At 58.6% G+C, this 48,255-nt stretch carries 44 protein-coding genes, 3 tRNA genes and 2 pseudogenes; 28 read left to right on the forward strand and 21 right to left on the reverse strand.

Annotation, left to right across the window (positions count from 1 at the left end; translation table 11 throughout):
• Positions 1-185 precede the first annotated feature (185 nt).
• The 7 genes from ABRP86_RS08760 (at position 186) to ABRP86_RS08790 (ending at position 7,767) form a co-directional block, all read left to right on the forward strand.
• On the forward strand, positions 186-455 hold the full coding sequence (locus tag ABRP86_RS08760) for a hypothetical protein (RefSeq protein WP_349863777.1): 270 nt from the start codon (positions 186-188) through the stop codon (positions 453-455).
• Between the two features lie 33 nt (positions 456-488).
• Positions 489-3,008, forward strand: coding sequence for an aminopeptidase N (pepN, locus tag ABRP86_RS08765; RefSeq protein WP_349863780.1), 2,520 nt, complete (start codon positions 489-491; stop codon positions 3,006-3,008).
• Positions 3,009-3,102: 94 nt separating this feature from the next.
• Positions 3,103-3,651 carry an RNA polymerase sigma factor gene (locus tag ABRP86_RS08770; protein ID WP_005275963.1) on the forward strand — a complete coding sequence of 183 codons (549 nt, stop codon included), beginning with the start codon at positions 3,103-3,105 and terminating at the stop codon, positions 3,649-3,651.
• A 129-nt stretch (positions 3,652-3,780) separates the two neighbouring features.
• Positions 3,781-4,707 carry a thioredoxin-disulfide reductase gene (gene trxB, locus ABRP86_RS08775; RefSeq protein ID WP_005275966.1) on the forward strand — a complete coding sequence of 309 codons (927 nt, stop codon included), beginning with the start codon at positions 3,781-3,783 and terminating at the stop codon, positions 4,705-4,707.
• A gap of 7 nt (positions 4,708-4,714) precedes the next feature.
• Positions 4,715-5,038, forward strand: coding sequence for a thioredoxin (gene trxA / locus ABRP86_RS08780; protein ID WP_023029766.1), 324 nt, complete (start codon positions 4,715-4,717; stop codon positions 5,036-5,038).
• A gap of 83 nt (positions 5,039-5,121) precedes the next feature.
• The gene (locus tag ABRP86_RS08785; RefSeq protein WP_034653713.1) at positions 5,122-6,303 is read left to right on the forward strand and encodes an N-acetylmuramoyl-L-alanine amidase; all 1,182 of its coding nucleotides are present in this window, start codon (positions 5,122-5,124) and stop codon (positions 6,301-6,303) included.
• Positions 6,304-6,405: 102 nt separating this feature from the next.
• Positions 6,406-7,767 carry an MFS transporter gene (locus tag ABRP86_RS08790; protein ID WP_005275975.1) on the forward strand — a complete coding sequence of 454 codons (1,362 nt, stop codon included), beginning with the start codon at positions 6,406-6,408 and terminating at the stop codon, positions 7,765-7,767.
• Positions 7,768-7,842: 75 nt separating this feature from the next.
• Here ABRP86_RS08790 and ABRP86_RS08795 read toward each other — a convergent pair whose 3' ends face one another.
• Genes ABRP86_RS08795 through rpmH form a run of 7 tightly spaced genes read right to left on the reverse strand, consistent with a single transcriptional unit; the run spans position 7,843 to position 12,175 of the window.
• The gene (locus ABRP86_RS08795) at positions 7,843-8,883 is read right to left on the reverse strand and encodes a ParB/RepB/Spo0J family partition protein (RefSeq protein WP_005275978.1); all 1,041 of its coding nucleotides are present in this window, start codon (positions 8,881-8,883) and stop codon (positions 7,843-7,845) included.
• 6 nt (positions 8,884-8,889) lie between these two features.
• Positions 8,890-9,738 carry a ParA family protein gene (locus ABRP86_RS08800; protein WP_005275982.1) on the reverse strand — a complete coding sequence of 283 codons (849 nt, stop codon included), beginning with the start codon at positions 9,736-9,738 and terminating at the stop codon, positions 8,890-8,892.
• 10 nt (positions 9,739-9,748) lie between these two features.
• A complete protein-coding gene (gene rsmG, locus ABRP86_RS08805; RefSeq protein ID WP_034659477.1) occupies positions 9,749-10,348 on the reverse strand; it encodes a 16S rRNA (guanine(527)-N(7))-methyltransferase RsmG in 600 nt (199 codons plus the stop codon).
• A 33-nt stretch (positions 10,349-10,381) separates the two neighbouring features.
• Complete coding sequence (gene yidC / locus ABRP86_RS08810) at positions 10,382-11,365, reverse strand: membrane protein insertase YidC (RefSeq protein ID WP_023028030.1); 984 nt, start codon at positions 11,363-11,365, stop codon at positions 10,382-10,384.
• Positions 11,366-11,378: 13 nt separating this feature from the next.
• Positions 11,379-11,660 (reverse strand): membrane protein insertion efficiency factor YidD, encoded by a 282-nt coding sequence (gene yidD / locus ABRP86_RS08815; protein WP_172596733.1) that lies wholly within the window; start codon positions 11,658-11,660, stop codon positions 11,379-11,381.
• Entirely contained in the window at positions 11,648-12,028 is a 381-nt protein-coding gene (gene rnpA, locus ABRP86_RS08820; protein WP_349863784.1) for a ribonuclease P protein component, read from the reverse strand. Before rnpA ends, yidD begins: the two co-directional genes overlap by 13 nt.
• 3 nt (positions 12,029-12,031) lie before the next feature.
• Positions 12,032-12,175 carry a 50S ribosomal protein L34 gene (rpmH, locus tag ABRP86_RS08825; protein ID WP_005275994.1) on the reverse strand — a complete coding sequence of 48 codons (144 nt, stop codon included), beginning with the start codon at positions 12,173-12,175 and terminating at the stop codon, positions 12,032-12,034.
• A 672-nt stretch (positions 12,176-12,847) separates the two neighbouring features.
• Between rpmH and dnaA the strand changes: the two genes are divergently transcribed.
• From dnaA to gyrB, 5 genes are all read left to right on the forward strand, one after another.
• Positions 12,848-14,545, forward strand: coding sequence for a chromosomal replication initiator protein DnaA (gene dnaA, locus ABRP86_RS08830; protein WP_349863786.1), 1,698 nt, complete (start codon positions 12,848-12,850; stop codon positions 14,543-14,545).
• Positions 14,546-15,163: 618 nt separating this feature from the next.
• A complete protein-coding gene (dnaN, locus tag ABRP86_RS08835; protein ID WP_023016404.1) occupies positions 15,164-16,345 on the forward strand; it encodes a DNA polymerase III subunit beta in 1,182 nt (393 codons plus the stop codon).
• Positions 16,345-17,535, forward strand: coding sequence for a DNA replication/repair protein RecF (gene recF, locus ABRP86_RS08840; RefSeq protein WP_349863788.1), 1,191 nt, complete (start codon positions 16,345-16,347; stop codon positions 17,533-17,535). The genes dnaN and recF overlap by 1 nt, the downstream gene beginning before the upstream one ends.
• Positions 17,532-18,101 carry a DciA family protein gene (locus ABRP86_RS08845; RefSeq protein ID WP_349863790.1) on the forward strand — a complete coding sequence of 190 codons (570 nt, stop codon included), beginning with the start codon at positions 17,532-17,534 and terminating at the stop codon, positions 18,099-18,101. Before recF ends, ABRP86_RS08845 begins: the two co-directional genes overlap by 4 nt.
• A 168-nt stretch (positions 18,102-18,269) precedes the next feature.
• A complete protein-coding gene (gene gyrB / locus ABRP86_RS08850; protein ID WP_284610502.1) occupies positions 18,270-20,339 on the forward strand; it encodes a DNA topoisomerase (ATP-hydrolyzing) subunit B in 2,070 nt (689 codons plus the stop codon).
• A 92-nt stretch (positions 20,340-20,431) separates the two neighbouring features.
• On the opposite strand, the gene ABRP86_RS08855 is transcribed toward gyrB, so the two are convergent.
• The 4 genes from ABRP86_RS08855 to ABRP86_RS08870 are packed head-to-tail and all read right to left on the reverse strand — an operon-like array spanning position 20,432 to position 22,916.
• The gene (locus ABRP86_RS08855; RefSeq protein WP_349863794.1) at positions 20,432-21,931 is read right to left on the reverse strand and encodes an MFS transporter; all 1,500 of its coding nucleotides are present in this window, start codon (positions 21,929-21,931) and stop codon (positions 20,432-20,434) included.
• 60 nt (positions 21,932-21,991) lie between these two features.
• Positions 21,992-22,429 (reverse strand): DUF6918 family protein, encoded by a 438-nt coding sequence (locus ABRP86_RS08860; RefSeq protein WP_349863797.1) that lies wholly within the window; start codon positions 22,427-22,429, stop codon positions 21,992-21,994.
• An 11-nt stretch (positions 22,430-22,440) separates the two neighbouring features.
• Positions 22,441-22,698: a cell filamentation protein Fic gene (locus tag ABRP86_RS08865; protein ID WP_349863800.1), complete on the reverse strand. Its 258-nt coding sequence runs from the start codon at positions 22,696-22,698 to the stop codon at positions 22,441-22,443.
• Positions 22,695-22,916, reverse strand: coding sequence for a CopG family transcriptional regulator (locus tag ABRP86_RS08870; protein WP_349863801.1), 222 nt, complete (start codon positions 22,914-22,916; stop codon positions 22,695-22,697). Before ABRP86_RS08870 ends, ABRP86_RS08865 begins: the two co-directional genes overlap by 4 nt.
• A gap of 78 nt (positions 22,917-22,994) precedes the next feature.
• Between ABRP86_RS08870 and gyrA the strand changes: the two genes are divergently transcribed.
• The 4 genes from gyrA to ABRP86_RS08890 all read left to right on the forward strand — a co-directional run bounded on the left by gyrA (position 22,995) and on the right by ABRP86_RS08890 (position 26,224).
• On the forward strand, positions 22,995-25,550 hold the full coding sequence (gene gyrA, locus ABRP86_RS08875; protein ID WP_005280481.1) for a DNA gyrase subunit A: 2,556 nt from the start codon (positions 22,995-22,997) through the stop codon (positions 25,548-25,550).
• A gap of 3 nt (positions 25,551-25,553) precedes the next feature.
• Entirely contained in the window at positions 25,554-25,892 is a 339-nt protein-coding gene (locus ABRP86_RS08880) for a DUF3566 domain-containing protein (RefSeq protein WP_349863804.1), read from the forward strand.
• Between the two features lie 173 nt (positions 25,893-26,065).
• Positions 26,066-26,142 (forward strand) — tRNA-Ile (locus tag ABRP86_RS08885).
• Between the two features lie 9 nt (positions 26,143-26,151).
• Positions 26,152-26,224: transfer RNA gene (locus ABRP86_RS08890), tRNA-Ala, on the forward strand.
• Between the two features lie 138 nt (positions 26,225-26,362).
• Here the strand turns inward: ABRP86_RS08890 and ABRP86_RS11695 are convergent.
• From ABRP86_RS11695 to ABRP86_RS08895, 3 genes and pseudogenes are all read right to left on the reverse strand, one after another.
• A pseudogene (locus tag ABRP86_RS11695) lies at positions 26,363-26,498 on the reverse strand (IS1249 family transposase); the annotation flags it as partial.
• Between the two features lie 37 nt (positions 26,499-26,535).
• Positions 26,536-26,657: pseudogene (locus ABRP86_RS11700) on the reverse strand (transposase-like zinc-binding domain-containing protein); the annotation flags it as partial.
• A gap of 1,077 nt (positions 26,658-27,734) precedes the next feature.
• On the reverse strand, positions 27,735-27,950 hold the full coding sequence (locus ABRP86_RS08895; protein ID WP_349863806.1) for a hypothetical protein: 216 nt from the start codon (positions 27,948-27,950) through the stop codon (positions 27,735-27,737).
• Between the two features lie 6 nt (positions 27,951-27,956).
• Between ABRP86_RS08895 and ABRP86_RS08900 the strand changes: the two genes are divergently transcribed.
• Positions 27,957-29,936, forward strand: coding sequence for a heavy metal translocating P-type ATPase (locus ABRP86_RS08900; RefSeq protein WP_349863808.1), 1,980 nt, complete (start codon positions 27,957-27,959; stop codon positions 29,934-29,936).
• 90 nt (positions 29,937-30,026) lie between these two features.
• Positions 30,027-30,512, forward strand: coding sequence for a MarR family winged helix-turn-helix transcriptional regulator (locus ABRP86_RS08905; protein ID WP_005276035.1), 486 nt, complete (start codon positions 30,027-30,029; stop codon positions 30,510-30,512).
• Here ABRP86_RS08905 and ABRP86_RS08910 read toward each other — a convergent pair whose 3' ends face one another.
• Positions 30,513-31,061 carry a DNA-3-methyladenine glycosylase gene (locus ABRP86_RS08910; protein WP_023029853.1) on the reverse strand — a complete coding sequence of 183 codons (549 nt, stop codon included), beginning with the start codon at positions 31,059-31,061 and terminating at the stop codon, positions 30,513-30,515.
• Positions 31,061-31,963, reverse strand: a complete 903-nt coding sequence (locus ABRP86_RS08915; protein ID WP_284629349.1) for a polysaccharide deacetylase family protein — start codon at positions 31,961-31,963, stop codon at positions 31,061-31,063. The genes ABRP86_RS08910 and ABRP86_RS08915 overlap by 1 nt, the downstream gene beginning before the upstream one ends.
• Before the next feature lie 168 nt (positions 31,964-32,131).
• Between ABRP86_RS08915 and ABRP86_RS08920 the strand changes: the two genes are divergently transcribed.
• Positions 32,132-32,204: transfer RNA gene (locus ABRP86_RS08920), tRNA-Ala, on the forward strand.
• A gap of 53 nt (positions 32,205-32,257) precedes the next feature.
• On the opposite strand, the gene ABRP86_RS08925 is transcribed toward ABRP86_RS08920, so the two are convergent.
• The 3 genes from ABRP86_RS08925 to ABRP86_RS08935 form a co-directional block, all read right to left on the reverse strand.
• On the reverse strand, positions 32,258-32,731 hold the full coding sequence (locus ABRP86_RS08925) for a GNAT family N-acetyltransferase (protein ID WP_284629348.1): 474 nt from the start codon (positions 32,729-32,731) through the stop codon (positions 32,258-32,260).
• Between the two features lie 35 nt (positions 32,732-32,766).
• Positions 32,767-32,970, reverse strand: a complete 204-nt coding sequence (locus ABRP86_RS08930) for a hypothetical protein (RefSeq protein ID WP_023016418.1) — start codon at positions 32,968-32,970, stop codon at positions 32,767-32,769.
• 120 nt (positions 32,971-33,090) lie between these two features.
• Positions 33,091-33,831, reverse strand: a complete 741-nt coding sequence (locus ABRP86_RS08935; RefSeq protein WP_023016419.1) for a hypothetical protein — start codon at positions 33,829-33,831, stop codon at positions 33,091-33,093.
• Between the two features lie 286 nt (positions 33,832-34,117).
• Between ABRP86_RS08935 and ABRP86_RS08940 the strand changes: the two genes are divergently transcribed.
• The 6 genes from ABRP86_RS08940 to ABRP86_RS08965 all read left to right on the forward strand — a co-directional run bounded on the left by ABRP86_RS08940 (position 34,118) and on the right by ABRP86_RS08965 (position 42,133).
• Complete coding sequence (locus ABRP86_RS08940; RefSeq protein WP_023028040.1) at positions 34,118-35,050, forward strand: methylenetetrahydrofolate reductase; 933 nt, start codon at positions 34,118-34,120, stop codon at positions 35,048-35,050.
• Positions 35,037-37,307: a 5-methyltetrahydropteroyltriglutamate--homocysteine S-methyltransferase gene (gene metE / locus ABRP86_RS08945; RefSeq protein WP_237801237.1), complete on the forward strand. Its 2,271-nt coding sequence runs from the start codon at positions 35,037-35,039 to the stop codon at positions 37,305-37,307. Before ABRP86_RS08940 ends, metE begins: the two co-directional genes overlap by 14 nt.
• Before the next feature lie 120 nt (positions 37,308-37,427).
• Positions 37,428-39,065, forward strand: coding sequence for a dihydroxyacetone kinase family protein (locus ABRP86_RS08950; RefSeq protein ID WP_349863813.1), 1,638 nt, complete (start codon positions 37,428-37,430; stop codon positions 39,063-39,065).
• A 70-nt stretch (positions 39,066-39,135) separates the two neighbouring features.
• Complete coding sequence (locus ABRP86_RS08955) at positions 39,136-39,666, forward strand: peptidylprolyl isomerase (protein WP_005280498.1); 531 nt, start codon at positions 39,136-39,138, stop codon at positions 39,664-39,666.
• Between the two features lie 97 nt (positions 39,667-39,763).
• Entirely contained in the window at positions 39,764-40,411 is a 648-nt protein-coding gene (locus ABRP86_RS08960; protein ID WP_023016423.1) for a rhomboid family intramembrane serine protease, read from the forward strand.
• Between the two features lie 306 nt (positions 40,412-40,717).
• On the forward strand, positions 40,718-42,133 hold the full coding sequence (locus ABRP86_RS08965; protein ID WP_349863816.1) for a phytoene desaturase family protein: 1,416 nt from the start codon (positions 40,718-40,720) through the stop codon (positions 42,131-42,133).
• Here ABRP86_RS08965 and ABRP86_RS08970 read toward each other — a convergent pair.
• Positions 42,123-42,674, reverse strand: a complete 552-nt coding sequence (locus ABRP86_RS08970; protein WP_349863819.1) for a hypothetical protein — start codon at positions 42,672-42,674, stop codon at positions 42,123-42,125. The genes ABRP86_RS08965 and ABRP86_RS08970 overlap by 11 nt on opposite strands.
• Positions 42,675-43,077: 403 nt before the next feature.
• A complete protein-coding gene (locus tag ABRP86_RS08975) occupies positions 43,078-43,386 on the reverse strand; it encodes a hypothetical protein (protein WP_239270128.1) in 309 nt (102 codons plus the stop codon).
• A gap of 312 nt (positions 43,387-43,698) precedes the next feature.
• Between ABRP86_RS08975 and ABRP86_RS08980 the strand changes: the two genes are divergently transcribed.
• Genes ABRP86_RS08980 through nagE form a run of 3 tightly spaced genes read left to right on the forward strand, consistent with a single transcriptional unit; the run spans position 43,699 to position 47,795 of the window.
• On the forward strand, positions 43,699-44,874 hold the full coding sequence (locus ABRP86_RS08980; RefSeq protein ID WP_284869945.1) for an N-acetylglucosamine-6-phosphate deacetylase: 1,176 nt from the start codon (positions 43,699-43,701) through the stop codon (positions 44,872-44,874).
• Between the two features lie 11 nt (positions 44,875-44,885).
• Positions 44,886-45,650, forward strand: a complete 765-nt coding sequence (gene nagB, locus ABRP86_RS08985) for a glucosamine-6-phosphate deaminase (protein WP_349863822.1) — start codon at positions 44,886-44,888, stop codon at positions 45,648-45,650.
• A gap of 57 nt (positions 45,651-45,707) precedes the next feature.
• Positions 45,708-47,795 carry an N-acetylglucosamine-specific PTS transporter subunit IIBC gene (gene nagE, locus ABRP86_RS08990; protein WP_034659479.1) on the forward strand — a complete coding sequence of 696 codons (2,088 nt, stop codon included), beginning with the start codon at positions 45,708-45,710 and terminating at the stop codon, positions 47,793-47,795.
• The last annotated feature ends 460 nt before the right edge of the window (positions 47,796-48,255 follow it).

The raw sequence follows: 48,255 nt of genomic DNA on the forward strand, positions 1-48,255 counted from the left end.
AAGCCGAGACTTCAGCTATACTAGCTAAAGTCGCATAGTTAACCCCCGATGTGTCCACTTTCCGGGGGTCGGGCCCCACCGAGCAAGAAGCCCAAGGTATTCTCCAGTGGTATTCGTCTATTGGATACCTGGAAAGGCTTCGGAACGCCGGGGAATGGATCCTGTCTGGTGACGCGAGGAAACTTATGGGATTGAATAAACAAGGAGCAATTTCATCGGCCTCAGTGCAAGATTGGATTTTGGCACAGCTTGAAGCAGGCGAAGTACTCTCCGCGCGGGAGACGGCCGAGGAATTAGGTGTCGACAGAAAGGTTATAACTGATATCCTGCGCCATTTGAAAAAATGGGACAAGCCACGATCGATCCATCGGGCCCACAAAGAGGCAGTAATACTCGGTGGATTGTCGCCGGTTGAAATGCTCGTCGCAGATTCAGGGGGGGGCACATCTTCCTGAGCCCAGCTTCTGCGGTAACTATAGTTTCTAACTATGACGACACAACGCGATAAAACCCAGCACGAGCAGCTCCAAGAGCGCGCTGCAGCAGTAGACCTGCGGGCATACCACCTACACCTCGACTTATCTCAAGTTAAGGAAAGCCCCACGTTTGGCGCGACGAGCCGCATCGATCTCACCACCATCGAGCCCGAGCTTTTCCTGGACTACCTGGGAGAATCGGTAGAGCAGGTAACGGTTAACGGTCAGGCGCAGGACATCGACTTTGATGGCAGCCTTATCCGCCTCCACGGGCTACCGGTAGGGGAGGAGCTGACGATTGAGGTCAGTGGCACCTCGCGCTACTCGCGCACGGGCCAGGGTTTGCACCGCATGCACGACCAGGCCGATGACGCGACCTATCTGTACTCACACCTCGAGCCTTCCGATGCCCGCCGCATCTTCCCTTGCTTTGAGCAGCCCGACCTCAAGGCGCCGTTCCACGTCGCCATGACCGCGCCGAAGGACTGGCAAATCCTCTCCAACCAGCCGGAGACCGAGCGCGAGGAGCACGGTGACAATGCCGCGGTTCGCTTTGCGCCCACCCCGCCGCTTTCGACGTACCTCACCTCTTTTGCCGCGGGGCCTTATAAGTACCAAGAGCGCACCTGGACTTCGCCGGATGGCGAGCACTCCGCGCAGCTGCGCGCCTTTGCCCGCGCCTCCATGTTTGAATACTTGGACGAGGAGATCTTGGAGCTTACCGCGCAGGGCATGGACTATTTCCACGAGAACTTCGGCTTTGCTTACCCCTGGGGTAAGTACGATTCCATCTTCGTGCCGGAATATAACCTCGGTGCGATGGAGAACCCTGGCCTGGTGACCTTTACGGAAAGCTATATCTTCCGCTCTAAGGCCACGCGCAGCCAGAAGGCCTCTCGCGCAAATACCATCCTGCACGAGATGTCCCACATGTGGTTCGGCGATCTTGTCACTCCGCAGTGGTGGGACGATCTCTGGCTCAAGGAGTCCTTTGCCGAGTTCATGGGCGCCGATCCCTCCGTGCACGCCACCGACTACGAAGAGGCGTGGGTCAACTTCGCTGGCGAGCGTAAAAACTGGGCCTACCTGCAGGATCAGCTTCCCACCACGCACCCCATCAAAGCCGAGATCCCAGACGTCGATGCCGCACGCCAGAACTTCGATGGCATTACCTATGCCAAGGGCGCGGCAGTGCTCAAGCAGCTCGTGCACTACGTGGGCCGCGATAATTTTTACGCGGGCGCGCGGGATTACTTCCAGGAGCATGCGTTTGCCGCGGCCACCTTCGATGACCTGCTCACTGCCCTGAAAAAGCACACTGACCGTGACCTTGATTCCTGGTCAAAGGCGTGGCTACGCACCTGGGGTCCGGACACCCTCACCCCGGAGCTGCACACGGAGAATGACAAGATCACCGAGCTCGCGGTGAGCGCCGAGGCCGAGGATACGACCCGCCCGCACCGCCTGAGCGTGGCGCTTTTTGATGCCTCCTTGCACAAGTACCGCGAGCTCGACATCGACCTTCCCGCCGGCGGCCACCGCACCATCGTGGATGAGGCGGCGGGGGAGAAGGCCCCGGCATTGCTGCTGCTTAACGATGCCGACCACACCTACACCAAGGTCCGCTTCGACGACGTTTCGCTTGCCACCATCAGCGACCACCTCTCCGAGGTCCAGGATGGGCTCAGCCGCGCGGTCATCTGGACCTCGCTGTGGAACCTCACCAGGGACGGGGAGTGGAATGCGGAGGAGTACGTGGGGGTCGTCGCCAAGCACGCGCCCGCAGAGACCAATGCCACGCTGCTGACCACCGCCTACAGCAATGCGCACTTTGCCATCCAGCACTATGTGGCCGAAGATCGCCGCGAGGAGGTGCGCGCCGATTTTGCCGATGCGCTGTGGGAACAGCTCGACGCCGCGGATCCGGGCTCCGATGCGCAGCTCATTCTGGCCCGCACCGCCATTGCCGCACTGGCCGCCACGCCTAAGGACTCCGGCACCGATCGCCTGCGTGACCTGCTTGCTGGCACGGTGGAAGGCCTGCGCCTCGATCCGCAGATTCGCTGGTCCATCCTGCGCGCCCTGGCCGCCCGCGACGCCGTCGCACTGGCTGAACTGGAAGCAGAAAAGCAGCGGGATAATACGCTGACCGGCGCCGCCGAGTTCTTAGGCGCTAGCCACGCCTTCCCCACGCCGGAGACCAAGCGGGCAGCCTTCGATAGCGCGCTAACGCCAGGGGAGTATTCCAATGCGGAGGTCGATGCCCTGCTGGCCGGCTTTAATGCCCCGCGCTCGGCGGAGTTGCAAGAAGAATTCGCCGAGGAGTTCTTCCGCCGCGTTGAAGATATTTGGGATAACCACCCGATTGAGATAGCCAACCGGCTGATCCGCGGCCTCTACCCGGAATCTTCCATGGCGGAGTCCGCCACCACGGATCTCCTGCACAAGGAGCTGCCGGGTGCGCTGCGCCGCGTGCTCCTAGAGTGCCGCGATCACCTGCGCCGCACCCTGCGCGTGCGCGCTCAGCAGTAGGCGGGTCAATAGACTGTACCGCCGCCGGCTCGCGCCGGAGTTCCCCTCGGGTCACAATTGCTTTAACACTTGTTGATCCGGGGGGAATCTACAGATGCCATTAAGTCCTGACCACAGCGACGAAGAATTAGTTGATGCTTTTATCGAGGGGGATAATAAAGCCTTTTCCGCCATCGTGGAACGCCACCGCAAGCGGCTGACCACCGTGGCGCGGCGTTATACAAGGAATGAATATGACGCGCAGGATGTCGTACAAGAAGCCTTTTTGCGCGCTAGCTGCAATCTCCATAATTACCGGCGGGAATCGGCCTTAAGCACGTGGCTGCACCGCCTAGTGAAAAACACCGGCTACGACTATTTAAATCACCGGGCTAATAGGGAAAACGCCTCGCTCGATAGCGATGATTTTGCCGATGATCGCAATCCACTGCTGGCGCATAACCCATCCGAAAACCTTGCCGAGCAGCTCGTCGTCCGCGAGGCCATGGAGCTTTTAAGGCAAGACCAGCGCGAGGCACTCATGCTTACCGATGTCGCCGGGTTCCGCGTCAACGAAGTTGCCACCGCCCAAGGCGTAAAGCCCGGCACCGTTAAATCTCGCCGCGCACGCGCGCGGGAGGTCTTGCGCGAAGCCATCGGTTAACATCTCGATATCGCATCATTCTTGCATCAATTTCGCTGCGGCGAGCCTTTGCAATATGAACGATTCGCAATCTGGCGGGTAGACTCTTGACGTTACGCAAAATGACACTGTGATTTTAGGGAGTTAGCAATGACCGTCCACGATGTTGCCATCGTAGGTTCCGGACCTGCCGGTTATACCGCCGCGCTTTATGCCGCTCGTGCTGAACTCAGCCCCATTGTATTTGAGGGATTTGAATACGGTGGCGAATTAATGAACACCACCGAAGTAGAGAACTACCCGGGCTTCCAAAAGGGCATCATGGGCCCAGAGCTCATGGAAGAAATGCGCGCACAGTCAATCCGCTTTGGCGCGGATCTGCGCATGGAAGTCGTCGACTCCGTTGAGTTGGAGGGCGATATTAAAAAGCTCCACGTGGGCGATGAGGTATTTGAAGCCCGCACGGTAATCCTCGCCACCGGCGCCGCACCGCGCCACCTTGGTATCCCCGGCGAGGAAGAGCTCTCCGGCCGCGGTGTTTCCACCTGCGCTACGTGCGATGGCTTCTTCTTCAAGGGACACAATATCGCCGTCATCGGCGGCGGCGATTCCGCCATGGAGGAAGCTACCTTCCTGACCAAGTTCGCGGAGTCTGTCACCATTGTGAACCGCTCCGAAAACTTCCGCGCCTCCAAGATCATGTTGGACCGCGCCCAGGAGAACGAGCAGATTAAGTGGGAAACCAATAAGGTTGTCGAGCGCGTGCTTGAAGATGACGGCAAGGTCGGCGGCCTAGAGCTCAAGGACGTTGAGACTGGGGAAACCTCCACCTTGGATGTGACCGCCATGTTCGTTGCCATTGGCCACGATCCGCGTTCGTCCTTCCTCAACGGCCAGGTAAAGCTGAACGATAACGGCTACGTTGAGGTTGATCAGCCTTCCACTAAGACCTCCCTGCCTGGCGTTTTCGCTTGCGGTGACTTGGTAGATGATCATTATCAGCAGGCCATCACCGCCGCGGGATCTGGCTGCCGCGCTGCCATGGATGCGGAACAATTCTTGGCTGCAAACCGTTAGATCCAGTATGAGTAACGTCAAAAAGGTAACCACTGAAACATTCCGTTCTGATGTCATCGAGTCGGATAAACCCGTCGTCGTAGACTTCTGGGCGGAATGGTGCGGGCCATGCAAGAAGCTGTCTCCGATCTTGGAAGAGGTCGCAGATGAGCTCGACGGTGAGGTCACCATCGCCCAGGTCAACGTCGATGAAGAACGAAACCTCGGTGCCATGTTCCAAATCATGTCCATCCCAAATGTATTGATTTTCAACAATGGCGAGAAGGTCGATGAGTTCGTTGGCCTGCGTTCTAAAGATGACATCGTGGCGCAAGTGAAAAAGCAGTTATAGCTGTTAATCTTGTTACTAAAGTTAACGAGTAGGAAATCTGCCATGCGGTCCAAAGTCCTAGGGCCGTGGAAGGGGTGAAAGGCGTGAATCGCGTTCTTCGGGTTGGTGATTCAAGTGTGCGCGTAGCTGAAGCTCGCGCCACCTTGGCTCGCCTTGGCCTCTTATCAGATTTCACGGGGGAACTGTCTGCCTGGAAAAAGCAGAAGTACTCCGAGACTGATAAGACCTTTGATGCCGATCTCGCTGAAGTGCTCAAGGCATTTCAGCAGTCGCGCGGCATCCTCCCAACGGGAGAGATCGACGATCTCACCCTGCGCGAGTTACGCCAAGCCTCATATACCCTGGGTAGCCGTGTATTGAGCTACGAGCCCACCAATGCCTTGGTGGGCGATGACATTTCGCAATTGCAGCAGCAACTGCAAGAGCTTGGGTTTTATCAAGACCGCGTCGATGGTCATTTTGGCCGCACTACCCACGCCGCGCTCACCGAATACCAGCACAACTGCGGGCTGCAGGAAGACGGCGTGTGTGGGCCCGCTACCATTCGCGCGCTCAGCTTGCTCGGCCGCCGCATCACCGGCGGTTCGGCGCACAATATTGTAGAACGCGAACGCGTGCGCAATGCCGGGCCGAAGCTGGCGGGAAAGCGCGTGGTGATTGACCCTGCGCTGAGCGGCCGGGACTCCGGCTTCACCGTCAAGGGCCGTTTTGGTGATATCTCTGAGCAAGAAATCCTCTGGGATCTCACCCAACGCATCGAAGGCCGAATGATCGCCGCCGGCATGGAAACCATTATTTCGCGCCCCCGCACCGATGATGCGGACGTACAATCACGTGCCGAGCTGGCCAATGCCTTTGATGCCGATATGGTCATCTCTTTGGCGTGCGATTCTTATCCCAATGAGAAGGCCCATGGCGTCGCCACGTTCTACTTTGGTTCCGAATCCGGAAACTCCTCACTCATTGGTGAGACCCTATCCGGCTTCATCCAGCGTGAAATCGTGGCCCGCACCGATCTGCAGGACTGCTCTAACCATGGCCGTACCTGGGATCTCTTGCGTCTGACGCAGATGCCGGTGGTACAGATCTTTTTAGGTTATCTCACCAACCCTGAGGACGTCAAAATCCTGACCAACCCAAAACGCCGTGATGATATTGCAGAAGCAATCGTCATCGCCGTCAAGCGCATGTACCTCATGGAGCAAGACACCGCCATTACCGGCACCTACAAATTCTCCGAGCTGCTTCAGGCGGAGCAGGCTTAGCCCCTCCTCACTAGGTTTGGGGCGCAAGCATTCTTTTGTGGCGTAGCCACCGTGTAATATCAGTCCAGTTATTGACTACTACACAGTGAATGGATTCCCATTATGGGCAGCTCAACCTCCGCCCCAATTTCCACAAAAGAAACCCGCCGCGTGGTAGCTGCCACCACAATCGGAACCGCGATTGAATGGTACGACTACTTTCTCTATGCCGCGGTTGCCGGCCTGGTATTCAACCAAGTGATGTTCGGCCCCTTAGAAGGCGGGGTAGCCAGCATCGTCTCCTTCGCCTCCGTGGGTCTATCCTTCCTTTTTCGGCCCCTTGGCGCGTTCCTAGCGGGACATTTCGGTGACCGTCTTGGCCGCCGCCTCGTTCTCATGGTCACCCTTTTTGCCATGGGTGGCGCGACCACGCTGATTGGCCTCCTGCCCACCTACGATACGGCGGGTGTCTGGGCCCCCATCCTGTTGATTTTCCTCCGCATCATTCAAGGCATTTCTGCCGGGGGAGAGTGGGGTTCCGCGGTACTGCTTGCAGTTGAGCACGCTCCCAACGATAAGCGCGGCCTCTTCGGCGCTGGACCACAGATCGGAGTCCCCATCGGCCTGCTGATGTCCTCTGGCGTGCTGTCCATCATGAACATCATCGCGCCAGGGGATGCCTTCCTTGAGTGGGGTTGGCGCGTGCCGTTCTTGCTTTCCTTTGTCCTCGTGATCATCGGTTACGCCGTCCGCGTCGGCGTAGATGAATCACCGGTTTTTCAGGAGATCTCAGATAATAAGAAACGCGAGGCGGCAAACCCCATTGGGATCCTTTTCAAACGGTATTTCCCGCTTGTCCTCGTCGCGGCCCTAGTCTTTGCCGGCAATGGCACCGTGGGCTATATGACCACCGGTGGCTATATCCAAAATTACGCCACCAACCCCGAGGGCCCGGTCTCGCTCGCGCGTGGCGATGTCCTCAATGCCGTCACCCTATCCGCCTTCACGTGGCTTATCTTTACCCTTTTCGCCGGCTGGTTATCGGATTATATCGGGCGCCGCGCGACGTATCTCATCGGATTTGTCATTCAAGCAATCGGCGCAGCGGCCCTTTTCCCGCTGGTAAATACAGCGTCCCTAGGATTGCTGTATGCCGCCCTCATTTTCCTGACGGTAGGCCTCGGCTTAACCTACGGTGCGCAATCTGCCATGTATACCGAGCTTTTCCCTGCATCCATCCGTGCCTCGGGCGTATCGATTACTTATGCCATCGGTTCCGTCCTCGGCGGTGCCTTCGCCCCGATGATCGCCGCAGCATTGGTAGAAGCAACGGGCACGACCTTTGCGGTTTCCGTCTATCTTGTCTCCGCAAGCATCGTCGGATTTATTGCGGCCCTACTCCTGCGTGAGCGCAAGGGCATTCCGCTTGGCGCCGAATACGAGGAAGAACAAGCCAAGGGCCACTTCATCTTTTCTAAGAAATAGTGCCCTCGCTCTAAAGAGGAGGGCACTCACCTTGCGGAAGTGGCAGGCACCTGGGGAACCTGCCACAGGAGCCAGTTATTTATCCCGCTCCATCAGCGCCATGATGCGCTCGAAATCTTCCTGGTCGCCGAATTCTACGACCATCTTGCCCTTGCGCTTGCCCATGGTCACGGTGACCTTGGTATCGAAGCGATCCGAGAGGCGCTCGGCCGAGTCGGTGAAAAATTGCGGCTGCGGTACCTGAGACTTCTTTTTATTCTCCGCAGGCTTCCCGTCGCGCTTATATAGCGTCACGGCTTCCTCGGTGGCGCGCACGGATAAGCCCTCCGAAATAACCCGGTCCGCGATGTAGTCCATCGCTTCCTTGTCATCGAGGCCCAAGATAGCGCGGGCGTGACCAGCCGAGAGGGTGCCTGCGGCGACTCGCTTTTGCACATCCACTGGCAACCGCAGCAGGCGAAGCATGTTGGTCACCTGCGGGCGGGAGCGGCCAATGCGGTCCGCTAGTTCGTTCTGGGTAACGCCGAACTCTTCCAAAAGCTGCTGATAGGCGTGTGCCTCTTCCAAAGGGTTGAGCTGGACGCGGTGGATGTTTTCCAGCAAGGCATCGCGCAGCAGATTGTCATCTTTGGTATCGCGCACGATCGCGGGAATGGTGGCCAAACCAGCCTTGGAGGAGGCGCGCCAACGGCGCTCACCCATGATGAGCTCAAATCCGCCCTCCTCGGAGGGGCGGACAACGACCGGCTGCAGGAGGCCGAACTCGCGGATGGAGTGAACCAGCTCGCTGAGCTCATCCTCATCAAAAACGGTGCGCGGCTGCTTGGGGTTGGGGACGATTTCCCCCACGGAAATCTCGCGATAGGTCGCACCGATTGCTGCCGGCGTAGCTTGCCGCTTCTTGGAGGACTTGGACCCAGAGCCTTGTTGAATGGTGGGAGCGCCCTTCACGCGCTTCTCACCGCGTGCCTTGCGCTCGCTATTGCCCGTGGAATTTCCCAGGATAATATCTGCGGCGGAATCACCCAGCCGTGGCTTGCGGGTAGGTGCATCGGGGCCGGACGGGATGAGAGCGGCCAAGCCTTTGCCTAGGCCACCTTGCTTTTGTTCTGCCATGAAATCCTATCCTTCCAATTCCGCATAAATTTCGGGGCTCACGCCAATCGCTCCCGTGGTGGGATGCGGGCGATAATCACCGCGCCTGTTCAGCTCGCGAGCCGCCGCGAGGTACGCCCGTGCACCGGTGGATGAAGGGGCGTAATCAATCACCGTGGTCCCGTAACCAGGCGCCTCTGAGACGCGCACTGAACGCGGGATGACGTTACCCATGACAACGGCGCCAAATTGCTCACGAACGTTATCGGCCACATCCTCAGCCAAACGCGTACGTGCATCATACATGGTAAGGAGCACCGCAGAGATATGCAGATCTTCATTGAGATGCTCGCGAATCATCGTGATATTGCCCAATAACTGGCCCACGCCCTCCAGTGCGTAGTACTCGCACTGGATAGGAATGATGACTTCCTCCGCACACGTCATGGCATTGATCGTCAGCAAGCCCAAAGATGGCGGGCAATCAATAAAGACGTATTCAAAGCCGTGTTCTTCTAGGAACCCTTTATGCAGGGCATCGTAAAGCCGAAACTCGCGGCGCACGAGGGAGACCATCTCAATTTCCGCGCCGGCAAGATCGATAGTGGCGGGGATGCAATAAAGGTTGGAATTATGCGGGGAAGCCTGCATGGCCTTTTCCGCAGTGCAATCGCCCAAGAGCAATTCATAGCTGGAATCGGTTCCTGAGCTATGTTCCGCGCCCATGGCGGTCGATGCGTTTCCCTGGGGGTCAAGGTCAATGACCAATACCTTCTTGCCTTCAGTAGCAAGGGCTGCGGCCAAGTTAGCGGCGGAGGTGGTTTTACCTACGCCGCCCTTCTGGTTAGCAATGGTGATAAGGCGCGGATTAGTCATGCCGTCTACTTTAGTTCACGCGCGGGACACGGATAATCGTGGTTCCGTGAACGGTCGTGACCTCGGCTTTTCCGCCGCCGGCCTTCTTAATATCCGCGGCATCGCGCTCCAATTCTTCGTGTACAGAAGAGCCCTTCAGCGCGATCATCTCCCCGCCCTTGCGCACTAGGGGAAGAGACCACTTTGCCAGCTTTCCCAGGGGAGCTACAGCGCGGGAGGTCACCACGTCCGCGCCGGCCACTGCCTTCTTAATGGGGCCTTCTTCGGCGCGCCCGCGCAGCACGGTGACATTATCTAGCCCCAGCTTTTCGGTCACCTCGTTGAGGTAGTTATAGCGCTTTAACAGCGGCTCAATGAGCGTGATGTGCAGATCGGGGCGGGCGATGGCCAGCGGAATGCCGGGCAGCCCGGCACCAGAGCCGACATCGATAACCGTGGCGCCTTCCGGGATTACTTGTTCAATGACGGCGCAGTTTAAGATGTGGCGCTCCCACAGCCGCGGTACCTCGCGCGGGCCGATAAAACCACGAGTGGACCCGTCTGTAGCGAGCGAATCGTGGTATTCCTGCGCAAGCGGCAGGCGAGAGCCAAATACTGCAGACGGGTCCATCTCGGACACTATGAGAATCTCCTCAGTAGCTTTTTAGTTGTCGTTCTTCCGCTGTTTCTTCGTGCGGTTATCTTTCTTGCGAGCGCCAGGCTTTGGAGCGGTAGTGCGCTTGGCCTCAATCTTAGCGGCCTCTTCCTCTTCTTCTTCGCGGTCCATCTTGCCGTAGATGATGCGGGTCTGGAAGAAGGTCCACACGGTGTTGGACAGCATGTAGAACAGCAAACCGATGGGCCAGATGAAGCCGGAGAAGATCAGCATTGCGGGCATGACCCACAGCATCATCTTGGACATCATGGCCATCTGCTGCTGCATCATTTCCGCATTCTGACCCTGCGGGGCAGAAGTCTTGCCCTGGGCGCGGCGCTTTTCCTGGCGGTTCAGGCTCATGCGCGCGTTGAAGTGCATCAACACGACAATCACGGCAATCATCGGCACGATGATGAACGCCGCCTGGGTGGTGGTGGTAACACCTTCCACCAAGGGCGAGTTCAGGCGCAGGTTCGTCACCAGCGGAACGCCGAAGATCTTGGCGTCCAAGAACTGCTGGACGAGCTCCGGCTTAAAGATGTAGTTCGCGGTATTGGCATTGTCCTCAATGGACATCGGCTCGCCGCTGGGGTGTCCAAAGCCGCCGGCTACAGACACCGTGCGGTCGAACGAGCGCAGCACGTGGAAAAGACCAATGAACATTGGAATCTGCACCAAGACCGGAAGGCAGCCGGCCATCGGGCGGACGCCAGCGTCCTTATAGACCTTCTGCATTTCCTGCGCGGCGCGAGCCTGATCCTTGCCGTACTTCGCGCGGATTTCCTGCACCTTGGGCTGGATTTCCTGCATCTTGCGCGAAGATCGAATCTGGCTCACGGTGGGCTTGACCATGAGCGCCTTCAGCGTCCAGGTCAGCAGCACGATGGCCAAAATCCACGTAATGCCCCAGGCGGGATCCATTACGAGGGATAGCAGCCAGTGCCAGAACCATAAAACGGCCGAAATTGGCCAGTAAATGAAATTAAGCACGAGTGTTTAATCCTCAGTTGTTGTTGGTGACCGGTACCGGGACTGGATCGAATCCGCCCGGATGCCAGGGCCCACATTTGCACACCCTAGCCATTGCCATCGCCGTACCTTTAAGCGCGCCATGTCTGGACAACGCCTCTAAGGCGTAAGCACTGCATGTCGGTTCGAACCGACAGGTTGATACCATCTTAAGGCCCGAGACATGTTTTTGGTAGAAACGAACCGCTTTAACCAGCGGCGCGGCCAGTCCGGAGGCTGCAGGAATTTCTTCCCCACGGGTATTTAAATATCCCATTGCTTGCGCAGCGCCTTAGTAATATCTTTTTCTAATTGCTCACTGGTGGCTGTCGCGCTTGCAGGTAGCGCACGGATGACAACATCCACGCCCGCTGGGAGCTTGGGGATGAGCGTCATGCACACATGGCGAAGCCGCCGGGAGGTGCGGTGGCGTACCACTGCATTCCCGACGGCTTTAGAAACAATGAGGCCGAATCGCGGCCCAGTGGCCGCGATCTCGGCCGGATTGCCCATGGTGCCATTGGAATTCGCACTCAAGGTATCGCGCGCATGCACGACGACGGTGCGAGTGCCCTGCCGGCGACTGCCCTTCATCGTCCGCCGAAATTGCGGCGGTGATGTGAGCTTGTGGTGGGCTGGCAGCATGACTTATGCGGACAGCTTTGCGCGGCCCTTCTTGCGGCGAGCGGCCACAATTGCACGACCGGAGCGGGTGCTCATGCGAGTACGGAAACCGTGCTTACGTGCACGGCGACGGTTGTTCGGCTGGAACGTGCGCTTACCCTTTGCCACGTCAATTCTCCTTGAAGTTGTACGTGGACATACTGCCGCCGCAAAACGGCAGCACATCCACTGATGAATGGATTCCATGAACCTGACGCGTCACTGTTATCCAAATGCTCGGCGAGCCTTGGTAGCCCAGCCAATGCGAAGTGACGCCGTCCTGTTCATACGCAACTCTCTGTTGCAATAGACCATGCCAGATTACGTGATTTAAACCGCTGGAAACAAATCGACACCCGGTTACACCCGAAATTACATAAGTGTTTTTTCCTGCAGCTAGAGGGCCAGTTTTCGCGCTCATGCTGCGGCTAATCCTTCGCGCCGCAACCCTCCATAGCATTTTGCATTTTAAGTATAAATCCTCCGTTAGACACACCCGCCTTCGCGGCGGTAGAACTAAGGAATCGAATTCCACAGCAAGCTAACCGTTGTGGATAACTCTAAATAACCACTTGAGAGTTTTACTGTTTTCGCAGTACAACACCATAAAGTGGGCTATCACAAGTTATCCACAGCCATGCACTAAGCTGTGAATAACTATTTCTTCCACACCTGTGGATAACTCTGTGGAGATCGAGGTGACTCGATAAAAACCACTGTGAAAACCGCGGTGGAATCCACCGTGGAATTTGTTATTTACTGTCCACCCGTCCCCGAGAGAATTATTGAAGGTAGCCCGTTGTGACTGAACCACAAGCGAACCTAGAAGCTGTGTGGCGCGCGATCGTCGATGATCTGCTCGCGCAATCCGAACAGCCCAACTCTGAGGTCCCGAGCTTTTCGCATACGCAACGCCTCTACCTGCAGTTGGTTCGCCCGATCATGATGGTGGAAGGCTACACGCTTGTCGCAGCAGAAAATGTCAACGCCAAAGAAGTTGTAGAAAATGAACTCGGCGGATACATCTCCAAGGCCCTTACCCGCCACCTTGGTCGCCCGTGTTCCTTCGCCGTCACCTTGGCTACCCCACAGGAGCCACAACCGCCGGCTAACCCGTCGAATTCGGGGCCGGCACCGGGAGGGGCATCGGCAAGCACGCAGACCCCTTCCTCCCAACCCAACCCGCAGGCGCAGCACATGCCACCGGCGCAGGCCGATTCTTCCTCCGCGCACAATTACGTCTCTCGCCCCCAGCAAACGGATGCGGCGGCAGCCCGCGGAAATAACAACCCCACCGCAGGTCAGACCCCGCCTAATTGGCGGTCCAGCCATGCCCCGGCAAGCCTGGATGAATTGGCGGAGCACTACAGCCAGCAGGACTATAACCGCCAGCAATCGGATTTTGGCGGATCTGCGAATGCCGCCCGCATTCCGCGCGAGGCCCCGGCGCACGATCCCAACCGGGAAACCTCGCTAAACCCGAAGCACACTTTTGAAAGCTTCGTCATCGGTTCTTCGAATCGTTTTGCCAATGGCGCGGCAGTAGCGGTGGCGGAAAATCCCGCCCGCGCCTATAACCCGCTATTTATCTGGGGCGGTTCTGGACTGGGCAAAACGCACCTTTTGCATGCCGCCGGCAACTACGCACAGGTGCTACACCCAGGGTTGCGCGTGAAATACGTGTCCTCGGAAGAATTTACGAATGACTATATTAATTCCTTGCGCGATGACCGCCAGGAATCCTTCAAGCGGCGCTACCGCAACCTTGATATTTTGATGGTGGATGATATCCAGTTCTTAGAGGGCAAGGAATCCACGCAGGAAGAGTTCTTCCACACTTTCAATGCGCTGCACCAGGCCAATAAACAGATCATTTTGTCCTCGGACCGTCCGCCAAAACAGCTCACCACGCTGGAAGATCGCCTGCGCACCCGCTTTGAGGGTGGGTTGATTACGGATATTCAACCGCCTGATCTGGAAACCCGCATTGCCATTTTGATGAAGAAGGCCGCCGCCGATGGCACTGAGGTGGATCGCTCCGTCCTGGAGCTCATCGCCTCGCGCTTCGAGTCTTCCATTCGCGAGCTCGAGGGCGCGCTCATTCGCGTCTCCGCCTACTCCTCCCTGGTCAATGAGCCGATCAACGTGGAAATGGCAGAAATTGCATTGCGCGATCTCGCGCCGGATTCTGCTGACAGGCAAATTACCGCGGCCTCCATCATGGAGGTCACCGCGGAATACTTCGATATTGATGTAGAAACCCTGCGCGGTGCTGGTAAGAAGCGCGCGGTGGCTCATGCCCGCCAGCTGGCGATGTACCTCTGCCGCGAATTGACCGAGCTATCGCTGCCCAAGATTGGCGAGCAATTCGGCGGCAAGGACCACACCACGGTGATCTATGCCGATCGCAAGATCCGCAAAGAGATGACGGAAAAGCGCAATACCTACGACGAAATTCAGTCCCTGACCCAGCGCATCAAGAATCGCGGTCGCGCCTAGATCAAACGAACCACTCGGTGGCGTCTTCCTTAAATAACAGGAAGGCGCCATTTTTGTAAGCAGGCGCCGCGCTTGCCGATGCCCCCACCTTTCACCGCCGACTACCAGCGGTTATGTCCCTGCAAAGACCGCATAAACAGCTATCCACAGAGTTATCCACACCTGTGTAATTTCATGGATGTAATTTGTAGATTTTGCTCACATTTTTAAATTCCACAGGCCCTATCCAGCACAGACGCCTCTGTGATCAGCACTGTGTGCAGATCCGTGGATAACTACTAGAAGCTGTGGATAAAACGATGACCCGCCAATTTATCCACACTCCGGGCCGGTTGATCACAGCAAGATCACAAGAATTGGCACACCCCGGATCGCCGCGCTGAACTTGTCATTTACCCCGTTGATCACAGATCCCACAGCGCTTATTACTACTACTAAATTATTTCTCTGATCTTGTAAGTAGAAAGGGGATGTGTGGAATTGTGCCCGGTCCCGAGCGCCCGGCGCTGGCTCGGACGGGCGGAGGCAAAATTACAAGGTTCACCGGATGCGGTAAGTTGGAAGCCAGCTTTTGAAAGTTACACATTCCTACCCCGCCAAAGAGGAGCTCTTCGCACCATGGATGAAGCCGTGTCATTTCGCGTTGCCAAAGATGACCTTGCCAACGCCGTAGCGTGGGTTGCCCGCAGCCTGCCTTCCAAGGTCACCCAGCCAGTGCTGCGCGCGATGCTCATCACCGCTGATGACAACGGCTTAGAGTTCACCGGCTTTGATTACGAGGTTTCTACCAAGGTGCGCATCGCCGGCATGGTGGATGAGCCCGGCCAGATCGCCGTTGCCGGTAAGTTGCTTTCCGATATCGTGGCTACCTTGCCCAATAAGGAAGTTGAGATCTCCCAGGTAGATTCCAAGGCTTTGGTTACTTGTGGGTCCTCCCGCTTCGAGCTACCGCTCATCCCGCTCGATGATTACCCGCAATTGCCAGTCCTGCCTGAGGTCACCGGCACGATCCAACCGCAGCTCTTCGCAGAGGCCATCCAGCAGGTAGCATCCGCAGCCGGTAAGGATGACACCTTGCCCATGCTCACTGGCGTGCACATGGATATCCACGGCAAAGATATTGAGATGACGGCTACGGACCGCTTCCGCTTGGCCATGCGCACCCTGGAGTGGGAACCGGCGGCTGAGGACGTTGAAGCAAAGCTCCTGGTCCCAGCAAAGACCCTGCAAGATACCGGCCGCAGCCTGGATCCGCATTTGAATATTCCCATCGAGATCGCGGTGGGGTCAGGCGACAATATCGGCGCCGATGGCCTGTTTGGCCTGCACGCGGATAACCGCGAAACCACCACGCGCATGCTGGATGCGGACTTCCCAAATGTCCAGCCCTTGCTTCCCAAGTCGCACACGAATATTGCCTCGGTTGAGGTGGCTCCGCTGCAAGAGGCCATTCGCCGCGTTTCCCTGCTGACGGACCGCAATGCGCAGATCCGCATGGAATTTGCCGATGGCCAGGTCACCCTGTCCGCCGGCGCCGATGCCGGTAATGCCACCGAGACCCTGCCGTGCGCATTCCACGGCCGCGATGAATTCCTCATCGCCTTCAACCCGGGCTATTTGAAGGACGGCCTGGCGGTCATCAACACCGATCGCGTGGTCTTCGGGTTCACGGAGCCTTCCCGCCCGGCCATCATGATCCCGGAGCCAGAGGAGCTGCCGGAGGCGGATGAGGATGGCAATTTCCCCACGCCGCAGACCAACTTCACCTACCTCTTAATGCCGGTTCGCCTGCCAGGTTAATGTTTATACGGGATCTCGATGTTCGGGATTTTCGCTCATGGCCCGAACTAAAGCTTGAGCTGGGCCCGGGGATTACTCTGTTTGTGGGCCGCAATGGCTTTGGCAAGACCAATATCGTGGAAGCCGTGGGCTATACCGCCCACCTGTCTTCGCACCGCGTCTCCCATGATTCGCCGCTGGTGCGCCAGGGCGCGCAGAGCGCGCGGGTGTCCCTTACTGCCGTTAATCAGGGGCGTGAATTAACTACCCACCTGCTGATAAAGCCCCATGCCGCCAACCAGGCGCAGATTAACCGCACGAGATTGCGCAGCCCGCGCGAATTGCTCGGCGTGGTGAAAACGGTGCTGTTTTCCCCTGAGGATTTGGCCTTGGTGCGCGGTGAGCCCGCGGGGCGCCGCGCGTATCTTGATAGCATCATCGCCTCGCGCACCCCGCGCTTAGCTGGGGTTAAGGCGGATTATGACAAGGCATTAAAGCAGCGCAATGCGTTGTTGAAGTCGGCATCGGCAAGCTTGCGGCGCGGCTACGGCGATAGCGACGGCGCCTCGGCGCTATCCACGCTGGATACGTGGGATGCCCAGCTCGCGCGCTTAGGCGCACAGGTCATTGCGGCGCGCCTTGCGCTTGTCGATGCCCTCTTGGACCACATTCCCGCCGCCTATGCCGGCCTCGCACCGGAGTCGCGGCCTGCGCACGTGGAGTATAAATCCACCATTGATACCTCTGACCGCGAGGTGCTGGAGGCCGTCATGCTGACCGAGCTGGCCACTGCCCGGCAGCGCGAGATCGAGCGCGGCATCTCTCTGGTGGGCCCGCACCGCGATGATCTCGTGCTCCACCTGGGGGATCAGCCGGCCAAGGGTTTTGCCAGCCACGGCGAAACCTGGTCTTATGCCATCGCCCTGCGCTTGGCGGAGTTTGAGCTCCTGCGCGAAGAAGGGGGATCAGATCCGGTCCTCATCTTGGATGACGTCTTTGCCGAGCTCGATGCCAAGCGCCGCACCCAGCTGGTTCACCTGGCCGCCACGGCAGAACAGGTGCTTATCACCGCCGCTGTGGATGAGGACTTACCGGATAACCTGGAACCCATCGTGCGTTACCGGGTAGGAGTGGAAGATACGGACCAGGGGCGCATTTCCACCCTGCACACGGAAGCAACCGCAGGAGAGGATAGCGAGGAAGAGGCATGAGTGAGGAAGAAGGGGAAACCGGCACGCAGCGCACAGACCCCGTCACCCAATACTTCCGGTTGGTGCGCTCTACCTCGAAGAACCCGCCGAAGCTTACGCGCCCGGTGCCGAAGATGCCGGTGCCCTCCTTGGAGGATGCCCACAAGCAGAACTATCGCGGCTACCAGGTGGGCAGGCCTACCGGTGTCGATGGCAGGAGGCCGCGGCGAAAGATCGATGTGCCGAGCCTGGGCTCACAGATTAAAAAGGAGATTTCCCACCGCGGCTGGGAGCATGAATTAGCGCACGGCTGGGTGATGGGAAATTGGGAAAACCTGGTGGGCGAGCGCATCGCCGCCCATACGCAGCCGCAAAAAATCAAGGACAAGATCGTCTATATTTCCTGCGATAACTCCACTTGGGCCACGGAACTGCGCTACCTGCAGCGGGAAATCCTGCGCAAAATTGCGGACCGGCTCGGCCCCGATGTCATCGCTGAGCTGCGGATCCATGGCCCGCGGCAGCAGCGCAATTACGAGGGGCGGCAGTGGGTGAAGCCGCAAGGATCGCAAGATACCTACGGCTGATAAGTGGCTGATAGGCGCAGGTTAGCTCTGCCCTTTAAAAGATAAATAACCACAGAGCGCGCCACATAGCTACCTCTGGCCGGTGTGGGGTGTCATTCAGTAGGGGGTATGCGTGTAGAATAGTGAAAGTCTTAGAATTAGCTATAGCCAAAAGGAGAGCACGAATCCGTGGCTGAAGAACACGCATATGATGCTGGATCAATTACGATCCTGGAAGGTCTAGAGGCCGTCCGCAAGCGCCCCGGTATGTACATCGGTTCTACCGGATCGCGCGGTTTGCACCACCTTATCTGGGAGATCGTCGATAACTCCGTCGATGAGGCCATGGCAGGCTTCGCGGACAAGGTCACCGTCAAGCTTTTGGAAGACGGGGGCGTCGAGGTCATCGATAATGGCCGCGGTATCCCGGTGGAGATGCACGCCTCCGGTGCGCCGACCGTCCAGGTGGTCATGACGCAGCTGCACGCCGGCGGTAAATTCGACTCCGATTCTTATGCCGTTTCCGGCGGCTTGCACGGCGTCGGCATTTCCGTGGTCAATGCCCTGTCCACCCGCGTGGAGGCGGAGATCAAGCGTGAGGGCAAGCACTGGTACCAAAACTTCCAGAACGCCATTCCGGATGACCTTGTAGAAGGCGGTAACGCCCGCGGCACCGGTACCAAGATTCGCTTCTGGGCGGATCCGGAGATCTTTGAAACCACCGAGTTCGATTACGACACCATTGCGCGCCGCCTACAGGAGATGGCCTTCCTGAACAAGGGCTTGACCATCGAGCTTATTGATGAGCGCGTGACCCAAGAGCAGATCGAGCTCGAGGAAATCGCCGATGCGGAATCCGGTGAGGCGAGCGCGGATGAGACCTCCTTTGATGATGTGCCAGATGCCGGCGATACCTTCAACGAGGAAGCCGACTCCAAGAACGTCACCAAGGCCGATAAGAAGCGCCGCAAGAAGATCACCTTCCACTACCCGGAGGGCTTGACGGACTACGTAAAATTCCTCAATAAGTCCAAGAGCGCAATTCACCCCACCATCGTGTCCTTCGAGGCAAAGGCCGAGGACCACGAGGTCGAGGTGGCCTTGCAGTGGAACCAGGGCTACAAGCAGTCCGTGCACACCTTTGCCAATACCATCAATACCCACGAGGGCGGCACGCACGAAGAGGGCTTCCGCGCGGCTCTCACCTCCTTGATGAACCGTTACGCCAAAGAGCACAAGCTCATCAAGGACAAGGACGGCAACCTTTCCGGCGATGACTGCCGCGAAGGCTTGGCCGCCGTCATTTCGGTCAAGGTGGGCGACCCGCAGTTCGAGGGCCAGACCAAGACCAAGCTGGGCAACTCCGAGATCAAGGGCTTTGTGCAGCGCTCGGTCAACGAGTACGTCAACGACTGGTTTGATGCCAACCCGGCAGAGGCAAAGGCCATTATCAATAAGGCCGTCTCCTCAGCGCATGCCCGCATGGCAGCGCGCAAGGCGCGCGAGATGGTGCGCCGCAAGTCCGCCACCGACTTGGGCGGACTGCCCGGCAAGCTTGCGGATTGCCGCTCTAAGGATCCGCGGAGTTCGGAGCTTTATATCGTGGAGGGTGACTCTGCGGGCGGTTCCGCGAAGGCCGGCCGTGACTCCATGTTCCAGGCCATCTTGCCCCTGCGCGGCAAAATCCTGAACGTGGAAAAGGCCCGCATGGATAAGGTCCTAAAGAACGCCGAGGTCCAGGCCATCATCACCGCACTGGGCACTGGCATCCACGAGGAATTCGATATCAAGAAGCTGCGGTACGACAAGATCGTGCTGATGGCCGATGCCGACGTGGACGGCCAGCACATCGCCACGCTGCTGTTGACCCTGCTCTTCCGCTTTATGCCACAGTTGGTTGAGGATGGCCACGTGTACCTAGCTAACCCGCCGCTCTACAAGCTGAAGTGGTCCAAGGGCACGCCGGGCTACGCCTTCTCTGATGACGAGCGCGATAAGCTGCTGGCGGAAGGCCTGGAGCAAAACCGCAAGATCAACAAGGATGACGGCATCCAGCGCTACAAGGGCTTGGGCGAGATGAACGCCTCCGAGCTTTGGGAGACCACCCTGGATCCCTCCACGCGTCTGTTGCGCCGCGTGGATTTGGAAGACGCGCAGCGCGCCGATGAGCTGTTTTCCATCCTCATGGGTGATGACGTGGCCGCCCGCCGCTCCTTTATTACCCGCCGCGCGAAGGATGTCCGCTTCCTGGATATCTAAACCGCTGGCCTAGCCCTGTGCGTGCAGTGGCTAGGGAAAAGCTAGAGCCCACCCTGAATAATTCCACGGTGGGCTCTAACTATGGGGTGAGGTTAGCTGCGGGAAGAGCGCTGATCAGCAAACCCAAAGCTCAAGGACACCAAGCAGACGGCGATGATGACGCCAAAACCGGTCATGATCGATACGGGCCAATCTCCGGAGGTGCTTTGGAGCATGGCAAAGACGATGGCGGTAATGACGGCCAAGCCAATGGCGGTGCCGATGCGCTGGCCGGTTTGCAGGACCGCGCCGGAGGAACCGGCGTAGTTGTCTGGTACCTGCGCCAGGGTCAGGGTTTGGTTAGGTGAGACCACAGCACCCTGGCCAAGCCCGATAAATGCCAAGGAAAGGATGAGCCACCATTCGCTTATTCCCCAGTGCGTGGTGCCCCAAATAAAGACGACCGTGGCGATGAGACCGAAGATCGTGGTCAGCATGCCGATGATGACCACCATGCGCCCGTAGCGCGAAATCTTGCGGCCCGCGATGGTAGCGGTAATGGAGTTGAGAAGCGCGGATGGAATGCCCACCGAGCCGGCTGCCAGGGCGGAGTAGCCCAGGCCATTTTGGAAGTACAACGCAACGAGCACCCAGATGCTGGTAATGCCCATAAACCACAACGTGGCGATGATGGTGCCATTGCGGAAGCTCGAGGTGGCAAAGATATTGAGATCCACCATCGGCGGGTGGCCGGTGGCCTTGTGGTGGCGCTCCCACAGCACCCACACGCCAATAAGCACGGCACCTGCCAGAAGCAGCCACCACACGGCCGGGGACCCCGTGGAGTCCATGAAGGGAAAGAGGATACACCAGACCGCGGCACCGAGTATGAGCGCGCCGATGGGATCCAGGGTGGCCAGCGCCTTGAAGATGCCCAGCTTATTGCCCGCGGCATCGCGGACGCGGGAAAACAGCGGGCGTGGGAACCACATGAGGCCCAGGATGATGGCCAGCAGGCCGATCGGGGCATTGACCAACATGGTCAGCCGCCACCCGTGGTCAGGGCCGCCGATCTTAATGAGGAAGCCGCCTAAGACCGGGCCGATGGCCACGGCGATTCCCACGGTGGCACCAAAGTATCCAAAGGCGCGGCCGCGCTCTTCCCCGCGGAAGTATTGCTGAATCATTCCCACTCCCTGAGGGTTCAGCAATCCGGCGCCAACACCCTGCACAAAACGCGCGATATTCAGAGAATGCGCATTCGGCGCGAAACCCGCCACGGCGGCGCTGATGGTGTAGACGGCGATGCCGAGCAGGAAGATGCCCCCGCGCCCCACGAGATCGCCGGCGCGCCCTGCGGCGACGAGGACCACGCCGAAGGTAAGCGCATAACCAGACAGCACCCATTGCACATCCGAATCCGTGGCACCAAGCCCAGACTGAATCGACGGCAGCGCCACGTTCACGATGGACACGCTAATCAGTGACATAAACACCGTGACCAGCACAATAATAAGAACCCGCCAGCGGGCGGGGTCTTGGCCGGCGGGGTAGTCGGTGCGGTTTGCTTCTGATGCCGACGATTTATGATGCGGGGAATAAGTCACTTCCACACTTATACTCCGCAGCCCAGAAAACCTTCAACCGCAGGAAAACCGGTGGAAACTATTAATTTACATGTGCTTTTGCACGACGCGGCCGAATGCAGGAACTTCCGGGCTTAAGATCTTGGTGGCCTTGCCGCGCAGGGAATTATAGGGTTTGCGCAGTGCGGCGGAGTTCACCTTTTCTACGTGCTTATCTGCGATATTCATAATTTCATCGCTGACCTCTTCTTGCCGCGGTTCAAGGAAGGCGCCGAAATCATCCTTCCCGCTTTCCGCAAAGTCCTGCCACCGCGGATCCAGGGCATCGAGGACATCCGGCAAGATCCGTTCCAGCGCCTTGGGGACGACGTTGGCATCGGCTTTTTTGGCGGCGGCCAATCCGCCTTTAATGGCCATGCCAGAAATGCCGGATTGGGCGGAGGCGACTTTTTCAACGAGAGCCCCGCACTCGGCGATGAACTCGGTGTGGGTGGATCCTTGCATCAAGGTAGAAAGGTGAGACATGGTGCCATACTTTACGCGAATTTAGTGGCCATATAGACGCGGGCGCAGTACTGCGCGAAGGTCTGATTTCCAGCATTTAACGCTGGCACCTTCTCTAAAACCTCAGCCATGGCCTTTGCGGCCTGTTGCTCATTGCCGTGAATGGCGATGCCCTCAAGGCGCGCGGTGCTGGCAGCGGCAGCGGCTACCAAGGCGGAATAGTTGATGATGCGGAGCTGAAAGCGGGCACAAAACTCTTGGGCTAGCAGGTACAACTGTTCGGGGCTCATGCGTGGGTCTTTCGTGCCCTGCGGATTTCGGCCTCTAGGTCTGAGCGGCCGGGGAGAAGTTCACGGGCGGTGGCTTGCACTTGGGCATCGGCAAGCGTGCGCGAGGCCGCCGCCACGATGGCACGCACCACCGCCTCGTGCTTGGAGGTGTCTTGCGCGGAGGCCAAGAGGGTAAGAGCGTGATCTTGTTCTGCGGTAAGCCGCAATGTCATTGCCATGCCCCAGTGATACCACAGTGATACCACCGGTGCGGCAAATAAAGCCGATAAAGCCCGGAGAAGGTAGAATTTGGCCTTATGAGTGACAATAACGACGATCTTTTTGATCGGATTTTTCCCATTGACATTAATGAGGAGATGGAGTCGAGCTATATCGACTACGCCATGTCCGTCATTGTGGGCCGCGCGCTGCCTGAGGTGCGCGATGGCCTAAAGCCGGTACACCGCCGCATTCTTTACGCCATGTTCGATTCGGGCTACCGCCCCGAGCGCGGCTACGTGAAATCCGCGCGCCCGGTCTCTGACACCATGGGTCAATTCCACCCGCACGGTGACTCGGCCATCTATGACACCTTGGTGCGCTTGGCGCAGTCCTGGAATATGCGCTACCCGCTTGTCGATGGCCAGGGTAACTTCGGTTCCCGCGGTAACGACGGCCCCGCCGCAATGCGTTATACCGAGTGCAAGCTCACCCCGTTGGCCATGGAAATGGTCCGCGATATCCGCGAAAATACCGTGGACTTCTCGCCCAACTACGATGGCAAGACCAGCGAGCCGGACGTCCTGCCGTCCCGCGTGCCTAACCTTTTGATGAATGGTTCCGGCGGAATTGCCGTGGGCATGGCCACCAATATCCCGCCGCATAACCTCAATGAGTTGGCCTCGGCCATCTACTGGCTGCTGGAGAACCCAGACGCAGACGAGGATGCGGCGCTCGCGGCCTGCATGGAACGCGTGAAGGGCCCGGATTTCCCCACCGCCGGCCTCATCGTGGGCGATCAGGGCATCAAGGATGCATATACCACCGGCCGCGGTTCCATCCGTATGCGCGGTGTGACCTCCATCGAGGAGTCCGGTTCCCGGCAGACCATCGTTATTACGGAGCTGCCGTTCCAGGTCAACCCCGATAACCTCATCTCCAATATCGCGGAGTCCGTAGCCAACGGCAAGATCGCCGGTATTTCTAAGATCGAAGATGAGTCCTCCGATCGCGTGGGCATGCGCATTGTTGTGACCTTGAAGCGCGATGCCGTTGCCCGCGTGGTGCTCAATAACCTGTACAAGCACTCCCAGCTGCAGACCTCCTTCGGTGCGAATATGCTCTCCATCGTCGATGGCGTGCCGCGTACCCTGCGCCTGGATCAGATGCTGAGCAATTATGTTGCGCACCAGATTGAGGTCATCGTTCGCCGCACCCAGTACCGCCTGGATGAGGCCGAAAAGCGCGCGCACATCTTGCGCGGCTTGGTCAAGGCGCTGGATATGTTGGATGAGGTCATCGCCCTGATCCGCCGTTCGCCCACCGTTGATGAGGCGCGCGAGGGCTTGAAGGAGCTTCTCGATGTCGACGATATCCAGGCCGATGCCATCCTGGCGATGCAGCTGCGCCGCCTGGCTGCCCTGGAGCGCCAAAAGATCGTCGATGAATTGGCAGAAATCGAAGAAGAGATCGCAGACCTCAAGCACATCCTCGCCCACGAGGAGCGCCAGCGCCAGATCGTCCACGATGAGCTGGAGGCGATCGTCGAAAAGTACGGCGACGAGCGCCGCACCGAGATCCTGCCTGCCTCCGGCGAGGTCACCGATGAAGACCTCATTGCCCGCGAAAACGTCGTGGTCACCATCACCGCCACCGGTTATGCCAAGCGCACCAAGGTCGATACTTATAAGTCACAAAAGCGTGGCGGCAAGGGCGTGCGCGGTGCGGAGCTCAAGCAAGATGACATTGTGAAGAACTTCTTCGTCTGCTCCACGCACGACTGGATCCTGTTCTTTACCAACTTTGGCCGCGTCTACCGTCTGAAGGCCTACGAGCTACCAGAGAGCGGCCGCGCCGCCCGCGGTCAGCACGTGGCCAACCTGCTGGAATTCCAGCCGGAGGAAAAGATCGCCCAGGTCATTCAGATCCAGTCCTACGAGGATGCGCCATACTTGGTCCTGGCCACCCAGCAGGGCCGCGTGAAGAAGTCGCGCCTGACCGATTACGAGTCCGCTCGCTCCGCAGGGCTTATCGCCATCAACCTCAACGAGGGCGATGCGCTCATCGGTGCCCAGCTCGTTTCTGAGGGCGATGACATCCTGCTGACCTCTGAGCAGGGCCAAGCTATTCGCTTTACTGCCGATGACGACCAGCTGCGCCCCATGGGTCGCGCTACCGCCGGCGTGAAGGGCATGCGCTTCCGCGGCGATGACCAGCTACTGGCGATGTCCGTCGTCCACGACGGCGAGTTCCTGCTCGTTGCTACCTCGGGTGGCTACGGCAAGCGCACCGCCATTGAGGAATACACCCCGCAGGGCCGCGGTGGCTTGGGCGTCATGACCTTCAAGTACACCCCGAAGCGCGGCAAGCTCATTGGTGCCATTTCCATTGACAAGGACGATGAAATCTTCGCCATTACCTCCGCCGGTGGGGTTATTCGCACCGAAGTAAACCAGATTCGTCCATCCTCGCGCGCCACGATGGGCGTGCGCTTGGTTGACCTTGCCGATGACGTCGAATTGCTTGCCATCGACCGCAATGTCGAAGAAGATGGTGAGGAAGACGCGCAGGCTGTGGCCAAGGGCGAAAAGACCGTCGATGAGGTCCAGCAAGAGCACCACAAGGTAAGCGATGCCTCCAAGGATGAGGAGTAGGACATGGAACGACGAGACGTAACCATCCACCACATCTCGCCGACCTCGGCGTTTCGCGTTGGTCTGGCCCTGTCACTCGTCGGACTCATCGCGTGGTTGCTGGCCGTGTGCCTGCTGTACATCGGTTTGCACCAGGCGGGCATATGGGAGTCAGTCAATAGCCTCGTTGGTGGCGTCGGCGGCGGCTTTGAGGTCACCTTTGGAGTGGTGATCGCAGCCAGCGCGCTGATTGGCGTTATTTTCGCCGTCCTGTTCACCTTGCTCGCACCGCTGATGGCCGTCATCTATAACGCCATCGTGGATGTCTTCGGCGGGCTAAAGGTTAGCTTGGATGACATCTAGATCACTGTGAGTGGGAGACAATGCCGGCAACAAGCGTTGCCGGCATTGTCTAGTTTTAAGCGCGAAGTAGCGTACTCATTAGACCCACGAAGTGCGCCTCTGAAAACCTCTTTGAGCTGCCGATTTGTGTTCTTTCCGGGGTAGTATGTAAAGTTACATCTCGTTCCGCTAAAGGGCCTATAGCTCAGTCGGTTAGAGCGCATCGCTGATAACGATGAGGTCGCTGGTTCGATTCCAGCTAGGCCCACCACGGAACAATGGGGCATTAGCTCAATTGGTAGAGCATCTGCTTTGCAAGCAGAAGGTCAGGAGTTCGATTCTCCTATGCTCCACAGCATCAGTCCGGCTTCCTTAGGGAAGCCGGACTTTTTGCTTCTTGTACCCTCTCGAAGCTCTGGGTTAAACGACAAAATGTGTTGTTTTCTGGCGTGTCGGGGTAAACGACATTTTGTGTTGGTGGACTGCGTGGTTTAGGGCATGTGGCCTTTGCGTATTCCCATAGAGTGGTTGTAGGCAACTGTCGAAAGTTGCTGGTCGGCCGTATTCACGGCCGATGGTGGCTTGTGTTTCTTGGTTGGCTAGGGTGTGTGCTTTGGCTCGTGGGTCTGCGCCCTGATTCGCCCACTTTCCTGGGTCGGCCTCTAGCGCGAGTGACAGTGGCTTTACAGGCGTTCCATCGCCATCGCTGGTGCATAGGTGCTTGTAGTCCCGTATTTTGGTGCACACCTCGCTACAGACGGGGCATCGAGGATGATTCTTACTCATCCATTCATCGTGAACCTCAGCGCTTAGCACATCAGCACGCCCCCGGCGGTATTTCAGGTCCGAGGCTGCGTTATGTCTCCGGATAAGTGAAATAATCCTAATACCAGCAGGCCAGACGGGCTAAACATATAACTTCACCAACACATCCTGTCGTTTAGGCCGAAGCCGCCTATCAAACTGGTTTTGGGGGAGTTTGTCCGATAGCAGGCATCAACGCGCTTGATATTGTTAAAACAGCAAAGGCATTCGCTGAATACGACCACAAGACCTGCTATCAGATTAGGATTGCATCTAACATGGGAGATCGTCCGCATCCAGTTGGGGCACATGAATGCAGAAACTAAAACCTAAGAAATATCACCCAAGACTTACCTGGATCATATTTCTTGTATTAGCGATACTTTTGGGCCTATTTTTCGGGTTGGTCCTAGATTTAGGCACCGGTCCTAGAACAGTGATAGGATTAATCTTGTTCTGTCTTTGGTTCTGGATAGATTGGACTATGAGAAAGAAGTTTTCGGGTGATGAGGACTAAAGTTCCTCTTTAAAGCCAATATGGGGCACTCCAACTAAAATGGAGTGTCCCATATGTCGTTTCTTTGCCTCTTTTCTTTCACTTTGGGTAGGCGAAAACAGCAGGTGAAACCTGAAGTGTCCCACTTGTGGAAGATCGCATCTTGGCGGAAGAGCGTGTCAATGCACCTCGCGTGTCAGGTGGTAGCCCCGAAGCTCGGCGTTTCATGGCACACAGCCTGACAATGGGAACAGTAGGCCCATCGTGCAGGAAACTTCCCAGAACCAGGGCCAAAGCCTCCGTTATGATTCGGTCCATCGATAAATCACGAGACCGTTTCTCTGTCGAGTTCCTCTACAATGACGTTGAAGAATAGCCGAGCTGATGGGGCCGGGCCTGACCGCGCCGTGTCCACTTTCCGGGGGCTAGGCTCGTTTAAGCTGGGTGGACATCTCGGTAGCTCCACTTCGCCTCTGATGCGAAAAGGGACCCTTTCGTTCCTGTAAAGATACCTCCCGGGGGTATATGGTGGGGAGAGTAATCATCACTGCGTTTCACCGAAGCTAGGACTCCTCTTGGTGCAGGGAGGAGAAGAAAGGAACTTCATGAGTACTTCCCACCAACACGGTGAGCATTCCGGTGCTCACCAGGCCGCGGAAGCGGATCATACGCAACACACAGATCATGGCGGCCACGAAGGGCACTCTCACGGTGACCATCAAGGTCATGGCCACGAGCACGGGCATGGCCACGGCCATGGGCACGGACACGGCGATCACGCGGCGATGTTCCGCAGCCGCTTCTGGTGGTCGCTGCTGCTATCGGTGCCGGTCGTCATCTTCAGCCCTATGGTCGCAGACTTGCTCGGCTACGGCGTACCCGAATTCACTGGTTCATCCTGGATTCCCCCGGTGCTTGGCACCATCATCTTCATTTATGGCGGCACGCCGTTCCTGCAAGGCGGCTGGTCGGAACTGAAATCCCGCCAGCCCGGGATGATGCTGCTTATCGCCATGGCTATTACCGTGGCGTTCGTCGCCTCATGGGTCACCACCTTGGGGATTGGAGGATTCGACCTAGATTTCTGGTGGGAGCTGGCCCTCCTGGTCGTCATTATGCTGCTGGGCCACTGGTTGGAGATGCGCGCACTCGGCGCAGCCTCCTCCGCTTTGGACGCCTTAGCAGAACTTTTGCCTGACGAAGCCGAGAAGATCATCGATGGGCAGGCCCACACCGTGCCAGTCTCTGAGCTGGCGGTGGATGACATAGTACTGGTCCGCGCTGGAGCGCGGGCGCCTGCCGATGGCACCATTGTTAAAGGCTCAGCCGAATTCGATGAATCCATGATCACCGGTGAATCCCGCCCAGTCTACCGCGATAAAGGTGAGCGCGTGGTCGCCGGTACGGTGGCCACCGACAACACCGTCCGCGTCCAGGTAGAAGCCATCGGAGGAGATACGGCCCTGGGCGGTATCCAAAGCATGGTCGCCGAGGCGCAGGAATCCTCCTCCCGCGCCCAAGCTCTTGCCGATCGCGCCGCAGCGTTGCTCTTCTGGTTTGCGCTAATCGCAGCCCTCATTACTGCGGTGGTCTGGGCCATTATCGGGAGCCCAAGCGACGCCGTGGTACGCACCGTTACCGTGCTCGTCATCGCTTGCCCCCACGCCCTCGGTTTGGCTATCCCACTGGTCATTGCGATCTCTACCGAGCAGGCCGCACAGTCTGGGGTACTCATCAAGGAACGTATGGCGTTGGAGCGCATGCGCACCATCGACACCGTTCTCTTCGATAAGACCGGCACCCTAACCGAAGGCGCTCATGCCGTTACCGGTGTCGCAACCGTTGAGGACATCAGCGAGGGGCAGCTGCTAGCAGTGGCCGCCGCGGCCGAGGCCGATAGTGAACACCCGTTGGCCCGCGCCATCGTCAAGGCAGCCGAAGACCACGCGGAAGCATCCCAGGAGCAGCTGCACAGCACCGATTTCAGTGCTGCCGCCGGCCGGGGAATCCAGGCCACCGTAGATGGGGCAGAGGTCCTCGTCGGTGGACCGAATATGCTGCGCGAGCTAGAGCTTGCCACCCCTGGGGTGTTCGATGCGCAGGTTGAAGAGTGGTCCCAGCGCGGCGCAGGTGTCCTGCATGTCGTGCGCGATGGTCAGATCATTGGCGCTCTCGCGGTCGAAGACAAGATTCGTCCCGAATCCCGCGCGGCCGTACAGGCCCTCCAAGAGCAGGGCGTCAAGGTTGCGATGATCACTGGCGATGCCACGCAGGTCGCCGAGGCCGTTGGCGAAGAACTGGGTATTGACGAGGTCTTTGCCGAAGTCCTGCCGCAGGACAAGGACTCCAAGGTCACCGAATTACAAGAGCGCAGCCTGGCCGTGGCCATGGTTGGCGATGGCGTCAACGACGCCCCAGCCTTGGCCCGCGCGGAAGTCGGCATCGCCATTGGCGCCGGTACCGATGTCGCCATGGAATCCGCCGAGGTCGTGCTCGCCAGCGATGACCCGCGGTCGGTGCTTTCAATGATCACCTTGTCGCGCGCTAGCTACCGCAAGATGATCCAAAACCTTATTTGGGCATCTGGCTACAACATCATCGCCGTGCCCTTGGCTGCAGGCGTACTCGCACCCATCGGTGTCGTGCTTTCCCCGGCGGCCGGTGCGGTATTGATGTCGCTATCGACCATCGTGGTGGCATTCAATGCGCAGTTGTTGCGCCGGATCGAATTGGACCCAGCTCGCTTGGCACCCACCAGCCACTAGGCGGATCAGTCCAGGCTCGGATAACTGGTACGGGGCTCCGGATACTTGGGATTATTTTAGAATTGAAGTCCAGTTGCTAAAATAATCCTCATGACCGAGCGGGACGACTTTTGGCTGGAAGAGGATGAACTAGCAGCATTCATGTCCCTGATGAGCGTGAATGTCCGGCTCACCAATATTCTAGACGCGCAGCTGCGCGATGATGCCAAGCTAAGCTTCTTTGAATATACGGTGCTCTCACGGCTATCAGAGGCTGAGAACCATGAGATGCGCATGCGAGACCTAGCCATCACCGCAAACGGCTCCCTGTCCCGTCTGAGCCAGGTTGTTACCCGTTTGGAGCGCCAGGGCTGGGTCGTGCGGCGTCCTTGCCCCAATGATGGGCGGACGACGATGGCGCACCTTACCGATAGCGGCTGGGACAAGGTAGTAGAAACCGCCCCAGGCCACGCCAAGCAGGCCCGCCGATCCGTTATCGATAATCTGACCCGCGCCCAGATTCATCAGATGACCCAAATTAATGAGCGCATCATCAAAGCCATCGAAGCCGATGAGCGCTACGGCGGCCGCTATTAATTATTTTTTGGGATAGCCGCGGCGGCCGGAAACGGTCTTATCAAAGGGAATCCAAAACCTGAGGGCTGCTTCCTGGTTTTTGGAGATACCAATGCGCGGGCCGCGCACCCATTCCGGTGCAGACTCGCGCTCAGAAAGCTGCACTGGCAGGTGGTTATCCTCCAGCGTTGCTCCCAGAGCTTTTCCGAGGTTCCCGGGGCCGCGGGCTAGGTTATGAAAATCGCTGGTGCCGCGTCGTGCAAAGGCGGTATCGATCCCGGATAGCACCTCACCACCGCGCAGTAGGCACCCTTGGCCCACGCCTTCGGGCGCGCACACGATATTGACATTGCGGTGGATGCCGTAAGAGGCATACACGTACATCCGGCCGGGCGGGCCGAACATGGCGGCATTGCGCGGGGTTTTCCCACGAAAGGTATGGGCGGCGGCATCGTCTGTGCCCAAGTAGGCCTCGACCTCCGTAAGGCGAATGCTCACCCCAGCGTGCGTGATGACGCAGCCAAGGAGTTGCGGGGCTACGACATCAGCAGTGCGGGAGAAATCAATCATTAACGGGAGTAGTAGCGCTTTCCGTCTACCGGGGTGCGCAGCAACTCATCGAGGCTGACCGGTTCCAAGCCCTTGGCGCGCAGGCCGTCGATAATGCACTCGGCCGCATTGACGGTGGTCGGATGAATATCGTGCATCAAGACGATGGAGCCTGGGTTAGCATCCTGCACGGCGGCATTGCAGACGTGCTGCGAATCGCGGATCTTCCAGTCCAAGGTATCCACGTTCCATAGGGCCTGCGAAAGGCCCTTATCCCTAGTTACTTGGTCAACCGTCTCATTGGTAGCACCGTAAGGCGGGCGCAGCCACTGCGGATTCTGTCCGGTGGCATTGCGGATCGCTGCATTGCCGGCGTCTATTTCTTGGGCAATATCGCCGTAAGCTAGCTGGTTGAGTTGTCGGTGGGTCTTGGTGTGATTGCCAATGGTGTGACCTTCTGCCTGCATGCGCTGTAGCGCTTGGGGGTACTGGTAGGCGTGATCCGCTAGCACCATGAAGCTGGCGTGGGCGTTTTTCGCCTTAAAGGTATCCAAGAGCTGGTTGGTATAAGGGCTTGGGCCATCGTCAAAGGTAAGGGCCACGCAATTCGGGCAATCGACGCCGTTGCCCTGTGGCTGCGGGGCTGGTTGCGGTGCGGCCCCAGCCTGGGTATCTGGCGCGGGTGCGGCCTCGTTCTGTGGCTCGTCTTGCGGCGCTACCGTGGAGACAAGGTCCTGTGCTTGCGCGCGGGTGCTGTCGATGCGGCTTTGAATATCGGTCTGAATCTCAGAAACCGCGGATTGGATATTGGGTTCTGAGGAGCCGGCTACTTTCGGGGTGCCTTCGAGGAATTGCGCATTGGCGCAGGCGGGAAGGGCAGCGGTGGCAAGCACGGTGAGCGCGGAGGTAAGAAGACGACGCATACTTTTCCTAGGAACGAGGACAGATGGGCACGATTAGCCAGCCTACTCCACTGCGAAGGGAATTACGGATTAAACGCGTGTGATAAATGTGATAGAAGTAAATCACTGTGCCGCGGTGTCTTCGGCATTTTTGGAATGAGCGGCTACAGTAGTAGAGTACAAGCCACTGGGGCATTAGCTCAATTGGTAGAGCATCTGCTTTGCAAGCAGAAGGTCAGGAGTTCGATTCTCCTATGCTCCACAGGAAAAGTCCGGATTCTGGTTAAAGAATCCGGACTTTAGTCATGCATAGGGTTATAAAAAGCGCTTGACCATGATGTAATGCTCGGCGTACACACCCACATGCTCGAATCCCAAGCGTTCATAAAGCTTCTGCGCACGCGGATTATCGGGGTGGACGGCCAGGGAAATACCGGGCGCTTTGAGGGTCTGGGCGAGGGAAATGGCGGCATCGATAAGCGCGGTGGCAATGCCCTGGCCCGCAAAGCGGCTTTCTACCGCGATGGCAAATTCTGGGATGGCCGGTTCCACGAACCCGTAACCGTGATTGTCCTCGGTACCCCAACTGAGCCACACCCCGCCGGCGGGCACGAGGTCCTCCCAAGCGATGAAACCTCCCTGGTTGGGCTCCCAATTTTCCACGTAAAAGGAAAAATCATCGGCAAAACCGGAAGAAAGCTCGCCTCGTTCATCACCGAAGGTATCGGTCAGGAAGTTGAGGCGAGCTATATAAGTGCGATCGGATTCTTGTGTCGCGCGAATTTCCATAATCCCCAGGATATATGAAGAATCCGCCGGGCTAGTTAAGCCAAGTGATAGTTATGCACGTCCGCGCCGTTGAACTCGCGCATTTCACCGGATTCGTCAACGGAGCGGAAGGTAGCGCCGTTATCGATGGCAAAGCGGAGGTTATCCACGCGCGGGGAGGGATCATCGGTTACTGGGCCTGCGGGGAAATAGTACGTTGAACCGTCTTTGAGCTTGACGGTGAGAGACTCAAAGTTCATTGTTTATCTCCTTGTAGAAAGCCTTAATGGGTGAATTCAAGCAGGAGATTTTTGATTAGGCAAAGCAATGAGATCTAGGCAACGCCTACTGCACCCCCACCGCGGGGGGTGCGAAAGGAACTACTGCTCGTCAGATTGCAGGCGGTGCTTGCCCTCACTCTGGTGATCATCGGTGATGCGGGTGGTATCCGCTTCCTCCGCGGCGGCCTCTTCTTCCTCGCGGTGCTTAGCCAGCTGCTCATCGATGGACCCCAAGAGCTCCTCATCGCGCACAGCGCCCTCTTCGGCGAGGTCCGAATCGGCTTCGTGCTTAGCTTCGCTGGTGGAGGTGTAGACCAAGGTGGAATCTGGGGCGGTGTTTTGGGTGCCACCGCGGTAGTCATCCACGCGCGGTGGGGTCTGGGAAGGCTTGTCATTGGAGCGCAGCCAAGCGTAAATTGCACCGGTTGCCGCGGCGAGCAGGGCAACGATTCCGGCAACGGTCCAGAACTTGGAAGACTTCTTGTCCTTCTTGGTCTGCTTCTTTGCAGCCTTGGTGGCCTTCTTCTTGGTTTGCTTGCGGGCCTTCTTTGCCTTCTTGGTGGCTTCCTTCTTGGCCTCATCGAAACGCTCGACGGCGTCCTCGCGGTAGTTATTGAATTCCTCTAGGGCGCGCTCTAGGCGGGAGTGCGCGGCCTGGGTTACGGCGCCTGCCTGCTTGCGGGCCTCATCGAAGGCGCTATTGTCTTCCTTTTGCATCTGCTGGGCAGCCTCTTCGAGCGCGGTATACGTTTCGCGGGACTTTTCTTGCCGGTAATCGCGCAATTGCTTCCACAGGTTAGAACCGGTCTTCAACGCCATATTCACTGCGGTGGGGTTCATGAGTGCAGGTGCTCCTTAGATGAGATTTATCTGTCCTTTCCCATCCAGCATAGTGGCCAGCCTGGCACCCCACCACTGTTTTGGCGGGTGATTCAGGGAGTGGAATCACCCATAAAATAGACCGCTTGGTTCAGATTGGTGGATTAATATTCACGTCGATTTTGGCTAACCGCGCTGTTTATGGGCCTGCAAAGGTAATACCATTAGCGGCGCGCTACCCCGCAAACTGAACAGCTTGGTACGTTTTCCTCCAGACAGCAATTGAGATCGGGAAAAGGAGGTGACTATGAGCCCGCGATTTTCGGCGTCAGCACCATTGGATTCCATGAGTGAAGAAGAGCTAATGGTGCCGGAGCGTTTGGCGCTATCTTTCGAGGTAATTCCGCCGCGCCATGACGCCGATGAAGCCAAAATCGACCGTTTGCTGGAAACCTTGGAAAGCTACCACCCGGATTATATTGCGGTGACAAGTTCCAAACGGTCCGGTTGGCTCGAAGGGACGACGGCCTTTATCGAGCGGATTTCGCGCACCACCTCGATGCGCCCGCTTGCGCACCTGGCCTGTACGGCTGGTTCGCGCACGGAACTAATCGGCTGGACCAACCGCTTGGTCGATGCCGGTGTCCGCGGCCTGCTGGCCCTGCGCGGGGACCTGCCAGAGGAAGGTTTGCCGGAGTACTATCCGCAGCATGCCGATGAATTGATAAGCCTCATCCGGCAACTAGAAAGGCAGCAAGCCGCGCGGTTTGCCGCTGGCCGCCTGGCCGTCGGAGTCGCGTGCTATCCCAGCGGGCACGTTGAATCTAAAAACGAAGATGAAGATTTTGACGTCTTGCTCAAAAAGCAGCGCCTCGGCGCGGACTTCGCCATTACCCAGCTATTCTTCGACGCCCAGGATTACCTGCGCTTTACCAAAAAGGCACAACTGGCCGGGGTACATATTCCCCTTATTCCGGGAATCATGCCCATGACCAGCCTGCGCCGGGTGGAGCGAATGGGAGAGCTGTCCGGGCTCGCCGTGCCCGAAAGGGTGCGGTCGGCGCTCGCGGCAGCGACAACCCCAGAAGAAGAATACGAAACCGGCATGGAACTGACCGCCGAACTAGCCCGCGACATCGTGGCTGGTGGGGCGAGTGGGCTCCATATATATACCCACAACAACCCCGACAATACTCACGACCTACTAACCCGAATCGGAGTAGACAATGACCAACGCTAATTTCCCCAAGGCGACAATTGAGGGCTATCCCCGCATTGGCGCCAACCGCGAATTGAAGCGCGCGCTCGAGTCCTACTGGGCCGGCCGCATCGACGCGGAGACCTTTGAGTCCGCCGCACACTCTCTGCGCCTGGATACCTATAACCGCCTGCGCGACCTCGGCCTGACCGAGGATTACGCCATCCCGGCAGACGTCGCTTACTACGACCAGGTTCTCGAAACCGCACTGACCGTCGGTGCCGTTGCCGGTGAAACCCTGGATGATGAGTTCACCCTGGCACGCGGTAATAAGGACACCGCACCGCTGGAGATGACCAAGTGGTTCGACACCAACTACCACTACATCGTGCCGGAAATTGCCGATGACCACGCCTTTAAGGCGCACCCACAGCGCATTATCAAGCTGGTAGAAGAAGCCCGCGAAGCAGGCCACACCGTGCGCCCGTACCTCGTTGGCCCGGTCACCCTGTTGGCCCTGTCCAAGCAGGCCGAGGGTGCAGCCAAGGCCCCGCTCGAGCGCCTAGATGATGCCGTTGCCGCTTACCAGGAGGTTCTGGCGGAGCTGCACAAGGCTGGCGTGGAGTGGATCCAGTTGGCAGAGCCTGCCCTCGTAGCAGATCTGACCAACGCTAGCGATGAGGACTTGGCTGCATATACCAAGCAGGCTTACTCCGCCATCCTGGGTGCAGAAGAGCGCCCACAGGTTTACCTGACCACCCCGTACGGCTCTGCCCGCAAGGGCCTCGATGTCATCGCAGAGCTCAAGCCAGAGGCCGTTCAGGTTGACCTTTCTGTCGGCACCCTGGCCCTGGATGAGGGCTACCTCGAGCGCGTCAAGAACCTGAACACCCACGTCGTCGCTGGGCTTGTCGATGGCCGCAATGTTTGGGCCGCCAACCTGCGCGACCTGCGCTCCAAGTACGAGGACCTGGCCGGCAGCATCGATGAACTGTCCGTATCCACCTCCGTGTCCTTGCAGCACGTGCCGCACTCCGTCGAGGCAGAATCCAAGCTGCCTGCCGATGTCGCCCCGTGGTTCTCCTTCGCCAATGAAAAGGTCAAGGAAGTCGTCGCCCTAGTACAGGGCCCGGAGGCAGCCGAAGAGGCCTACAGCGTCAGCGACCGCGCCGTGCGCACCCGCGCCGAGTCCGAGCGCATCAACAACGCCGCCGTGCAAGAGCGCATCTCTCAGCTGCCGGAAGGCGAGGTCAAGCGCGAGCCGGCCTTCAACGAGCGCAAGGAAGCACAGAAGGAGCTCGGCCTGTCGGAGCTGCCGACCACCACCATCGGTTCCTTCCCGCAGACCAAGGAAATCCGCCAGGCGCGTGCCGCGCACCGCAAGGGCGAGCTTTCTGATGCTGACTACAACTCCGCCCTCAAGGACGAGGTTAAGTCCGTCATCGAACTGCAGGAGCGCCTCGGCCTGGACGTCCTGGTCCACGGCGAGCCAGAGCGCAATGACATGGTGCAGTACTTCGCAGAGCTGCTCGATGGCTTCGTTACCACCGAAAACGGCTGGGTACAGTCCTACGGCTCCCGCTGCACCCGCCCACCAATCGTTGTAGGCGATATCTCCCGCCCGGCTGCCATGACCACCGAGTGGTCGAAGTTTGCACAGTCGCTTTCGGAAAAGCACGTCAAGGGCATGCTGACCGGCCCGGTCACCATCCTGGCGTGGTCCTTCGTCCGCGATGACGTGCACCAGTCCGTATCCGCGGACCAGCTGGGCGTGGCCTTGGCAGACGAGGTTCGCGACTTGGAGGAAGCCGGCATCGACATCATCCAGATCGATGAGCCAGCCCTGCGCGAGCTGCTGCCGCTGCGCGAGCAGGACCGCAAGGCCTACCTGGACTGGGCAGTGCGTTCCTTCCGCCTGGTAGCCCTCGAGGCCAAGCCCACCACCCAGATCCACACCCACCTGTGCTACTCGGAGTTCGGCCAGATCATCGACGCCGTCGCCGGCCTGGACGCAGACGTCACCTCCATTGAGGCTGCGCGCTCCCGCATGGAGCTGCTGGAGGATATCGATGAGACCTTCCACTCTGAGATTGGACCTGGCATCTACGATATCCACTCCCCGCGCGTGCCTTCCGTGGAGGAAATGGCAGAGCTTATCCGCGCCGCGCTCAAGAACGTGCCGCTGGATCGCCTGTGGGTTAACCCGGACTGCGGCCTGAAGACCCGCGGTTACGAGGAGACCGAAACCTCCCTGCGCAACATGGTGGAAGCCCGCGATGTGGTGCGCAACGCCCTCTAAATAGAATCTGCGAAATTCTAAGTTCTTAAAGGAAACGCTATGCAGCCGGTCTGCATAGCGTTTTCGTGACCTAGTACCCACCCATGACGCTCTGGACGGATCCGGATTACCGTGGGCGCTATGAAGCACTCAGCATTTCGCAATAGCCAAGAATCCTTCCTTTCTGATTCCCTGGCCGGGTTCATCGCCCAGCATCCCGATGCCACCTGGCACGACGCGGGCTTCATCGGGCGCAGCACCCCGCTGCGCACGGCCGATGATAAACCGGCGGTCGCGGTCATCTCCGGTGGCGGATCCGGCCACGAGCCCATGCACGCCGGCTTCATTGGGCAAGGCATGCTCGCCGCTGCCTGCCCGGGCCTGCTATTTACCTCCCCGAATGCGGTTCAGGTCAGCGAAGCCACGCAGTGGGCCGACCAGGGCAGGGGAGTGCTGCACATTGTGAAGAATTACACCGGCGATGTCATGAATTTCACCGTGGCCCGCAACGCGGCAGAGGCCGTAGATACGCGTTCCGTCCTGGTTGCAGATGATATTGCTACCGAAGGCACCGGCGAGGGCCCTGGCCGGCGCGGTACGGGTGCTACGATCCTGGTGGAAAAGGTGTCCGGTGCCGCGGCGTATCGCGGCGATGACTTGGATAAGGTCACCGAGCTTGCGAAACGGACCGCCGATCAATCCCGCAGCATGTCCGTGGCACTGGGATCCGGCTTTTTGCCCACCACGGGGCGCGAGACCTTTGATCTGGATGACGGGCACATGGAAGTCGGCGTGGGCATCCATGGCGAGCCTGGCACGCACACGGAGAAGGTCGATAATGCCCATGCCATCGTGGCCACCGTGCTGGAAAAGCTGGGTGCTGCCCTTGATATCAACAGCGGCGACGAGGTGGTGTGCCTAGTCAACGGTTTGGGCGGCACCACGCCTTTGGAGCTGAGCCTGGTATTCGGCGAGGCGTCCGCGCAGCTGGCGGAGAAGGGGATTACGGTAGTGCGCTCCATGGTGGGCAACTTCGTCACCGCGGTCAATATGCACGGCGTATCCATCACGCTGCTCAAGGCGGACGACGAGCTGCTTGAGCTTATCGATGCCCCAACCCAAGCCCCCGCCTGGCCCCATACCTTGGGCGGTGCCAAGCAGGTGGAATCGGCGCGGATTACCTTTGAAGATGAACTGCCTAAAGAGGGCGAAGAGAACCAGTGGTTGAGTGACTTCGTCGACCGCGTGCAATCCTCCATCGAGGAACTGACCGAGCTTGATCGCAAAGCCGGCGATGGGGACTTCGGTACCAATATGGAGGCGGCGCTGGAAAGTATTGAATTGCCGTTGCGCGGCGCGGATGATGAGATTTTCACCGGCCTGGCCAAGCGCTTCCTCGTTCTTGCGGGCGGAACCTCGGGCGCGGTCTTCGGCAGCTTCTTCAACGACATGGCCCGAGCGGAGACCTTAGCGGAAGGTTTGGGCAGCGCGGCGGAGTTTATTCAGGAACTTGGCGGCGCGCAGCGCGGGGATTGCACCATGCTCGATGCGCTCATTCCGGCTGCTGAAAAGGCGAAAGAAATCGGTGCAGAGCGCCCAGACGAGCAAACGCTCCAGGCCCTGTACGAGGCCGCACGCGAGGGCGTGGAAGAAACCGGAAAGATCGCTGCCAAGAAGGGACGCGCGTCTTACCTGGGTGATCGCAGCAAGGGAGTCATCGATCCCGGTGCCCTCGTGGTTAGCTGGCTATTTGGGGGACAAGCCCTGTCAGCTGACTAGGGGGAGAACGATAGCGCGATCGCTGAGAGCGTTATGTCTTGCACAGCGGAGAGGAAGTAAATTCTTTACAATGGCTGGCATGACTCAGAAGACCGCAACTGCAACGATGCATACCAACTACGGCGATATTGTTATCGATCTCTTCGGTAACCACGCACCGGTAACCGTTGAAAACTTCATCGGTTTGGCCAAGGGCGAAAAGGACTACTCCACCCAGAACGCAAAGGGCGAGCAGTCCGGCCCGTTCTACGATGGCGCCATCTTCCACCGCATCATCGATAACTTCATGATCCAGGGCGGCGACCCCACCGGCACCGGCCGCGGTGGCCCGGGCTACCAGTTCCAGGACGAGTTCCACCCAGAGCTGCAGTTCGACCGCCCATTCCTGCTGGCCATGGCCAATGCTGGCCCAGGCACCAACGGTTCCCAGTTCTTCATCACCGTGGCGCCGACCCCGCACCTGAACAACCACCACACCATCTTCGGTGAGGTTACGGACCCGGCTTCGCAGGAAGTCGTCTCCAAGATTGGCAAGGTCGACACCGACCGCATGGACCGTCCGCACGAGGACGTTGTCATCGAGTCCATCGATATCGCCTAAGCGTTTTCTCGTACCGCGCCCGGCACCACACACCTTGCTGTGGTGCCGGGTTCGTTTAGTTTTATCCGAATGCCAACAAAGGGTCAGCTTCTACGCCATGGTGAAAAATTATTTGCGAACCGCCCCCGTTACCTCGACCATCGCCGCGATCTGCATCATCGCGTGGTCAATTACCGCGGTACAAGCTCGCACATTGGGCGAGACTTTCTTTCTCTCCACGCTGAGCCAAGACTGGGCCTTGTGGGGGCCGCAGTACGCCGATGCGCCGCTAACGGCGCTGTCCTCGGAATTCATGCACTTGGACGGCGGGCACCTCGCGGTCAATATGGTGATGCTCCTGCTCATCGGTAGGGAAGTAGAGCGCGCCCTCGATACCGGGTTATACATTGCCGCGTATCTGGTTTCTTGTTTGGGCGCTTCCGCCATGGTGCTGTGGTTCGATTTTGGCACGCCCACGGTAGGCGCCTCCGGGGCGATCTTTGCCCTGATGGGCATGCTGGTGGGCGTCTTCCGGCAACGCGGGATGGACTTGCGCGCGCCCATCGTCCTCGTATTGGTCAATGTGGGCTATACCTTCGTCGCAGAGGGAGTCTCCCTGTGGGGCCACCTGGGTGGGTTGTGCACCGGCATTGTCTTGAGCTTCTTCCTCTTTCATCGAAATAAATCCGTGCGCTGGGCGGGTGTCGCTCTTACCGGTGCGGTCATCATTGTGTTATTGGCCCTGCGAGCTGGGGTTTGGGGATAACTGTGGAATTTGATCACCGGAATGGGTGTGCGAAAGAAATCCACAATAGTTATCCACATTGTGGATAACCACATTCTTGTAATTTACCGAACGCTTTTCCGGAGTTTTCCCTGATCACACAGGTTATAGCGGTATCGGCGGCCGAAAAATCACCTGTGGAAGCCCGTGAAAACACTTATCCACAGGGTGGGGATAAGTCTGTGAAATAAATATTCCACAGGTTTCTTCCACAGCCTGTGGATAGCTTTGTACCCATTGTGTGGGCGAATTGGTAAATTGGGGCCACTGACCTGCACAAGGAGGACTGTGGATAAGCAACCGCACGCTGTGATCGTCGGCGCAGGACCCAATGGGCTCACCGCCGCGGCCCGGCTCGCCACGGCCGGTTGGCGCGTGGATGTGTATGAGCGCGCCAGTCACCCGGGTGGGGCGGCGGCATCGTCGACGGAGATCTTCCCGGGCACCATCGTCGATCTCGGCGCGGCTGGTCACCCCTTCGGCGTGGCGAGCCCGGCCTTCCGCGCGCTGGATCTGGAATCGCACGGCCTGCGCTGGCGGCACGCACCGTATCCCATGGCCCATCCACTAGAGGGCGCGCCGGCCGCCATCCTCCACCGCTCTCTTGCGGAGACCGCTACGGGGCTCGGCGCCGATGCCCAAGCATGGACCCGCCTGCACGGCCACATGGTGCGCAATATCGATGCGCATCTCACTAATGCGCTAACCCCACTGGTGCGCTGGCCCGAGCACCCGGTGCGCTTGGCGCAGTTTGGCGTGCCGGGCCTGCTGCCGGCGAGCACTTTGGCTCGGGCGGCATTGTCCTCCCCACAGGCGCGTGCCCTGTTTTCTGGCAGCGCCGTGCACGCAATCACCTCACCTACCAGGGCTTTTACCTCTGCTTTCGGCCTGCTCTTTGGCGCGCTCGGCATGACCCGCGGCTGGCCAGTGGTGGAAGGCGGTACGCAGGCGCTTAGCGGCGCCCTCCTAAACCTCCTCCGCTCCCACGGCGCGCGCATCCATACCGGTGCCGAGATCACCGATGTGCGCAGCTTGCCTCGCGCCGATGCCCTCATCCTCAATCTCACCCCGCGCCAGATCCTTAGGCTGGGCGGGCTCGACCTTCCTGCACGGACTCGACGAAACCTGCGGCGGTGGCGCTATGGCAGCGCGGTGTACAAGGTGGACTTTCACCTCAGCGAACCTGTGCCGTGGACCGATCCCCGCGTGGGCCAAGCTGGCACCGTCCATGTGGGTGGCAGCTTGGAGGAAATCAGTGGGGCGGAAAGGGACATCGGCAAGCGCCGCATGCCCGTAAATCCCCTGGTCATGGTGTGTCAGCAATATGTGGCTGACCCGTCGCGCGGGCTGGCGCTGTGGACCTATGCCCACGTGCCGCACGGCTACCAGGAGCGCTACCCGGGTGAGGTTAGTGAACTTATTGCCCAGCAGATAGAGCGTTTCGCACCCGGTTTTCGCGATACTATTCTGGCCATCCACACCACGAGTCCGGCCGATCTGGAACGCTGGAACCCTAACCTGGTGGGCGGCGATATTGCCGGCGGTTCCATGAGTGGGCTGCAATCCGTGCTGCGCCCGCGCCTCTCCGCGCACCCGCACCGGCTCGCGCCGGGAATATTCATGGCATCGAGTTCCACTGCGCCCGGGGCCGGGGTCCATGGCATGCCCGGATGGTGGGCCGCTGGGGATGTGGCTACCCCTTAATAGGAGCCCGGCGTTCGCAGTAGAGGAAAACCGCACCGATCATCCACAGCGTTACCGCGGCAAGATATCCGGGGGTGGTCGTGGTCTGCGGTTCGATACTATTGCCTGGGATAAGCCCAGTAATCAGTGGCTCCAGCACGAAGCCGAGCACGGCAACGTAATCTAGCCAGCCGAACCTGTGGGACAAAGCCCCCGCCACGCCGAAAAGTGGCCCGGCGATAAGGGCGAAGAGGAACCACGTGGCATTAGAGGAAAAAGCCGTCTGCCAGTCGTAGATACCAAAGGTGAAAAGCAGCGCGTAGTGCACTGCCAACATGAACAAGAGTATGCCGGCTCCTGCGAAAAAGGCCGATCTCCACCGGTGGGCGCACGCCTTGCCCATGAGGTAGGCAAATAATGCCCACACCATGCCAGAGCCCAGCACTGGGCCAAGGTAATTGCGTAAGGAAAGGCGCGCGGGTGCGGTGCCTTCGATCAGGGCCGGATCAGAAAACGCGATATGGACGACGGCATAGGCCACCGAGACGGCTAAGCCGGCCAAGAGAACGTACTGGGACCGGTGCCGCGGCGGTGCGGGTGAACGACTGGTTATGGTGTGCTCCTTGAGATGAGGATCCCGCCATGTCCGAGGCGAGTACTTGTGAAGGACATGAAACGGTTATAATTTCAATAATAATAATTGCATGCGCGATATCGCGGAAGAGCACTCTTAGTGGTCATTTAGACAGTAGATCGCACCCAATTTATCCCTGCGCTTTTGCAGGGTAGCTGCTTGATGACAAGACCGGAGGGCCCAGTTGAGCAGACTGATTATCAAGGCAATGAGCATGGATATGTCTCAAAATGCACATATAGGGCTAGTCATGAAGCAACAACCACAGTGCTAAGGGCTACGTAACTTAAAGGAGATACGTGGTCAGTTTTCATCTCTATTCTTCCGTAGGTCATTCATTGGTCGGGCGCATAAAGATATCCATCATCGAGAGGGTGGGATCTGACGAGGCAAAGATCCGGTCTGTTATATCACGCGGCGACCAGCTATCAGGGAAATCCTTGAACTCATTTGTGACAGTTCCGAGGGCCAAATCGGGACTATTTTTAACAGCAGTGAGGATGGTGAAAACCTCGTCAGGGGTGGCGTGGGAAGAGTTTATGTCATTAGCGCCGGTGGCATCAGCAATGCTGGCCCAATCATTTACTTCCGCAATATCGCTTAAAATATTAGAAACAATAGTTTCTGGTTTTAAATCCATATTTACGTTCTCCTGACGTGACGCGGTGGTTGGCGTAGGTAGCGCGCTTGCTAGAGAGAAGCCGAGGGTAGAGGTGGCATCGGCAAGCGATACTTCCTAAAGATCAATGTAGTCCAGTGGCTGGTGCGGGTCTATGCCTAAACGAAGTTGAGCATCACAGTCGATAGTCCTCGAAAATCTCACATAAAAAAGTGAAAGTGACATCATTGACACTGGGGTATGGTACCAATAGGTTATAACATAGTGCTGCGCTGGGATATCGGCGCGTTTATGGGATGGTGCCTGCCCACACAACAGAAAAGTGAACGAAATATGCAGACACAGACGAAGGGCCGCGTAGAAGGCCTGTACATCGACGAGAACGTCGAGCTGCGCGCTGGTGCGCTGAACTTTGGCGGGCGCATTGAAGACATCTCGCTTGGCGATGTCCCCGCAGCGCACGCGGCCTGGCAAGCCGGTGACCCAAACGTTTTGCTGTGGGTTCCAGGTTTTGTGGACCTGCACAATCACGGCGGCAATGGTGGAAGCTTTCCCAATGGTGATTATGACCAGTGCCGCGCCGCCGCGCGCTTTCATCGCGCCCACGGCACCACCACGCTGATAGCCAGCATGGTTTCTGGGACGCAAGCGGAGCTGTGCGCGCGGGCGGAGTTGCTTGCCACGCTGGCAGATGAGGGGGATATCGCCGGCATCCATATGGAAGGCCCGTTTATCGCCGCGGCCAAATGTGGCGCGCAGGATCCATCGCGCATCGTGCCGGGAGACCCAGACTTTTTCCGCGCGGTGATCGACGCCGCCCGCGGCCACCTGCGGTCCATTACTTTCGCCCCAGAAACCCAGGCCGCTGCAGAGATCCTTGAGGTTTGTGCAGAACACGATATTATCGCCAGCTTGGGCCATACCGAAGCCGATTATGAGACCACGCTGCGGATCATGGAGCAGGCGAAAGACTTGGGCGTCACCGTGACCGGCACCCACCTTTTTAACGCCATGCCGCCCATCCACCACCGTGCACCCGGCACGGTGGCCGCGCTACTCACCGGCTCGAAAGCGGGCGATGCGGGGGTAGAGCTTATTGCCGATGGCGTGCATCTTGCCGATGGCACCGTGGATATGGCCTATAACCGCCGCTCCTTTGCGGTCACCGATGCGATGGCCGCTGCCGGCATGGCCGATGGCTCCTATGAGCTGGGCTCCCTGCCCGTTACCGTGACCGATGGCGTGGCGCGGGTGGACAGCGGCGCCATCGCCGGTGGAACCTCCACCTTGGCGCAGCAATTTGCGCGTTTTGCCGCGCGCCACGGCGCAGAGGAAGCGGTTCGGTTTACTTCCACCACGGCTGCGGACGTGTTGGGGGATAAGGACGTGGGCCGTTTGGCTCCCGGTAAGCGCGCCAACCTCGTGGGCCTGAATGCTCGATTCGAACCTGTGCGAGTCATCGCTGATGGTATCGACATCGCCGCCGCGACAGATACTGATTTACGTTAGGAAAGCACTGCATGGATATCCTCATTCGTTCCACACCAGCAGAGGTGGCTATTGCCGCCGCCGATATCTTCGTCCGCTATGCCAACGCCGGGGCCACCTTGGGGCTGGCCACGGGTTCTACTCCGGTAGCGATGTATCAAGAACTCACCGCCCGCTGCGAGCGCCAGGAGGTGAGTTTCGCTCGCAGCCGCGCCTTCCTCCTCGATGAATACGTGGGGCTGGCTCGCTCCCATGAGCAGTCGTATTACTCCACCATCCGCCGCGTATTTACCAGCCACGTCGACTTCATCGATGAGTTAGTGCAGAGCCCCGAGGGCGATGCCGCGGACTCGGACCGCGCCGCAGCCGCCTATGACCAGGCCATTCGCCATGCTGGCGGCATCGATATCCAGCTGCTTGGCATCGGTGGCAATGGGCACATCGGCTTTAATGAGCCCTCCAGCTCCTTGCAATCGCGCACGCGCCTGGAAACGCTGCACCCGCGGACGGTGCAGGATAATGCCCGCTTCTTCGAGAACACGGACAGTGTTCCTCGCTATGCGCTAACCCAGGGGCTCGGCACCATCAGCGAAGCCCGCCACCTATTGCTGCTGGCCACTGGGACTGAAAAATCCAGCGCGGTCCGCGACATGGTGGAGGGCCCGCTGTCCGCGCACTGCCCGGCCTCGGTCCTCCAGCTACACCAGCGGGCCACGGTGATTCTCGATGAAGACGCGGCTTCCCAGCTGGAAGATCACGAGTACTACCGCTTTGTGGATGAGCACCGCCCGCACTAAAGCCCTCTTTTACCTCTTTACACCTTTGAAAGGACTCCTCCCGTGAAACTCAATATTATGGGGCCGCTGCAGCGGCTCGGAAAGGCGCTGATGGGCGCCGTGGCAGTACTGCCTGTCGCGGCGATCCTCGGCGGCGTTGGCTACTGGATAGCCAGCGTTGCCGGCCAGGATAACGTGGTCGCGCAGCTGCTCGTCAGCTCCGGTGGTGCCGTGCTGGATAACCTGGGCTGGATCTTCGCCGTAGCCATCGCCTTTGGCCTGGCCAAAGACTCCAATGGTGCCTCCGCACTGTCCGGTTTCCTGGCGTATGCCACCTTCATGAAGCTCTTGGGCCCCGACGCGGTGGCCGGCTATCGCGGCATCGAAGATCCCGAGGCTCTTACGGGCGACGAAGCCGTCGAATGGGCGGCTGAAGGTTGGAATGCAGTCGGTGACGGCAACGTTCTTTTCGGCATCCTTGCAGGCATCATGGCGGCGATGATCTATAACCGCTTCCATGGCACTAAGCTGCCGGACTTCCTGGCCTTCTTCTCTGGCCGCCGCCTCGTCCCCATCCTCACTGCGCTTTTCGCCATCGTGGTTTCCGCCATCCTCTACTTCGTATGGCCCTTCATTTACCACGCGCTCTTCAACTTCGGTACCTCCATCCAGGGCCTCGGTGCTGCGGGTGCGGGCATCTACGGCGTGGCCAACCGCCTGCTCATTCCGACGGGTCTGCACCACGCACTGAACTCCGTGTTCTGGTTCGACGTTATTGGTATTAACGACATCGGTAACTTCCAATCCGGCCAATCCACTATCGACGCGGCCGCCGCGGCTACCTCCGCCGCAGAGTGCCCTGGTATTTGGGAAAACGGACAATGCACCGTGGACGGAGTTGTTGGGCGCTACCAGGCCGGATTCTTCCCAATCATGATGTTCGGCCTGCCAGGTGCCGCCCTGGCCATGTACCTGCGCGCGGACAAGGGCCGCCGCAAGGTCATCGGCTCCCTCATGGCCGCAGGCGCCCTAGCTTCCTTCTTCACCGGCGTGACTGAGCCACTGGAGTTCTCCTTTATGTTCGTCGCCCCGCTGCTTTATGTGGTGCACGCGCTGCTGACCGGCCTCTCCGTCTTTATCGCCGCCACGATGGAATGGACCGCGGGCTTCGGCTTCTCCGCAGGTTTCGTGGACATGCTGTTGTCCTCGCAAAACCCGCTAGCGAATAAGTGGTACATGCTCCTAATTATGGGCGTTATTTTCTTCGCCCTGTATTTCGTTATATTCTACTACCTCATCGGCTGGTTTAACCTGAAGACCCCGGGCCGCGGCGATGACGAGGACGCCCCTGAAGACGACGATGCCGCCGCAGGCGATGATAAGACCGCCGCTTCCGCCTCCCGCATCATCGAGGGTCTCGGCGGCAAGGACAATATCGATTCCTTGGACTACTGCACCACCCGCCTGCGCGTGGGTGTGAAGGATCGCGCGCTTGTCGATGACCCCACTATCAAGCGCGCCGGGATTTCCGGCGTCATCCACCCCTCCGAAAAGAACGTGCAGGTCATCGTGGGCCCCTCCGTGCAGTTCATGTTTGACGAGGTCAACCAACAGCTGCGCACCGGCTCTGCAGCGGTAGCTACGGCGCCGGCGAAGCCTAGCGAAGATTCTCTCCCCGCAGAGAAAATCGGGACCGATGTGGAGCTCCGCGCCCCGTTCGAGGGAACCGTCGTGCCTCTCTCCGAGGTCCCCGATGAGTCCTTTGCTCAGGGCATGGTGGGCGAAGGCTTCGCCGTCATTCCTACCGAGATCGATGCCTTCGATGTCTGTGCCCCAGTAGATGGCACCATCACGATGGTCTTCAAGACCGGCCATGCCTTTGGCATGCGGACTGAAGAAGGTCTTGACCTGCTCATTCACATCGGCATCGATACCGTGGAATTGAAGGGCGAGGGCTTTACTAAGCTCGTGGACAAGGGCGATGTCGTCCGCGCCGGCACCCCCATCATCGCGGTGGAGTCTGAGAAGCTGCGCGAACGCGGCATCAACCTCATTACCCCGGTGGTCTGCCCCACGGCAAAGCAAATCGCTGGAGTAGATATCGAACACGAGGGCCGCGCTGACCAGAGCGTCTCCGTTGCCCGTGTGCGCCCGGCTGGCCACTAGAATTTGCCCTTCCAGCTTTTCTTTGAGACTGGTGGCCAGGTCTAGAAGTTCGTCCGGGTTATCTGCGGGGCGCTGTTGAGATAGATTTCGCTGCGCCTTGCGCACGAACTTTGAGAGTGTGCCGGCGCCGCGCGCTAGTGGGGAAGCGGCAGGAAGTTCCGCCAGTAGTGCCGTAAGTGTTTGGCGGCACTACTGGCGGCGTCTAACGTGTACTTGTAGTCTCCAGTGTCCCCGTGGGCTCCGATGAACAAAGCTCACTGAAATGTCCTAGGAACAAAACCCGGGGCACTTCAAATTTCTGTCGCGCTAACGTGGTCGAGTCCCTGCGGCAGCGGCTTTTCACAACTTCATGGGCGGTTCAGTTGATGCCGGTAAGGAAACCTGAGAGTGTCTAATGGTTTGTGTGTAGGTTCCCAACCTGCATAAGGAGATAAGCCAGAATGACTAGTGTGGCACGACG

Source organism: Corynebacterium sp. KPL3927 (genome assembly GCF_040225835.1).
Classification (GTDB): domain Bacteria; phylum Actinomycetota; class Actinomycetes; order Mycobacteriales; family Mycobacteriaceae; genus Corynebacterium.

What these genes read in the sequence shown, in the direction of transcription:
- ABRP86_RS08760 (WP_349863777.1), top strand. Translation starts at nt 186, where the DNA reads ATGGGATTGAATAAACAAGGAGCAATTTCATCGGCCTCAGTGCAAGAT.
- pepN (WP_349863780.1), top strand. Translation starts at nt 489, where the DNA reads ATGACGACACAACGCGATAAAACCCAGCACGAGCAGCTCCAAGAGCGC.
- ABRP86_RS08770 (WP_005275963.1), top strand. Translation starts at nt 3,103, where the DNA reads ATGCCATTAAGTCCTGACCACAGCGACGAAGAATTAGTTGATGCTTTT.
- trxB (WP_005275966.1), top strand. Translation starts at nt 3,781, where the DNA reads ATGACCGTCCACGATGTTGCCATCGTAGGTTCCGGACCTGCCGGTTAT.
- trxA (WP_023029766.1), top strand. Translation starts at nt 4,715, where the DNA reads ATGAGTAACGTCAAAAAGGTAACCACTGAAACATTCCGTTCTGATGTC.
- ABRP86_RS08790 (WP_005275975.1), top strand. Translation starts at nt 6,406, where the DNA reads ATGGGCAGCTCAACCTCCGCCCCAATTTCCACAAAAGAAACCCGCCGC.
- ABRP86_RS08795 (WP_005275978.1), bottom strand. Translation starts at nt 8,883, where the DNA reads ATGGCAGAACAAAAGCAAGGTGGCCTAGGCAAAGGCTTGGCCGCTCTC.
- ABRP86_RS08800 (WP_005275982.1), bottom strand. Translation starts at nt 9,738, where the DNA reads ATGACTAATCCGCGCCTTATCACCATTGCTAACCAGAAGGGCGGCGTA.
- rsmG (WP_034659477.1), bottom strand. Translation starts at nt 10,348, where the DNA reads ATGGACCCGTCTGCAGTATTTGGCTCTCGCCTGCCGCTTGCGCAGGAA.
- yidD (WP_172596733.1), bottom strand. Translation starts at nt 11,660, where the DNA reads ATGGGATATTTAAATACCCGTGGGGAAGAAATTCCTGCAGCCTCCGGA.
- rnpA (WP_349863784.1), bottom strand. Translation starts at nt 12,028, where the DNA reads ATGCTGCCAGCCCACCACAAGCTCACATCACCGCCGCAATTTCGGCGG.
- dnaN (WP_023016404.1), top strand. Translation starts at nt 15,164, where the DNA reads ATGGATGAAGCCGTGTCATTTCGCGTTGCCAAAGATGACCTTGCCAAC.
- recF (WP_349863788.1), top strand. Translation starts at nt 16,345, where the DNA reads ATGTTTATACGGGATCTCGATGTTCGGGATTTTCGCTCATGGCCCGAA.
- ABRP86_RS08845 (WP_349863790.1), top strand. Translation starts at nt 17,532, where the DNA reads ATGAGTGAGGAAGAAGGGGAAACCGGCACGCAGCGCACAGACCCCGTC.
- ABRP86_RS08860 (WP_349863797.1), bottom strand. Translation starts at nt 22,429, where the DNA reads ATGTCTCACCTTTCTACCTTGATGCAAGGATCCACCCACACCGAGTTC.
- ABRP86_RS08865 (WP_349863800.1), bottom strand. Translation starts at nt 22,698, where the DNA reads ATGAGCCCCGAACAGTTGTACCTGCTAGCCCAAGAGTTTTGTGCCCGC.
- ABRP86_RS08870 (WP_349863801.1), bottom strand. Translation starts at nt 22,916, where the DNA reads ATGGCAATGACATTGCGGCTTACCGCAGAACAAGATCACGCTCTTACC.
- gyrA (WP_005280481.1), top strand. Translation starts at nt 22,995, where the DNA reads ATGAGTGACAATAACGACGATCTTTTTGATCGGATTTTTCCCATTGAC.
- ABRP86_RS08880 (WP_349863804.1), top strand. Translation starts at nt 25,554, where the DNA reads ATGGAACGACGAGACGTAACCATCCACCACATCTCGCCGACCTCGGCG.
- ABRP86_RS08900 (WP_349863808.1), top strand. Translation starts at nt 27,957, where the DNA reads ATGTTCCGCAGCCGCTTCTGGTGGTCGCTGCTGCTATCGGTGCCGGTC.
- ABRP86_RS08905 (WP_005276035.1), top strand. Translation starts at nt 30,027, where the DNA reads ATGACCGAGCGGGACGACTTTTGGCTGGAAGAGGATGAACTAGCAGCA.
- ABRP86_RS08910 (WP_023029853.1), bottom strand. Translation starts at nt 31,061, where the DNA reads ATGATTGATTTCTCCCGCACTGCTGATGTCGTAGCCCCGCAACTCCTT.
- ABRP86_RS08915 (WP_284629349.1), bottom strand. Translation starts at nt 31,963, where the DNA reads ATGCGTCGTCTTCTTACCTCCGCGCTCACCGTGCTTGCCACCGCTGCC.
- ABRP86_RS08925 (WP_284629348.1), bottom strand. Translation starts at nt 32,731, where the DNA reads ATGGAAATTCGCGCGACACAAGAATCCGATCGCACTTATATAGCTCGC.
- ABRP86_RS08930 (WP_023016418.1), bottom strand. Translation starts at nt 32,970, where the DNA reads ATGAACTTTGAGTCTCTCACCGTCAAGCTCAAAGACGGTTCAACGTAC.
- ABRP86_RS08935 (WP_023016419.1), bottom strand. Translation starts at nt 33,831, where the DNA reads ATGAACCCCACCGCAGTGAATATGGCGTTGAAGACCGGTTCTAACCTG.
- ABRP86_RS08940 (WP_023028040.1), top strand. Translation starts at nt 34,118, where the DNA reads ATGAGCCCGCGATTTTCGGCGTCAGCACCATTGGATTCCATGAGTGAA.
- metE (WP_237801237.1), top strand. Translation starts at nt 35,037, where the DNA reads ATGACCAACGCTAATTTCCCCAAGGCGACAATTGAGGGCTATCCCCGC.
- ABRP86_RS08950 (WP_349863813.1), top strand. Translation starts at nt 37,428, where the DNA reads ATGAAGCACTCAGCATTTCGCAATAGCCAAGAATCCTTCCTTTCTGAT.
- ABRP86_RS08955 (WP_005280498.1), top strand. Translation starts at nt 39,136, where the DNA reads ATGGCTGGCATGACTCAGAAGACCGCAACTGCAACGATGCATACCAAC.
- ABRP86_RS08960 (WP_023016423.1), top strand. Translation starts at nt 39,764, where the DNA reads ATGGTGAAAAATTATTTGCGAACCGCCCCCGTTACCTCGACCATCGCC.
- ABRP86_RS08975 (WP_239270128.1), bottom strand. Translation starts at nt 43,386, where the DNA reads ATGGATTTAAAACCAGAAACTATTGTTTCTAATATTTTAAGCGATATT.
- ABRP86_RS08980 (WP_284869945.1), top strand. Translation starts at nt 43,699, where the DNA reads ATGCAGACACAGACGAAGGGCCGCGTAGAAGGCCTGTACATCGACGAG.
- nagB (WP_349863822.1), top strand. Translation starts at nt 44,886, where the DNA reads ATGGATATCCTCATTCGTTCCACACCAGCAGAGGTGGCTATTGCCGCC.
- nagE (WP_034659479.1), top strand. Translation starts at nt 45,708, where the DNA reads ATGGGGCCGCTGCAGCGGCTCGGAAAGGCGCTGATGGGCGCCGTGGCA.